The 57,161-nt window shown below is 70.6% G+C and carries 49 protein-coding genes and 1 pseudogene (2 of these 50 cut by a window edge); 28 read left to right on the forward strand and 22 right to left on the reverse strand.

Annotated elements, in window-relative coordinates; translation table 11 throughout:
• From ACFY9I_RS27785 to ACFY9I_RS27805, 5 genes are all read right to left on the reverse strand, one after another.
• On the reverse strand, positions 1-851 hold the start of the coding sequence (locus ACFY9I_RS27785) for an alginate lyase family protein (protein WP_391006354.1). The gene continues 2,482 nt to the left of window position 1, outside the view; only the first 851 of its 3,333 coding nucleotides appear in the window; its start codon is at positions 849-851; the stop codon falls past the left edge of the window.
• 15 nt (positions 852-866) lie between these two features.
• Positions 867-2,663, reverse strand: coding sequence for a putative Ig domain-containing protein (locus tag ACFY9I_RS27790; RefSeq protein ID WP_391006357.1), 1,797 nt, complete (start codon positions 2,661-2,663; stop codon positions 867-869).
• A gap of 66 nt (positions 2,664-2,729) precedes the next feature.
• Positions 2,730-3,590 carry an ABC transporter permease subunit gene (locus ACFY9I_RS27795; protein ID WP_391006646.1) on the reverse strand — a complete coding sequence of 287 codons (861 nt, stop codon included), beginning with the start codon at positions 3,588-3,590 and terminating at the stop codon, positions 2,730-2,732.
• A gap of 65 nt (positions 3,591-3,655) precedes the next feature.
• Positions 3,656-4,669, reverse strand: coding sequence for an ABC transporter permease subunit (locus ACFY9I_RS27800; RefSeq protein WP_391006360.1), 1,014 nt, complete (start codon positions 4,667-4,669; stop codon positions 3,656-3,658).
• Positions 4,666-5,991, reverse strand: a complete 1,326-nt coding sequence (locus ACFY9I_RS27805) for an extracellular solute-binding protein (RefSeq protein ID WP_391006363.1) — start codon at positions 5,989-5,991, stop codon at positions 4,666-4,668. Before ACFY9I_RS27805 ends, ACFY9I_RS27800 begins: the two co-directional genes overlap by 4 nt.
• 616 nt (positions 5,992-6,607) lie before the next feature.
• Here ACFY9I_RS27805 and ACFY9I_RS27810 point away from each other — a divergent pair.
• The 8 genes from ACFY9I_RS27810 (at position 6,608) to ACFY9I_RS27845 (ending at position 17,635) form a co-directional block, all read left to right on the forward strand.
• Entirely contained in the window at positions 6,608-7,621 is a 1,014-nt protein-coding gene (locus ACFY9I_RS27810) for an NAD(P)-dependent oxidoreductase (protein ID WP_391006366.1), read from the forward strand.
• 439 nt (positions 7,622-8,060) lie between these two features.
• Positions 8,061-9,401, forward strand: a complete 1,341-nt coding sequence (locus ACFY9I_RS27815; RefSeq protein WP_391006369.1) for an extracellular solute-binding protein — start codon at positions 8,061-8,063, stop codon at positions 9,399-9,401.
• An 11-nt stretch (positions 9,402-9,412) separates the two neighbouring features.
• Complete coding sequence (locus ACFY9I_RS27820; protein WP_391006372.1) at positions 9,413-10,297, forward strand: ABC transporter permease subunit; 885 nt, start codon at positions 9,413-9,415, stop codon at positions 10,295-10,297.
• Complete coding sequence (locus ACFY9I_RS27825) at positions 10,297-11,214, forward strand: ABC transporter permease subunit (RefSeq protein ID WP_391006375.1); 918 nt, start codon at positions 10,297-10,299, stop codon at positions 11,212-11,214. The genes ACFY9I_RS27820 and ACFY9I_RS27825 overlap by 1 nt, the downstream gene beginning before the upstream one ends.
• A gap of 91 nt (positions 11,215-11,305) precedes the next feature.
• Positions 11,306-13,105: a family 43 glycosylhydrolase gene (locus tag ACFY9I_RS27830; protein ID WP_391006377.1), complete on the forward strand. Its 1,800-nt coding sequence runs from the start codon at positions 11,306-11,308 to the stop codon at positions 13,103-13,105.
• A gap of 547 nt (positions 13,106-13,652) precedes the next feature.
• The gene (locus ACFY9I_RS27835) at positions 13,653-14,693 is read left to right on the forward strand and encodes a substrate-binding domain-containing protein (RefSeq protein WP_391006380.1); all 1,041 of its coding nucleotides are present in this window, start codon (positions 13,653-13,655) and stop codon (positions 14,691-14,693) included.
• 696 nt (positions 14,694-15,389) lie between these two features.
• Positions 15,390-16,970, forward strand: coding sequence for a sulfatase (locus ACFY9I_RS27840; protein WP_391006649.1), 1,581 nt, complete (start codon positions 15,390-15,392; stop codon positions 16,968-16,970).
• Between the two features lie 260 nt (positions 16,971-17,230).
• Complete coding sequence (locus ACFY9I_RS27845) at positions 17,231-17,635, forward strand: VOC family protein (RefSeq protein WP_391006383.1); 405 nt, start codon at positions 17,231-17,233, stop codon at positions 17,633-17,635.
• Positions 17,636-17,735: 100 nt separating this feature from the next.
• On the opposite strand, the gene ACFY9I_RS27850 is transcribed toward ACFY9I_RS27845, so the two are convergent.
• Together ACFY9I_RS27850 and ACFY9I_RS27855 are read right to left on the reverse strand one after the other, a co-directional pair.
• Complete coding sequence (locus ACFY9I_RS27850; protein ID WP_391006386.1) at positions 17,736-18,431, reverse strand: helix-turn-helix domain-containing protein; 696 nt, start codon at positions 18,429-18,431, stop codon at positions 17,736-17,738.
• 140 nt (positions 18,432-18,571) lie between these two features.
• Entirely contained in the window at positions 18,572-19,699 is a 1,128-nt protein-coding gene (locus ACFY9I_RS27855; RefSeq protein ID WP_391006388.1) for a YhjD/YihY/BrkB family envelope integrity protein, read from the reverse strand.
• 249 nt (positions 19,700-19,948) lie between these two features.
• Here ACFY9I_RS27855 and ACFY9I_RS27860 point away from each other — a divergent pair.
• The 15 genes and pseudogenes from ACFY9I_RS27860 to ACFY9I_RS27930 all read left to right on the forward strand — a co-directional run.
• Positions 19,949-20,080: pseudogene (locus ACFY9I_RS27860) on the forward strand (2,3-diaminopropionate biosynthesis protein SbnB); the annotation flags it as partial.
• A gap of 158 nt (positions 20,081-20,238) precedes the next feature.
• Entirely contained in the window at positions 20,239-21,882 is a 1,644-nt protein-coding gene (locus tag ACFY9I_RS27865; RefSeq protein ID WP_391006391.1) for an acyl-CoA dehydrogenase family protein, read from the forward strand.
• A gap of 429 nt (positions 21,883-22,311) precedes the next feature.
• Entirely contained in the window at positions 22,312-23,676 is a 1,365-nt protein-coding gene (locus tag ACFY9I_RS27870; RefSeq protein ID WP_391006393.1) for a hypothetical protein, read from the forward strand.
• Positions 23,677-23,729: 53 nt separating this feature from the next.
• Positions 23,730-24,311 (forward strand): GNAT family N-acetyltransferase, encoded by a 582-nt coding sequence (locus tag ACFY9I_RS27875; protein ID WP_391006395.1) that lies wholly within the window; start codon positions 23,730-23,732, stop codon positions 24,309-24,311.
• 92 nt (positions 24,312-24,403) lie between these two features.
• Positions 24,404-24,487 (forward strand): putative leader peptide, encoded by an 84-nt coding sequence (locus ACFY9I_RS27880; protein WP_309474722.1) that lies wholly within the window; start codon positions 24,404-24,406, stop codon positions 24,485-24,487.
• Positions 24,488-24,653: 166 nt separating this feature from the next.
• Complete coding sequence (locus ACFY9I_RS27885) at positions 24,654-26,345, forward strand: nitrite/sulfite reductase (protein ID WP_391006398.1); 1,692 nt, start codon at positions 24,654-24,656, stop codon at positions 26,343-26,345.
• Between the two features lie 31 nt (positions 26,346-26,376).
• Complete coding sequence (locus ACFY9I_RS27890) at positions 26,377-26,556, forward strand: hypothetical protein (RefSeq protein ID WP_055540327.1); 180 nt, start codon at positions 26,377-26,379, stop codon at positions 26,554-26,556.
• Positions 26,553-27,308, forward strand: coding sequence for a phosphoadenylyl-sulfate reductase (locus tag ACFY9I_RS27895; RefSeq protein ID WP_391006402.1), 756 nt, complete (start codon positions 26,553-26,555; stop codon positions 27,306-27,308). The genes ACFY9I_RS27890 and ACFY9I_RS27895 overlap by 4 nt, the downstream gene beginning before the upstream one ends.
• Positions 27,309-27,373: 65 nt before the next feature.
• Positions 27,374-27,958: an adenylyl-sulfate kinase gene (gene cysC, locus ACFY9I_RS27900; RefSeq protein ID WP_391006652.1), complete on the forward strand. Its 585-nt coding sequence runs from the start codon at positions 27,374-27,376 to the stop codon at positions 27,956-27,958.
• Positions 27,955-28,893 (forward strand): sulfate adenylyltransferase subunit CysD, encoded by a 939-nt coding sequence (cysD, locus tag ACFY9I_RS27905; protein WP_391006405.1) that lies wholly within the window; start codon positions 27,955-27,957, stop codon positions 28,891-28,893. The genes cysC and cysD overlap by 4 nt, the downstream gene beginning before the upstream one ends.
• A gap of 2 nt (positions 28,894-28,895) precedes the next feature.
• Entirely contained in the window at positions 28,896-30,224 is a 1,329-nt protein-coding gene (locus ACFY9I_RS27910; RefSeq protein ID WP_391006408.1) for a GTP-binding protein, read from the forward strand.
• Between the two features lie 219 nt (positions 30,225-30,443).
• Entirely contained in the window at positions 30,444-31,553 is a 1,110-nt protein-coding gene (locus tag ACFY9I_RS27915; RefSeq protein WP_391006411.1) for an aliphatic sulfonate ABC transporter substrate-binding protein, read from the forward strand.
• 36 nt (positions 31,554-31,589) lie between these two features.
• Positions 31,590-32,378: an ATP-binding cassette domain-containing protein gene (locus ACFY9I_RS27920; RefSeq protein ID WP_391006414.1), complete on the forward strand. Its 789-nt coding sequence runs from the start codon at positions 31,590-31,592 to the stop codon at positions 32,376-32,378.
• The gene (locus ACFY9I_RS27925; RefSeq protein WP_391006417.1) at positions 32,365-33,276 is read left to right on the forward strand and encodes an ABC transporter permease subunit; all 912 of its coding nucleotides are present in this window, start codon (positions 32,365-32,367) and stop codon (positions 33,274-33,276) included. The genes ACFY9I_RS27920 and ACFY9I_RS27925 overlap by 14 nt, the downstream gene beginning before the upstream one ends.
• A gap of 35 nt (positions 33,277-33,311) precedes the next feature.
• On the forward strand, positions 33,312-34,076 hold the full coding sequence (locus ACFY9I_RS27930) for a CbiX/SirB N-terminal domain-containing protein (protein WP_391006420.1): 765 nt from the start codon (positions 33,312-33,314) through the stop codon (positions 34,074-34,076).
• 26 nt (positions 34,077-34,102) lie between these two features.
• Here ACFY9I_RS27930 and ACFY9I_RS27935 read toward each other — a convergent pair whose 3' ends face one another.
• From ACFY9I_RS27935 to ACFY9I_RS27965, 7 genes are all read right to left on the reverse strand, one after another.
• Positions 34,103-35,143, reverse strand: coding sequence for a 2-dehydropantoate 2-reductase N-terminal domain-containing protein (locus tag ACFY9I_RS27935; protein WP_391006423.1), 1,041 nt, complete (start codon positions 35,141-35,143; stop codon positions 34,103-34,105).
• Between the two features lie 57 nt (positions 35,144-35,200).
• On the reverse strand, positions 35,201-35,749 hold the full coding sequence (locus ACFY9I_RS27940; protein WP_391006426.1) for a DUF1697 domain-containing protein: 549 nt from the start codon (positions 35,747-35,749) through the stop codon (positions 35,201-35,203).
• A gap of 171 nt (positions 35,750-35,920) precedes the next feature.
• Complete coding sequence (locus tag ACFY9I_RS27945) at positions 35,921-36,865, reverse strand: CDP-alcohol phosphatidyltransferase family protein (protein ID WP_391006429.1); 945 nt, start codon at positions 36,863-36,865, stop codon at positions 35,921-35,923.
• A 162-nt stretch (positions 36,866-37,027) separates the two neighbouring features.
• A complete protein-coding gene (gene mgt, locus ACFY9I_RS27950) occupies positions 37,028-38,212 on the reverse strand; it encodes a macrolide-inactivating glycosyltransferase (RefSeq protein ID WP_391006432.1) in 1,185 nt (394 codons plus the stop codon).
• Between the two features lie 72 nt (positions 38,213-38,284).
• On the reverse strand, positions 38,285-39,571 hold the full coding sequence (locus ACFY9I_RS27955) for an extracellular solute-binding protein (protein ID WP_391006435.1): 1,287 nt from the start codon (positions 39,569-39,571) through the stop codon (positions 38,285-38,287).
• Positions 39,571-40,404: an ABC transporter permease subunit gene (locus ACFY9I_RS27960; RefSeq protein WP_391006438.1), complete on the reverse strand. Its 834-nt coding sequence runs from the start codon at positions 40,402-40,404 to the stop codon at positions 39,571-39,573. The genes ACFY9I_RS27955 and ACFY9I_RS27960 overlap by 1 nt, the downstream gene beginning before the upstream one ends.
• Complete coding sequence (locus ACFY9I_RS27965) at positions 40,401-41,348, reverse strand: ABC transporter permease subunit (RefSeq protein WP_391006441.1); 948 nt, start codon at positions 41,346-41,348, stop codon at positions 40,401-40,403. Before ACFY9I_RS27965 ends, ACFY9I_RS27960 begins: the two co-directional genes overlap by 4 nt.
• A 142-nt stretch (positions 41,349-41,490) precedes the next feature.
• Between ACFY9I_RS27965 and ACFY9I_RS27970 the strand changes: the two genes are divergently transcribed.
• Complete coding sequence (locus ACFY9I_RS27970; RefSeq protein ID WP_391006444.1) at positions 41,491-42,354, forward strand: phosphotransferase; 864 nt, start codon at positions 41,491-41,493, stop codon at positions 42,352-42,354.
• Positions 42,355-42,365: 11 nt separating this feature from the next.
• Here the strand turns inward: ACFY9I_RS27970 and ACFY9I_RS27975 are convergent, their stop codons facing one another.
• From ACFY9I_RS27975 to ACFY9I_RS27985, 3 genes are all read right to left on the reverse strand, one after another.
• Positions 42,366-42,851 (reverse strand): GNAT family N-acetyltransferase, encoded by a 486-nt coding sequence (locus ACFY9I_RS27975; protein WP_391006447.1) that lies wholly within the window; start codon positions 42,849-42,851, stop codon positions 42,366-42,368.
• Positions 42,848-43,570, reverse strand: coding sequence for an exonuclease domain-containing protein (locus tag ACFY9I_RS27980; RefSeq protein ID WP_391006450.1), 723 nt, complete (start codon positions 43,568-43,570; stop codon positions 42,848-42,850). The genes ACFY9I_RS27975 and ACFY9I_RS27980 overlap by 4 nt, the downstream gene beginning before the upstream one ends.
• A 115-nt stretch (positions 43,571-43,685) precedes the next feature.
• Positions 43,686-44,933, reverse strand: coding sequence for an SAV2148 family HEPN domain-containing protein (locus tag ACFY9I_RS27985; RefSeq protein ID WP_391006654.1), 1,248 nt, complete (start codon positions 44,931-44,933; stop codon positions 43,686-43,688).
• A gap of 329 nt (positions 44,934-45,262) precedes the next feature.
• On the opposite strand from ACFY9I_RS27985, the gene glgX reads away from it, so the two are divergent.
• The 3 genes from glgX to ACFY9I_RS28000 all read left to right on the forward strand — a co-directional run bounded on the left by glgX (position 45,263) and on the right by ACFY9I_RS28000 (position 51,314).
• Complete coding sequence (gene glgX / locus ACFY9I_RS27990; RefSeq protein ID WP_391006453.1) at positions 45,263-47,398, forward strand: glycogen debranching protein GlgX; 2,136 nt, start codon at positions 45,263-45,265, stop codon at positions 47,396-47,398.
• Positions 47,399-47,546: 148 nt separating this feature from the next.
• Complete coding sequence (gene treY, locus ACFY9I_RS27995) at positions 47,547-49,880, forward strand: malto-oligosyltrehalose synthase (protein WP_391006456.1); 2,334 nt, start codon at positions 47,547-47,549, stop codon at positions 49,878-49,880.
• A gap of 183 nt (positions 49,881-50,063) precedes the next feature.
• Positions 50,064-51,314 carry a M14 family zinc carboxypeptidase gene (locus tag ACFY9I_RS28000; protein WP_391006657.1) on the forward strand — a complete coding sequence of 417 codons (1,251 nt, stop codon included), beginning with the start codon at positions 50,064-50,066 and terminating at the stop codon, positions 51,312-51,314.
• Between the two features lie 60 nt (positions 51,315-51,374).
• On the opposite strand, the gene ACFY9I_RS28005 is transcribed toward ACFY9I_RS28000, so the two are convergent.
• The 3 genes from ACFY9I_RS28005 to ACFY9I_RS28015 all read right to left on the reverse strand — a co-directional run bounded on the left by ACFY9I_RS28005 (position 51,375) and on the right by ACFY9I_RS28015 (position 53,850).
• Positions 51,375-51,782 carry an SSI family serine proteinase inhibitor gene (locus ACFY9I_RS28005; RefSeq protein WP_391006459.1) on the reverse strand — a complete coding sequence of 136 codons (408 nt, stop codon included), beginning with the start codon at positions 51,780-51,782 and terminating at the stop codon, positions 51,375-51,377.
• On the reverse strand, positions 51,779-53,107 hold the full coding sequence (locus tag ACFY9I_RS28010) for a M14 family zinc carboxypeptidase (RefSeq protein ID WP_391006462.1): 1,329 nt from the start codon (positions 53,105-53,107) through the stop codon (positions 51,779-51,781). The genes ACFY9I_RS28005 and ACFY9I_RS28010 overlap by 4 nt, the downstream gene beginning before the upstream one ends.
• Before the next feature lie 191 nt (positions 53,108-53,298).
• Positions 53,299-53,850: an FHA domain-containing protein gene (locus ACFY9I_RS28015; protein ID WP_391006465.1), complete on the reverse strand. Its 552-nt coding sequence runs from the start codon at positions 53,848-53,850 to the stop codon at positions 53,299-53,301.
• Between the two features lie 244 nt (positions 53,851-54,094).
• Here ACFY9I_RS28015 and treZ point away from each other — a divergent pair, with 244 nt between their 5' ends.
• Positions 54,095-55,840, forward strand: a complete 1,746-nt coding sequence (treZ, locus tag ACFY9I_RS28020) for a malto-oligosyltrehalose trehalohydrolase (protein ID WP_391006468.1) — start codon at positions 54,095-54,097, stop codon at positions 55,838-55,840.
• Positions 55,841-55,990: 150 nt separating this feature from the next.
• Here treZ and ACFY9I_RS28025 read toward each other — a convergent pair whose 3' ends face one another.
• Positions 55,991-56,929 carry a phosphotransferase gene (locus tag ACFY9I_RS28025; RefSeq protein ID WP_391006471.1) on the reverse strand — a complete coding sequence of 313 codons (939 nt, stop codon included), beginning with the start codon at positions 56,927-56,929 and terminating at the stop codon, positions 55,991-55,993.
• A gap of 47 nt (positions 56,930-56,976) precedes the next feature.
• Positions 56,977-57,161, reverse strand: the end of a protein-coding gene (locus ACFY9I_RS28030; RefSeq protein ID WP_391006660.1) for a M24 family metallopeptidase. The gene runs 889 nt beyond the window's last position; only the last 185 of its 1,074 coding nucleotides appear in the window; its start codon lies off the right edge, out of view; its stop codon occupies positions 56,977-56,979.

Raw genomic sequence — 57,161 nt, forward strand, 5'->3', positions numbered from 1 at the left:
TGGTTCCAGGCCACCTGCGCCGCGTCGCCCATCAGGCCGACGGCGAGTTGCTCGTGCCCCTGGTCGCGGCCGCTCTCCTGCCCCTGCCCGCCGGCCGTCACGATCCGGCCCGGGACACTGCCGTTGCCCGCGCCCGCCGCCGCGAAGCGCAGCGCGTCCTCGAAGAGCACCGGCTCCTCGCAGAACACACCGATGGCCAGGATGGTCTGGATGGCGGTCAGGTCCCAGTTGCCGTTGGCGTACAGCATGTAGCCGGAGACCGCCGGGTACCAGACGTCGAGGAACGACCGCTCGCAGCGGGCGATGTCGGCGTCGGTCCAGCCGTCGTAGCCGGTGTGCCGGAGCAGTTCGGCGGCGTTGACGAATTTGAACGCCTGCAGGCCCGCGCCGAGCGGGCCGTCGGCGCCCGTGATCGTCGTCAGGGACGCCGACCAGGCGTTGAGGATGTCCCTCGCCTTGTCCGCGTGCGCCCGCTGTCCCGTCACGCACCACATCAGCGCGTTCTGGTACGCGGCGGCCGAGTCGGCGACGGCCTGGTTCTGGAAGTTGGTGGGGCCCCGGCCCCAGGAGGTGATCTGTCCGGTGTTCTGGACGGTGTAGGTGGACTTGGACCGGGCGTGGGCGGCCAGCGCGAGGTAGCCGTCGTGGATCGGGGATTCCTTCGCCGCGACCGCTTTCTTCAACCGGTCCAGGTCGGCCGCGGTGTGCAGCAGACCCGGGTGGCTGAAGGTGCGGGTCGCTTCGGTGGTGCGGGCCCACGCGGCCGTGGCGGAGGCGGACAGGAGTCCGGCCCCGGCCACGGCCGTGAGCCCGGCCGCTCCGAGGAACGACCGTCTGCTGAGGGGAAGCACAGGCGTCTCCTGGTGTTACGGGTGCCGCACGGTGAGCTTGAGGGACTGGGTGGCCGTACCGGCGCTGTTGGTAGCCGAGACGGTGACCGTGCAGGAGCCGGGGCGGGACGGGCGGCCGGAGATCAGGCCCGTCCTCGTGTCGAACGTCAGGCCCTTCGGAAGCCCCTCGGCCGCGAACGACGTGGGCAGACCGGACGCCGTGACGAGGTGGTTGAAGACCTGCTTCATGGTGGCCGTGGCCTCGCCCGCGCTGGTGATCGCCGGTGCCTCGGTGGCGGCGGCCGTGTCGGCGTCCAGGAAGCGGAGGTTCTGGACGTGTTCGTTGGCGAACATCGGGACCATGTCGGTCGTCAGGTACCAGCCCGGCTTCTTCATCTTGTCGTGGACGACCGTGCCGTTGACCGTCAGGTTCTGGAACGTGAGGTTCTTGATCGGACGGTCCGCGTCGTAGCCGGTCAGGATCGCCATGGAGGCGTGCGTGCCGTCGTACGTCAGGTTGCGGACGTAGACGTCCTCGATGCCACGGCCCGGCGCGGCGTTGTACCGGTTGGCCATCACCCGCATGTTGAGCAACTGGCCCCAGGTGAAGTCCTCCACGCGGACGTCCTGGATACGGACGTTGCGTATGAGGTTGCTGTCGCCGGGGTTGAGGGCGAAGCAGCCCTGGTAGAGGACCTGCGGTTCGCGGTGCTGGAGGACGTCGATGTTGCTGAAGACGATGTTCTCGATGGTCTCGGGCTTCTCGGGGTTGCCGTGGGTGCCCATGTTGACGGGATGGGCGACGTCGGCCCAGAGGGTGGAGTCGCGGACGGTCACGTTGCGGCAGTCGCCGTAGTAGTCCCAGCGGTGGGCGTAGACGGCGATGCAGTCGTCGCTGTTGCGCATGAAGACGCCCTCGATCAGCACGTCCTCGCTGCTGAACACGTCGATGCCGTCGCCCCACTGGCCGAAGCTGTAGGAGTGCAGGTTGCGGACGGTGACCTGCCGGGACTGGCCGATGGTGCAGGAGTAGCCGGTCTTGGGGTTGAGGGCGAGGATGCCGTCGATCTCGATGTTCTTGGAGAAGGCGACCAGGGTGGCGGCGTCCGAGTCGTAGATGATGCCCCGGCCGAGCAGCCGGGCGTTCTCCACGTTGGTGAATTCCACCCGGGCCTTGAGCACCGCGCCGCCGGCCAGGTACACCGTCTTGCCGCTGGGCACCTTCACCACGTTGTCGGTGACGGTGTGGATGCCCGGACCGAAGTAGATGACGTCCGGGTCGTCCTCCTCGGGCCGCCACTTCTCGATCGGGTTGGCGTGCAGTTGCAGGTTGTCGTAGATGTCGAACGCGCCACCGGCCGCGTCGCCGATCTCGATGGAGAGGTTGCGCGGCTCGCTGAGGCTGAAGGTGACGCTGTCGCCGCTGACCTCGTGTGCGATGTCGTACGACAGGGGCCTCACCCGCGCCGAGGCAATGGCGCCCTTCGAGGAGGTGACCTGGACCTCCACGGTGCCCCGGAAGTCGAGGTTGGCGACGGAGGAGCTGCGGACGACGCCGGATCCGGTCTTCTCGTTGATGGTCTTCGTACGGGCCCGGATCACGGGTACCGGCTGCCACTCGCCGCCGGGCGTACGGGCTTTGACGGAGAAGCTGGCGTTGAGGGGCAGACCGGTCGGGACCGGGTACACCACCAGCTTGTCGGCGGGCTCGCCTCCCTCGGCGGCGGTCGCGGTCCCGGTGGCCGCGCCGAGCAGTGTGTACGCGGCGGCCGTGGCACCGGCGGCCTGGAGGAGGGTGCGCCGGGACAGTCCGGAGGACTGAAGGTCGGTCATGAGCAATGTCCTTACGTGCAAGGGAGTTGAGGGAGCTGAGGGGTCGGGTCACATGCCCGCTCCGGGTCACTTGAGCCCGGAGGTGGACATCCCGGCGACGAAGCCGCGCTGGGCGACGAGGAAGATCAGCAGGATGGGGACGACGTACATCACCGATGCGGCGGCCTGGAGGGTGGTGACCGGCGTCCCGGCGGAGGTGACGTAGGTGGACATCACGGCGACGGCGAGTGTGGAACGGTCCGTGGACAGCAGGAGCTGGGGTGCGATGTAGTCGCCCCAGGTCCATGTGAAGGCGATCACGAAGCTCGCGGAGAGCACCGGCCAGGACTGCGGCAGGAAGATCCGCCAGAAGATCGTGGCGTATCCGCAGCCGTCGACGATCGCGGCCTCCTCCAGTTCGCGGGGCAGCCCGGCGAAGAACTGCCGGAAGAGGAAGACCAGGTACGGCGCCGCCGCGAGACCCCACAGCACCCAGGGCCAGTAGGTGTCGACCACGCCGAGCTTGGCGAAGATCAGATAGGTCGGCAGGAGGGTGATCATCTGGGGCAGCATCATCGAGCCGAGCAGGACGCCGAACAGCGTCTTCTTGCCCGGGGCGTCCAGCCGGGCGAAGCCGTAGCCGACCCACGCCGAGCTCAGGGTGACCAGGGTGGCGTAGAGGAGCGCGATGATCAGGGAGTTGCGGGCGTAGCCGAGGAAGTCGATGAGCTGGAAGGCGTCCGCGAAGTTGTGCCACTGGAAGTCGGCCGGCAGCCAGTGCACCGGCGCGGCGGCCGTCTCGGCGGAGGTCTTCAGACCGGTGAGGACCAGCCAGCCGAAGGGGCCGAGGAAGAGCCCGGTCGCGACGACGAGCACCGTGTAGAGGACGAGCCGGCCGGTGCGTATCCGCACCCGGGCCGGTGACCGCGCGGATTTGGAACGGTTCAGGGGGCGAGGGGTGCCGGTGGCCGCGGCGTCGGTGGTGGCACTGCCGGTGGTGTCGCTCGTGACGGTCACTTCTTCGCCTCCGGATCGACGTTGTAGAACACCACACCGGAGGTGAACTTGAAGATCAGTCCGGTGGCGATGAGGATCAGGACGAAGAGGACCCACAGCAGCGCGGAGGCGTAGCCGTAGCGGCCGAGCGCGAAGTACTCGGCGAACACGTGCATCATGTACATGTAGTTGGACTGCGGGATCGCGGTGACACCGCCCGTGGTCGAATCGGCGGCCAGCAGCAACGGCATGATCGTCTGCACCGACGCGATCACCCCGGTCACCGTCTGGAAGAGCAGCACCGGTGACAGCAGGGGCACGGTGATGCTGCGGAACGTCCGCCAGGCGCTCGCCCCGTCGAGCCGGGCCGCCTCGTGCAGTTCGCGGGGCACGTCCTGGAGCCCGGCCAAGGAGATGATCATGACGTTGCCCGCCGCCCACAGCACCGTCATCAGCAGGACGTAGCGGGCGTAGGGATCGGCGAGCCAGCCGAGGGCGTCGATGCCGAAGACGTTCAGTACCCCGTTGGCGGCACCGGAGTTCTGGTCGAAGAGCGACTTGAAGGCGAGTCCCGCGCCCACCGGCGGCACGACGGCCGGCAGATAGAGCAGGGTGCGGAACAGCCCCCGGGCCCGGATCGGCCGGTTCACCAGGACGGCGAGCCCGAGCCCCGCGAGGATCGACAGCGGCACCGAGGTCACCGCGAACAGTCCCGTGCGGCCCAGGGCGTCCCAGGTCACCGGATCGTCGAGCAGCTCGCGGTAATTTTCGAGCCCGATGTACCGCCAGTGCGGCGAGATCCCGTCATAGGTGGTCAGGCTCAGCCACAGCGCGTACGCCATCGGGACGACCGTCAGCAGCAGGAAGCCGATGATCCAGGGCGAGGCGAACATGTAGAACGCCCGGTGTCTCCGGGTGGTCATGCTGGTGCGGGGCCGGGCCGTGATCGCCGCCCCACCGCCGCGGCTCGTCGGCCCACCGCCGCGCCTCGTCGGCCCGTTCGCCGCGGCCGGTATCCGCTCGACCGTCATCCCACCTGCTCCTTACCGCGTTCGAGCTGTTCGTTGATGGTCGAGTTCAGACGCCTCGCGAGGGTGTCGAGGGAGATCTCGCCCTTCATCGCGGCGGGTGCCACCTGGTTGAAGAGGGCCTTGAAGCCGTCGGCCGTGATGTACGGGGTGAAGGAGATCACCGAGAAGTGCTCCAGCTCCGCCTCCTGCGCCTTCAGCACCCGGCGCTGGTAGTCGTGCTGGGCGGGCATCAGCGGGCGCAGGGACTTCAGGCTGGGGATGCCCCAGCCGCCGCCGGCGCGGTCCTTGGCCGGGGCCTCGCCGAAGAACCACTCGAAGACCCGCCAGGCGGCGTCCTTGTTGCGGGCCTTCTTCGGCATCCAGAACCCGGTGCCGCCCTGGCAGGGGCTGACCCGCACACCGCCCGCGAAGACCGGGGCGGGGGCGAGCCGGGAGACCTTCGCCAGCTTCTGGTCGGCGTTGATCATGCCGCCGAGCCAGTAGCCGCTGTTGGTCATGGCCATCCGGCCCGCCTGATAGGTGGGCCCGTCCCAGGCGTTGGGGTCGGGCTGGATCACGCTCGGGCCGACCCTGGTCCGGCAGTAGTCGACGTACCAGCCCAGCGCCTTGCGGGCCTCCGGGGTGGTGAAGTCGATCCGGGACAAGTCGTCGCTGAAGAGACTGCCGCCGGCGGCCGCCGTCAGCGTCGACAGGTTGGTGGCCTCGTAGAGACCGTTGTAGCTGCCGCCGAAGACGATCGTCTGACCGTTCTTCCGCTGGGTGAGCCGCTTGGCCCGGTCCAGCCAGTCCTCGTAGGTGACCGGCTCGGACTCGGACGGGTAGTCGACGCCCGCCTCGTCGAAGTGCCCGGTGTTGTACCAGTACATGGAGTCCTGGGAGAAGTCCTTCACCATGCCGTAGCGCGGACCCTTGCCCTGGATACGGCCGTCGTAGCGCCACAGGTCGTTGACCGGATCGAGGTCGTCGGCCCTCAGCACCCGGCTTCCGGCGAAGTACGGATCCAGGTTCTCGGCCACGTCCCGCGCCACGAAGTACGGCGCGTCCACAGCACCCACGCCGCGCACCAGGTCCGGCGGGTTTCCGCTGGTCAGCATCGCGATCAGCTTGGTGATGTCGTGCTTCACCGTGACGATCCGGACGCCGATGTCCTGCTGTGCCTGCTGGATCAGCTCCGGGGAGATGTCCTCGGGTTTGACCATCAGCGTGACGATCTCGCCGGGGCCGCTGACTCCGCTGGACACCTGGAGCGCGCAGCCGTTCAGCGCCGCCGCGCCGGCCGCCACGCCACCGGCGGACAGGGCGAGGAACCGACGGCGGCTCATGTGACCACCGGCAGGGGTAGGCATGCACACCTCCAGGAACAACAACCGGTTTCTACCGGTCGACGGGCAGAGCTTGTGCCTGAGCGCAAACCGCGTCAAGAGTGTTGACCAGTTTTCGAAAACCCTGCACAACCCCTGGGGTATGACCGAATGCCCCCTCGGGCACCCTCGGCGGCACTTCCGCGAGAGCGAACGTGCCTGGTCAACGGCCGCGTACGGCGGGTTCCCCGACCGGCGTCCGAGTCCAGAAGCACGCGGCTGCAGCAACCGGTTGCTCCCCGCCCGGGGGAGCGCCACGCGGCTCCCAGGGCGCACATTCCGTCCCGGTTACCGGAGACCAGGGGTAACCGATTACGCCATGCCGCGGTTCTCGTCGGCCTCACAACCGCGAGCACCCCCTCCCCACCGCAGGCCGGAACCAACAAGACCGATCCCGCCGCCCCTTCCTCGCCCGCATGACCTGCATCTTCACGGGCACCCTGCGACGGGCCTCCACCCTGACCACGCGACCACAACGATTGACCGCCCATCGAGGGCGGATCTACGGTAGAAGACGTTTTCTGAAACTGTTCCTTCTTCTACCCCCCGCATCCCCTCCCAGCGCTCCAGGAGAGTCATGCCCAGCGCCCAGCCGACGCGAGCCGTGTTCGCCATGGATCCGGTGCACCTGCCCCTGCTCTTCCCGCCGCCGCTCATGGCACGGCTGCGGCAGGTGGTCGAGATCGACCCCGCACTCGTCGTACGGAACTTCGCCGATCCCGAGGCCGCCCCGGCGCTGGCCGAAGCCGAGGTGCTGATCACCGGCTGGGGCTGCCCGCACCTCGACGCGGACGTCCTGGTGGCGGCGCCCCGGCTGCGTACCGTCCTGCACGCCGCCGGCTCGGTCCGCGCGCTGGTCGGCGAGGCCCTCTGGCGGAGCGGGGTCACCGTGTCCAGCGCGGTGGCCGGCAACGCGCTGCCGGTCGCCGAGTACACCCTGGCGATGATCCTGCTGGCCGGGAAGGACACCTTCGACCAGCGCGAACGCTTCCGACAGACGCACACCTACCCCTCCCCCGCCGAGACCGCGACCATCGGCAACGTGGGCCGCCGGGTCGGGGTCATCGGGGCCTCGCGCGTCGGCCGCCGGCTCCTGGAACTGCTGAAGCCGTTCGACTTCGCCGTCTCGCTGTACGACCCCTACGTGGACCCGGCCGCGGCCGCCGCGCTGGGCGCCGAGCCGATGACGCTGGAGGACCTGCTGCGCACCAGCGACATCGTCAGCCTGCACGCACCCGACATCCCCGAGACCTACCGCATGCTCGACCGCGACAGACTCGCCCTGATCAGGGACGGCGGCGTGCTCATCAACACCTCGCGGGGCGCCCTGGTCGACCCGGACGCGCTCACGGACGAACTGCTCTCCGGCCGGCTCAGCGCGGTCCTGGACGTCACCGAACCCGAGCCGCTGCCCCCCGGGTCCCCGCTCTACAACCTCCCCAACGTCTTCCTCACCCCGCACATCGCGGGCTCCCTCGGCAACGAGCTGGAGCGCCTCGGCCGTACCGTCGTCGAGGAGTTGGAGCGTCTCGCCTCGGGTCGGCCCCCGGCCCACGAGGTGCGCCACACCGACCTGGCCCGGGTCGCCTGAACGGTGCCGGCGCGCCCCGCACGGCCACCCCTCCCACCGCGTCGCCGTTCACGTCCGCCACCACCCCTCACCTCACCGTCGACTGCCCCGCCGCGCCTGTTTCGTAAACGTTTTCGGCCTCAAGGCGGCCCTGAGAGGAGCTCTCAGGGCCGCCCATCCGAAGTGCGGCACAACTCTGACCTGCGAGGCTCTGGTCACGCAGCCGCCGCCATGCGGCGACTCTCGGCAACCTCGGCGACAATCCGGCGTAACAATTTCTCTTCGCACTCTTGCGTGAGCCGATCAGGCGACCTACGTTTCATAGCAACCGTTTACTACACGTTTCCGCAGGGGTCCCGAGACACGAGCTGACGGTCCGCCTCGCTCGCCGTCGCCCCACCGAGCCGCCCCTCGCTTCCCCGCTTCCGCGATCGTCTACGTCTCGAAGGATGACCGTACGATGAACTCCACCAACCCCCGGAGAAGGTTCGCCCGCATTGCCGTCGCGGGTATGGCGCTCACGGGTCTGCTCTCCGCATGCGGCGGCTCGGACTCCGGCGACGGAGGCGACTCCTCCGCCTCCGGCCCGGTCACCCTCGACTTCTGGGGCTGGGCCAACGGCCAGGAAGCCGTCGTCAAGGCCTTCAACGCCTCCCACAAGGACGTCAAGCTCAAGTACACCAAGGTCACCGACCAGCTGACCATGCAGAAGCAGCTCAGCAACGCGGTGAAGGCGGGCAACGCGCCCTGTCTGCTGCAGAACACCGGCGAGTACGTCACGAGCTGGGTCTCCCAGGGCGCGCTGGCCGACATCACCGAGTACGTCGAGCCGAGCAAGGGCGAGTTCAACCCCGGTTCCTGGGCCACCGGCCAGGTCCAGGGCAAGGTCTACGGCGTGCCCACCGCCTCGGCGCCCGCCTTCACGATCTACCGGACCGACATCTTCGAGAAGTACGACCTGGAGGCGCCGCAGACCTGGGACGACTTCATCGCCGCAGGCAAGGTGCTGAAGAAGCACGACATCCACATCACCAACTACGCCGGCGAGGACCCGAGCACCCTGGAGGTGCTCGCGATGCAGGCCGGGGCGCACTGGTACTCGATCGACGGCGACTCCTGGAAGGTGGACTTCCAGGACGAGGGAAGCCTGAAGGCCGCCGAGGTGATCCAGGAGATCATCGACAACGACCTGAACGCCAAGCGCTCCTTCGCCGACTACGCGGCCGTCCAGCGCAGCTTCGACAAGGGCGACACGGCCACCCGTCAGATCTCCACCTGGCAGATGTCCGGCATGGTGCAGAACTTCACCGACTCCTTCGGCAAGTGGGCACTCTCGCCGTGGCCGACGTACAAGGGCGAGGCGCCGAAGACACCGGCCGGCACCAACCAGAGTGGCAACCTGACCCTGGTGTCCGAGCAGTGCGAGAACAAGAAGCAGGCGGCCGAGGCGGCGCTGTGGATGTCCACGGACACCGGCGCGGTCAAGACCATGGCGAGCCCGGAGACCGGCAGCGGTGTGATGCCGGCGCTGGCCGACAGCGAGTCGTACGTCTCGGAGGCGATCTCCGAGAAGCTGCTCGGCAAGAACTACGAGCCGGCCAAGACGGTCGTCACCGACAGCCTGGGCACCATCACCACCGACTGGGTGTTCGGCCCCAACTGGACGGCCATGTTCACCGAGCTGCAGAGCGAGTGGGGCAAGGTCGTCAGCAAGGAACAGAAGGTCACCGACCTGCTCGCGCACATGCAGGAGTGGACGGTCAAGGACCTGAAGTCCCGCGGTATCAACGTCAAGGGCTGAGGCATCCTTCGATGATTCGCTCCCAGCGCTGGAAGGGTGCCGCGTTCACGGTGCCCTTCCAGCTCGGCTTCGTCTTCCTGTATCTGCTCCCCATCGGGTACGCGTTCTACGAGTCGCTGTTCCTGGAGAAGCAGTCCGGGCTGGGCCTCGGCGGCGCGACCCGGGAGTTCGCCGGGTTCGACAACTACCAGCAGGGGCTGACCGACTCGGCGTTCATGGGCTCGATCCTGCGGGTGGTGCTGTTCGCCTGCGTCCAGATCCCGTTCATGCTGCTCGTCAGCCTGGTGCTGGCCCTGTTCCTGGACACGCTCACCTCGAGGGTGGCGAGCAGGTTCCGGATCGTACTGCTGGTGCCGTACATGATCCCGGGCGTGGTCGCGGCTCTCGTGTGGATCAACCTGTACAGCCCCGAGGTCGGGCCGCTGACCCCGATCGGTGACTTCTTCGGGTTCGACTGGAACTTCTTCGCGCCGTCGATGGTGTGGCCGTCCATCGGCAACCTGCTCACCTGGCACGGCATCGGCTACAACATGGTGATCATCTACTCTGCGCTCCAGGGCGTGCCCCGCGAACTGTTCGAGGCCGCCCGTCTCGACGGCGCCTCCGAGTCCCGTATCGCGCTGAGCGTCAAGATCCCGTTCGTGCGCGGCGCGCTGGTCCTGACCGGCCTGCTGTCGATCATCCAGATGCTGCAGATCTTCAACGAGCCGGCGCTGTTCCGGAACATCGCCCCGGAGACGGTCGACGACAGCTTCACCCCCATCATGATCATTTACAACCAGGCGTTCAACGCCGCCAACTACCACTACGCCGCCGCCCTGTCGGTCCTCCTCGCCCTGATCCTCGGCATCGCCTCCTTCCTCTTCTACCGGCTGACCTCGAAGGAGGCGGACTGATGGCCACGACGACCACCGAGTCCCCCAAGAAGGCCGCGGTCCCTCCCGTGCGGCGGATCACCCGCGTCGACACCGCCTCACGCGGGCGCGGCGGCCAGCGTTTCATCCTGCTCGGCCTGATCCTGGCCAGCGTCTACAGCCTGTTCCCGGTGTACTGGCTGGTGGTCGCCGCGACCAAGGACCAGGTGGGCCTGTACCAGAGCAACGGCCTGTGGTTCTCCGACTTCCACCTGTGGGACAACCTGAGGCAGGTGTTCACCTACGACGACGGCATCTTCCTGCGCTGGGTCGCCAACTCGTTCCTGTACGCGGGCGTCGGCTCCCTCGGTGGCACCCTCGTCGCCCTCGCCACCGGTTACGGCCTGGCCCGTTTCGACTTCCCCGGCCGCGGTGTGGTCTTCGCGGCCGTGGTCGGCTCGTTCCTCATCCCGATCGCGCTGCTCACGCTCCCGCTGTACCTGATGTTCTCGAAGATCGGCCTGGTCGACACCCCCTGGGCCATGCTGATCCCCTGTCTCATCAACCCGTTCAGCGTGTACCTGGCGAAGGTCTACACCGAGGCGACGATCCCCTTCGAACTGCTGGAGGCCGCCCGCATCGACGGCGCGGGTGAGGTCCGCATCTTCTTCAGCATCGTGCTGCGGATGATGACCACGGGTGGCGCGACCGTGTTCCTGCTGGCCTTCGTCAACACCTGGAACGCCTTCTTCCTCCCGCTGACCGTGCTGCGCGGCAAGGAGAACTGGACACTCAACCTGGGCCTGTACAACTGGTCCGGCAAGCGGGCGGAGTCGGGCATCGACGCCACCAGTCTTGTCCTGACCGGCGCCCTGCTGTCCATCATCCCGATGGGGATCATGATGGTCGCGATGCGGCGGTACTGGCGCAGCGGTGTGACGCTGGGAGCCCTGAAGTGACACCTCCGGTGCCCGCTCAAGCAACCGTCGCCCCGGGAACCCTGGAAACCCCGGGACCCCTGGGAACCCTGGAGATTCTGGGAGCTCGCTCGTGACCGTGGCCCGCAACCCCGTCATCCGTGGCTTCGCCCCCGATCCCTCGCTCATCAGGGTCGGTGAGTGGTACTACGTGGCGACCAGTTCCTTCGAGTGGTTCCCGACCATCCCGATCCACCGGTCCCGGGACCTCGCGCACTGGGAGTACGCCGGCCATGTAGGCGGCGCCGCCCCCGGCGGCACCCTGTCCGGCGTCCCCGACTCGGGCGGCATCTGGGCGCCTTCGCTGAGCTGGGACGGCGAGCGCTTCTGGGTGGTCTACACGATCGTGCGGTCGGTGGGCACGCGGTACTTCGACCTGGACACCTACATCAGTACGGCGACGGCGGTGGACGGCGAGTGGACCGCTCCAAGGCGGGTCGCGAGTCATGGCTTCGACCCCGCCCTCTTCCACCACGGGGGTCGGCTCTGGCTGCTCAACATGCAGAGCGACCACCGCCCCGGCGGCCGACGCTTCGCCGGCATCGTCCTCACCGAGTTGGACCGCTCCACCCTGCGTCCCCTCGGCGACACCCATCTCCTGCTCCAGCATGACGAGCTGATCGAGGGCCCCAAGCTCCTGCTCCACGGCGGCTGGCACTACCTGGTCCTCGCCGAGGGCGGCACCGGCTTCGAACACGGAGTGCGGGTGGCACGGAGCCGCGCACTGACCGGCCCGTACGTCCTGGACGACGTCCCCCTGCTGACGACGCGGGACGACCCGAAGCTGCCGTTGCAGAAGGCCGGGCACGCCGAACTGGTCGAGACCCCGACCGGCGAGTGGTTCCTCAGCCACCTCACCGCCCGCCCGCTGCACACCGAACACGGCATGCGCTGCCCACTGGGCCGTGAGACCGCGATCCAGGCGGTGATCTGGGACGCGGAGGGGTGGCCGAGGTTGCGGCAGGGGGGTTGGCATCCGGTGGTGGAGGTGGCGGTGCCGACCGTGCGTGTGCGGACGGGGGAGGTCCCCGCCGGGGAGGCGCCGACCGCGAGGGCGGCTGCTGCGGTGGCGCCGGCGGAGGTGCCGGGTGCGCTGGTGCGGACCGCGCAGGCGTCGGCGGCGGGGGTGCCTCCTGTGGAGGCTTCGGCCGTGGACGTGCCGGGGGTGTGGACATCGGCTGGGCAAGCGCGGGGGGTCGAGGCGGTCGCCGCATACGCGGCAGCCGTCGGGCCCGCCACCGGGCAGGGCACGCCGCCCTGGCCCTGGAGCAGTCTGCGTGCCGAGCCGGACGGCTCCTGGGTCGACACGGCCGTGCGCCCCGGCTGGATCCGGCTGCGTGGTCGTCAGGGTCCGGAATCGCTGTGGGAGCAGAGCCTGTTGGCCCAGCGGATCACCGAGCACCGGGCCGAGGTGGAGGTCACGGTCGAGGCCCGGCCGCGCACCTTCGGGGAGGCCGCCGGGCTGACCCTCCGCTACAACACCGCGTCCTACCTCACACTCGACCTGACCTGGGCCGAGGCCGAGGGCGAGCCCCAGCGCGGCCAGCAGTGGCGCGGCGAGGGTCGTACCGTGCTCAGCCTCCTGGAACGCGACGAGGACGGGGCACGGCAGGTGGCCCTCGTCGAGGTCGAGGCGGGGCGCCCGGTCACCCTCGGGGCGAGCGTCGACGGCGCCGAGGCGCGTTTCTGGTACCTCCACGAAGGCGTACGGATCCCCATTGGACCGGTCCTGGACTTCAGCCGCCTCTCCGACGACTACGGCTCCAGACTGCGCTTCACCGGTGCGCTCGCCGGCATCCACGCCCAGGACCTCGTGGCCGCGGAGTTCACCGCGGACTTCAGCGGGTTTCGGCTGGTGTGCGAGGCGGAGTAAGGGGTGGGCAGGCACGGGCGGGAATGCCGAAGAGAGACAGGGACCCGCCCGCCCGCTCAAGCCGCCGGTTCCACCGTGGCGGTCGGGGGTTTCGCCGCGCCGGCCCAGGGTTCCGCCGTGCTGGTCCCGGTCGTTCCTCTCGGTTTCCTCACTCCTCTCACTCCTCTCACTCCTCCCGGTCCTCCCGGTCCTCCCGGTCCTCCGGTCCTCCCGGTCCCGTCGCGCCCAGGCCGTAGCCCGCCCGCCCCGCCTCGGCACCCGGGCCCTATCACCCGCCCTCGGCCGCCGACTCCCGCTCGCCTTCTCCCCGCATCCGAGCCTCGCGCCCCGGCCGGGCCCGGGCCCGGCCCCGGCAAGGACCCCGCCTTGTTCGAAGTTTCGAAAGTTTTGGCTGGTTCGGTCCTTTGAATCTCTGCTTCTTCCCGCCGTGTTGAGTTGGGCTTACCGTAGGAAGCGCTTGCTACGTGGTTCCCGTTCCCACCGCGCGAGCGAGGCTGTTCGAAATTTTCACCGGGCTTCGGGACGGGCCCTGAGAGGTGGAGTCGCGATGGTGCGTGGCGGAAGCGCGACGGCCGGGCCTACGCTGGCGGTGGTGGCGCGCGAGGCCGGGGTGTCCGTACCCACAGCCTCGAAGGTGGTCAACGGCCGCGAGGACGTCGCCCCCGAGACCAGGCGCCGGGTCACCGAGGCGTTGGACCGGCTCGGTTACGTACGCAGACCACGGTTCGAGGCGTCCAAGCCACCGCGCATGGTCGACCTGGTGGTCCACTCGTTGGAGAGCTCCTGGTCGGGCGCGGTACTGCACGGTGTCGAACAGGCGGCCCACGACGCCGGTCTGGAGGTCGTGGTCTCGGCCGGTCTGACCCGCACCCGGGGCGCCCGGCCCGAGAGAGGCTGGTTCGACAAACTGACCACCCGGGGCTCGGCCGGCGTGCTGTTCAACCTGGCAGAGCTGTCCCCCGCCCAGTACTCCTGGCTCACCCAGCACCGCATCCCGTTCGTGCTGATCGACCCGGTTCTCGAACCGCCGTCCGGTGTGGTGTCGGTGGGCGCGGCCAACTGGCAGGGCGGGATGACCGCCACCGAGCACCTGCTGTCCCTGGGGCACGAGCGGATCGCCGTGATCGCCGGGTACCGGCGCAAGATGTGCAGCAGCGCCCGGGTCGCGGGCTACCGCTCCGCGCTGATGGCCGCGGGCGTCCCGTACCGGCCGGAGTACGTCCGCTACGGCAACTTCATGGAGGTGACCGCCCGCCACCGCATGCTCCAGCTGCTCGACCTCCCCGAGCCGCCCACCGCCGTCTTCGTGTGCTCGGACAGGATGGCGCTCGGCGTGTACGAGGGGCTGGCCGAGCGGGGGCTGAAGGTGCCTGACGACATCAGTGTGGTCGGCTTCGACGACCTTCCCGAGGCCCGCTGGGCGAGCCCCGGTCTGACCACGATCCGCCAGCCGCTCTCCGAGATGGCCTCGACCGCGTTGCGGCTGCTGGTGCGGATGATGGAGGGGGACCGACCGGAGGGCACCCGCACCGAGTTGTCGACACGTCTGGTGGAGCGCGCGAGCACGGGGGCGCTGCGCTCGGCCTGAGCCGGAGGGCGGGGGCGTTGAGGTTCGGTGAAGTGGTTGCTGTCGACCTGGGTTCGGTGAACGGTCGGCGTCGTGGGACCGTACGCATAGGGATGGCCGAAAGGGCTGCCCCGGTGGTCCCGCCGCGCCGGCCCTCCACCGCACCAGTACCGAGCTCCACATGCTCCACAGGGAAGGACCTTCGGGTTGTCGCACATACGCTCTCCGCAGTTTCCGGGACCGACACCGGCACCGGATGACGACAGAGCCCCGCAGGACGCCGCCCCTCGGGAGGCGACAGCGGACGAGAGTGCGGCGAAGGCGGGGGCGAAAGCGGAGGCAGAGGCCGAGCCGGAGCCAGCGCCGGAGGCGGAGACAGAAAACGAAGCCGTGGCCGAGGCCCCGCCCGAGAAGCGGAAGCCGAGCCCCGACAAGGAGAGGCCCGAGCCGGAGCCCGAGTCCGGGTCGGGGTCCCAGTCCCAGTCCCAGTCCCAGTCCCAGTCCCATTCCCAGTCCCAGTCCCAGTCCCAGTCCGGCCAGGATGCCGGTACCGAGCCGAAGGAGGGGGAGCAGGCCGGGATCGCGTCCGAGCCGAAGCAGGGGGCCGAAGTTTCGGCGGACCCCGCGCCCCCCGTCCCCACAGGCCTCCGCGCCAAGCACCCCCGGGCCGCGCGAGCCCTCGCCTGGACCGGTACGGCGCTGGCCTTCGCTCTCGTGATGTTCGCGCTGCTCGTGCCGAACGACATCACGCAGATCGAGTTCGGCCGTTTCCTCAGGATCCCGGCGGAGGGCGTCCTCGTGGCGGGGCTGCTGCTCGTGCTGCCGCCGAAGGCCCGGCGCGTGGCGGTGGTGGTCGTCGGGGTGTTCCTCGGGCTGCTGACTATCGTCAAGGTGCTGGACATGGGGTCGTACTGGACCTTGGACCGCTCCTTCGACCTGGTGCTGGACTGGATCCTGCTGGACGATGCGCAATCGTTCATGAAGGACTCGCTGGGCGGCGCGGTCGCGCAGGCCGCGACGATCGGTGTGATCGCCCTGGCACTGGCGCTGCCGGTGCTGATGACGCTGGCGGTCGTACGGATCAGCCGGCTGATGGTGCGCAACCGGCACACGGCGAGCCGGACGCTGCTCGTCCTGGGCACGGTGTGGATCACGTGCTCGACGCTGACGCTGGAGTTCGGCGGCGTCCCGGTGGCGTCGCACAGCGCGGCATGGCTCGTCGAGAAGCGGATCGAGTCGGTGAGCGCCGGTCTGAAGGACGGGGAGGCGTTCCAGAAGGAAGCCGCGGTGGACGCCTTCGCCGACGTACCGCCCGACCAACTGCTGACCGGCCTGCGTGGCAAGGACGTCCTGATCACGTTCATCGAGAGCTACGGCCGCTCCGCGATCGACGACCCGCAGATGGGCGAGCCGCTCGGCGAGACGCTCGCGCGGAAGACGAAGGAGTTGGAGGAGGCCGGGTACGCGTCGCAGAGCGGTTGGCTGCGCTCCCCGATCACGGGTGCCGGGAGCTGGCTGGGTCACTCCACGTTCCTGTCCGGCCTGTGGATCAAGAACCAGCAGCGGTACCGCAACCTGGTTTCCGGTGACCGTCTCACCCTCACCGAGGCGTTCCGCCGTACCGGCGCCTGGCGGACCGTCGGCGTGGTGCCGGGAACGCAGAAGGCCTGGCCCGAGGGCAAGTACTTCGGCCTGGAGCACATCTACGACTCCGACCAACTGGGTTACCGCGGGCCGAAGTTCAGTTGGTCGACCATGCCCGACCAGTACACGCTGAAGGCGTTCCAGGAGCTGGAGCACGGGAAGAAGGACCGTGAGCCGATGATGGCCGAGATCATCCTGACCTCCAGCCACAACCCGTGGGCACCCATCCCGCGCACGATCCCCGAGGAGCGGATAGGTGACGGCTCGGTCTACCACTCGCTCCAGAAGGCGGAGGGCAAGGACCCCAAGGAGGTCTGGCAGGACCCCTCGGACGTGCGCGACGAGTACCGGAAGTCCATCCAGTACTCGGTGACCAGCCTGGTCGACTTCGTCGCGAAGTACGGCTCCAAGGACACCGTGCTGATCTTCCTCGGCGACCACCAGCCCAACAGGACGGTCACCGGCGACAACCCCAGCCACGACGTGCCGGTCTCGGTCGTCGCCCAGGATCCCGAGGTGCTGGAGAAGATCTCCGACTGGGGCTGGACGGACGGCCTGAAGCCGGCCGACGACACCCCGGTGTGGCGGATGGACAAGTTCCGCGACCGCTTCATGACGGCGTTCGGCCCGCAGCAGCCGGGCGGTACGTCCTGACCGCTGGTCGCCCCGGTCGCCCGTGTCCTTAGCCGCCCGCGTCCTAACGCCCGCGTCCTCGCGGTGGGCCGCCCAAATGGCCGGATGGTCGTGGTCCTCGACGATCGCCTTGCCGGGCTGGACGCGCGGCCCCGACCCCTACGGCTTCCGACGGCTTCCGACGGCCCCCGACTCCCGCAGCTCCTGCGGCTCCCCCGGATACCCGGCGGTTGTCCGATTCCTTCAAGACCGGCCGACGCCGGTCGGCCTACGGTGACGGTATGACTCCACGACTCGACGCGATCGGCATGGTGGCCTCGGACATGGCCGCCTCCGTCACCTTCTACCGCCGACTCGGCTTCGCCTTCCCGGAGGGCGCCGAGAACCAGCCGCACGCCGAGGCCCGACTGCCCGGCGGCCTGCGGCTGTTGCTCGACACCGAGGAGACCGTCCGCTCCTTCCACCCCCGTTATGTCAGGGGGGAGGGTGGCGGTGCCGGACTGGCACTGCTGTGCGACAGTCCGGCCGAAGTCGACGCCGTCTACGAGGAGTTGGTCGCCGCCGGGTACGAGGGCGAGCTCAAGCCGTGGGACGCGGTGTGGGGCCAGCGCTACGCCGTGGTCCTCGACCCGGACGGCAACGGGGTGGACCTCTTCGCTCCCCTCCCGTCGCCCGGCACCGAGTAGCCGGGCCCAGCTCTCCGCGGTCGGGATGCGGCCCGCCCGTCACCGTGCCGGTCCGGGTGAGCCCGCCCGTCACCGTGCCGGTCCGGATGGGGTCCGCCTGTCACCGTGCGCCGAGCAGTTCGCCCAGCGGCAGACCGGCCAACTCCCGTACTTCTCGGGAGAGATGGGCCTGGTCCGCGTATCCGGCCCGGACAGCGGTGTCGGCGAAGGGCACACCGCGTCGGGCCAGGTCGAGCGCCCGCCGCAACCGCAGCACCCGGGCCAGCGTCTTCGGCCCGTAGCCGAACGCGACGAGCGATCTGCGGTGCAGTTGCCGTGCCCCGAGCCCGAGTTCGTCGGCGGTGGCGGCCACGGTCCGGCCCGCGTCGAGCGCGGCGACGACCTGTCGCAGCAGGGGGTCCGGGCGCTCCGCCTCGGCCGCCCGCTCCAGTACCACCTCTTCGAGCCCGCTCGCCGTATCAGCCGCCGCGTTCACCCGGGCGGTGAGGCGCCGGACCAGCGTGGGGGGCCACAGGTCGGCCAGCTCGACCCTGCGGTCACGCAGTTCATGGGCGGGGACGCCGAGGAAGGCGGGCGCGGCGCCCGGGTAGAAGCGCAGTCCCGCCCAGCTCCTGGGAGCGCCTTCGGTGACGTACGCCCGGGAGTCCGGCCCGGCGACCAGCAGCCGCCCGTCGTTCCAGAGCAGGTCCATGCAGCCGTCCGGCAGGATCCGCCCGGCACCGGTCCCGACGGGCCGGTCCGGGGTGTTCGTCCACACGACGGCCCCGTCCAGCCGAGACGCCCGTTCCGCATACACGGGAAAAGGCTACGCGCCCGGAGCCACCGATTCCTGCCGCGCCCCACAGAGGCGGGGGAACCACGCGGGCCATCACAGGGGGGACCACGAACACCCGCGGTCGCCGACGAACCGCACCACCCGAGCCGCGCGACGCCTCTTCAACCGTCCTCCCCCTTCTTCACCGGTGCCCGCAGCCTCGACGTCACGTCCTCCGGCGGCAGGAAGCGGGACCAGCGCTCGGGGAACTCGGACGGCATGTCGGGGTCCTCTGGGTCGTGGGAGCGGGCGGCGGCGGCACGGGCGACGTACTCGGCGGCCTGTTCCTCGCGCAGGCGCTCGTTGGCAGCGCGGGCGGCGGCCGTGGCGGCGGCGGGCCAGACGCGGTCGATGGCGGCGTTGACGGCGGCACCGACCAGGACGGCGAAGGCGCTGACGCCGATCCAGAGCAGGACGGCGACGGCGGCGGCGAGGGAGCCGTAGATGGTCGCCCCCTCGACCGTGTTGGTGAGGTAGATGCGCAGCAGGAAGCTGCCCAGGACCCACATGGCGAGGGCCACCAGGGAGCCCGGCACGTCCTCCACCCAAGGGGAGCGGACCGGCACCGACACGTGGTAGAGCGTGGTCAGGAAGACGATGGACAGGACCATCACGACGGGCCAGTAGAGGACCTGGACGACCGTCGCGGACCACGGGACGATCCGGACGACGGCGTCGGGGCCGGCGACCATCAGGGGCAGGGCGATCGAGCCGATCAGCAGGGCCACGATGAAGAGCAGGAACGCCATGAGGCGGGTCTTGACGATGCCGCGGACCCCGTCGAGGCCGTACATCACGGTGATGGTGTCGATGAAGACGTTCACCGCACGGGACCCGGACCACAGGGCGAACAGAAAGCCTATGGAGATGACGTCGGGGCGGCCGCCCTTCATCACGTCGTCCAGGATCGGCTGCGCGATCTGGGCGACACCCTTGTCGGACAGGACGGTGCGCGAGGCCTCCAGGAGGTTGAGCTCCAGGCTGGCGATGGTGTCGGCACCGGTCCAGTCGTCGACGTAGCCGAGCAGACCGATCATGCTGAGCAGCAGCGGCGGTACGGAGAGCAGGGTGAAGAACGCCGCTTCGGCGGCGAGGCCCAGGATGCGGTACTCGATGCAGGAGTTGACGGTGTCCTTGAGGAGCAGCCAGGCGGTCCTGCGCTTGGAGACGTTCCGGTAGAGGGCACGTGCGCGGTGGAGACGCCCGTGCGGGCTCTCCGCTGGTGGGGGTGAGTGGCTTGCTGGCTGCACGCCCCAAAGGTATCGGGCCGCGCGTGCCGCCCTCACCTCCTGGTGGCGCTCGTCGCGGCTGGATCCGCGTGCGTCGCATGCTTCCCTCCGGTCGCGTCACGGTGCGGCAATTCGAGCACCTTTGCACCCGTTGTTTGGAAAGTTCCTTGCTGGAACGTGGTAGCGAGTGGGGTCCGACCCTGCGGAAAAGATCGAAACAGGGGCGGTAAAGCGTCAACTAACCGACTCCGCTTGGCCTGTTCCCGATTGTTCCCGGAGAACACGGCGTCAGGGCTGCCGCGGGCGTCCGCCGTGGTGATCCTCGACGACCACACCACCGGCTGTCCGTTCGCCTGCCCGGAGGCCTCGGTCATCAGCGCCACCCGGACGGCCGCGTCGGCGCTGGATCCGGAGAAGGAGTTCGGCACCGGTGATCCGGGGACGGGCGAGCCGGCGGCCCCTGTCTGAACCGCCGGCCGCCGGCCGGAACAGGAGGGCCGCCCACCGGACGCGGGTGGGCGTCGCCGTGCCGAGACGCCGTTGACGGGTAGGTTCCAGATATGGCAGCCAGCACGCATGAAGTGACCAATCAGGCTCCGCCCCTGGTGGACTACGACGTCTTCGCCGCCGATCGCGTCCTGTCGGAGGCGGTCGAGCGGCATCTGGCTCCGGAGGTGCTCGACGAGGCGCGGGGCGACCTGTCGGGGTTCGGCCGCACGGCGGGCTCCGCACAGGTGCAGGAGTGGGGGCGGCTGGCGAACGAGAATCCGCCGAAGCTGCGGACCCACGACCGGTACGGCAACCGGGTGGACGAGGTGGAGTTCCATCCGTCGTGGCACCGGTTGCTCGGCAAGGGCGTCTCGGCGGGGCTCACGGCCGCCTGGAACCGGCCCGGCGGGCATGTACGGCGGGCGGCGGCCTTCGTCGTCTGGACCCAGGTCGAGGCCGGCAACGGCTGTCCGCTGTCCATGACCCACGCGGCGGTACCGGCGCTGCGTACGGAACCGGCGCTGGCCGCCGAGTGGGAGCCCCGCCTGACGTCCATGCTCTACGACTGGGACATGCGGCCCGCCGACCAGAAGGCCGGGGCGCTGTTCGGTATGGGGATGACCGAGAAACAGGGCGGCAGCGACGTACGCGCCAACACGACCGAGGCGCGGCCGCTGGCGGAGGACGGGACGTACGAGCTGAGGGGCCACAAGTGGTTCTGCTCGGCGCCCATGTCGGACGGGTTCCTGGTGCTGGCGCGGGCTCCCGGCGGGTTGACGTGTTTCCTGGTCCCCCGGGTGCTGGCGGACGGTGCCCGGAACGTGTTCCGCATCCAGCGGCTCAAGGAGAAGCTGGGCAACCGGTCGAACGCCTCGGCCGAGGTGGAGTTCGACGGGACGTGGGCGCGCCGGGTCGGGGACGAGGGCCGGGGAGTGCGCACGATCATCGGGATGGTGGCGGCCACCCGGCTGGACTGCGCGCTGGGGGCGGCCTCCCTGATGCGGCAGGCGGTGGCGCAGGCAGTGCACCACAGCACGTATCGCGAGGCGTTCGGCGGCCGGCTGGCCGACAAGCCGCTGATGCGCAATGTCCTCGCCGACATGGCGCTGGAGTCGGAGGCCGCGACAACGCTGGCGATGCGGGTGGCGGCGGCGTACGACGCGGCGGAGGCAGGTGACGAGAGCGAACGTTCGTTTTTGCGGCTCGCGGTGCCGGCCGCGAAGTACTGGGTGACCAAGCGCTGCACCCCGACCGTGGTGGAGGCCGCCGAGTGCCTGGGCGGCAACGGCTATGTCGAGGAGTCGGGCATGCCCCGTCTGGTGCGTGAGTCCCCGCTCAACTCCATCTGGGAGGGCGCCGGGAACGTGCAGGCCCTGGATGTGCTCAGGGCCCTCCAGCGCGAACCCCGGGCGCTCGACGCGTTTCTGCGCGAGGTGGGCCGGGCCCGCGGCGCCGATCACCGGCTCGACGGCGCGATCAAGGACCTGCTGACCGAGCTGGCCGATCTGGACGGCATCGAGGCCCGCGCGCGCCGACTCGTGGAGCGTCTCGCCCTCGTCCTGCAGGGCGCGCTCCTGGTGCGGTACGCGCCCCCTGCGGTCGCCGACGCGTTCTGCGCCTCCCGGCTGGGCGGCGACTGGGGCTCGGCCTTCGGCACACTGCCGCACACCCTGGACCTGGCGTCGATGGTGGAACGAGCGCGTCCGGTGAGCTGAGCCGCCGCAGGACGGGCGCTCCGGTCCTGCCCGAAAGGTGCCCGGAGTGCTGCGCAGACACTGCACCACCCCCGCCTCCCGGACCACCTTCCGAAACCACCGGCCGTACCGCTTCACCGAACGCGCCGAAGTCGAAGTCCTGCTCCCGCAAGCCCCGTTGGACCTCCTTCCCCGCTCGGTGCGCCGGGGGTGGTGCGCGCCAGAGCCGCCGCCGCGTCCGGTGGACCGACAGGGCCCGCGTCACACATCTCCCACCCCCCTTTCCGGTGAACGGATCATGGTCTCGGAGTGAGGGATCTCCCTGTATTTGTCGGTTCCTCGGCGTGACACGTGCCCCACTGCCGTAGCATCGCTGCCAGGCCGCCCCACCTGCCCCGCCGTCAAGGTCTCCTTGCCGGCTGGCAGTTGGGTGTCCCCCCGGGAGGTTTGATGAAGCACCGCGGCAGGCACCGTCGACGCAGAAGGGGACGTGCGCTGCGCGCGTCGCTGGCGGGAACCGCGCTGGCGCTCACGGCGGCGGCCACACTGATCAGCACGTCGCAGGCGGCGGGCGGCGAGACACCTGGCGCGCTCTCCTCGATCACCTCGGCCGGTGAGCTGCGCGAGCTCGGCCTGCGGGAGACCCTGACGGACGGGACCGAGCTGCACAGCCTCGCCGACGAGATGGGCGGCGGCGTCGGTGTCGACGAGGTGCTGAGGAGCGCCAACCACGCGATGCGCGCCGAGGGCGACTGCTTCGCCTCCGAGAAGCAGAACCTGCCCGCGGAGCCGGAAGCCGCGCGGGCCTACTGCTGGGAGCCCGCCGACGCCGTCGACGACACATGGGTCCCCCGGTCGGTCACCACGTCCCGCGACAACCAGGTCATCGTGGCCGGCTGGACCCACAGCGCCGACGACGACCGCGCAGGCACCGACGACGAGGGACTCACCCGGGTCGCCTTCGTCGACGCCCGGGATCCGGCGAGCCTCAGGTACCGGTGGGTCCTGCTGGTCGTGCCGAAGGCCGACGGACAGGGCTTCGACGGTCTGCGCTCCCGGCTCGGCGGCATGGCCTGGTACGAGGACAAGCTGATCGTCACCGCGCGGGGCCCGGAGAGCGGCGGGCGTCAGGACGACTCGCTGTACGTGTTCGACCTGGCTCGTTTCCTCCGCGCCGACATGACCGACAGCGAGGTGATCGGCAAGGTCGGCGACGGCTGGTCGGCCCACCACTACCGGTACGTGCTGCCGGCGGTCGCCGCCTACAGTCCGGCAGCGGGCGGCGGTTGCGACGCACGCGACAACGACGGGGTGCCCTGCTTCGGCTCGCTCTCCCTCGACCGGACGGCGACGCGGCCCAGCGTCGTCGCGACCGAGTCGTTCCGGCCGGGCCGCGAGGAGCCCGCCCGCGTCTGGCGCTACGCCCTGGACACCACCGCCGACCGCACCGGGCTGCTCGCCACCACCGGGCGCGAGAGCGACGTCGCCGCCACCGAGGCGTACCGGACCGAGGCCACCGGTGTGCGAGGTGTCCTCTCCCATGGCGGCCGGTGGTACGTCGGGCAGGCCGGCGAGGGCCGTGACGGACACGACACCCTCTGGCGGCAGGACGAGGACGGGGCGAAGGCCGCCACGTGCGCGGAGAACAAAGCCGACGAGAAGTCGGGCCTCAGGTCGTACGCCTGCTGGGGACGGCACACCGCCTCCCTCTCCTACTCGCCGGAGACCGACGAGGTGTGGACGCTCACGGACCCGATCCCGGAGCGCGTGCTGTACGCCGTGAAGCTGTCGGACGTCGACGGCACGCTGGACTAGGGGCTCATGGCCCGGCTTTGGAGGCGGGTCGGGCCGCGTGATTCCCTGACCTCATGAGCAGCAGCCCCGTCACCACCTGGTCCCTGGAGCAGACCTCGCCGAGCGATCTGCTTTCCGCCGCCGCGCCCGACGGCGACGACGTCCATGTCGTGCGCGCCGAGGTGCCCTCGCCCGAGTTCAGCCGTTTCCTGTACGCCTCCGTCGGCGGGGACATCCTCTGGATCGACCGGCTGTCGTGGTCGTACGAGCGGTGGCGGGAACATCTGGGCCGGCCCGGTGTGGAGACCTGGGTCGCCTACGACCGGGGCACGCCCGCCGGTTACGTCGAGCTGGATCCGCAGGACGACGGGGTCGTGGAGATCGCGTACTTCGGGCTGATCCCGGCGTTCCGGGGGCGGAGGATCGGCGGACACCTTCTGTCGTACGGGACGGCCCGCGCCTGGGACCTCGCCGAGCGGTGGCCCGGACTGCCTCCGACCAAGCGGATCTGGCTGCACACCTGCAGCCGGGACGGGGAGCACGCCATGGGGAACTACCTGCGGCGGGGGTTCAGACTGTTCGACACGAAGGTGACGGAGGAGCCGGACGCTCCGGCGCCGGGGCCCTGGCCCGGGGCAGCCGTTCCCACACCATGACCCACATCACACCGTCTCGACATGCGGGACATCCCTGTCCGAGATGTGGACTACGGTGGACTGAGTCTAAAGAGGCGTGACACGCTTCCGTCATGTCTGGAACTGGAATTGCCTTGGTGAGTCGGCGGCACGTCGACCTCGGCCGCATGTCCAGCGCCATCTGTCCGGTGAGCTGACGCCCTACCGCGAGGGGTTGGACGACCCCGGGCGACAGCGCCGCACCTCCTCTGTTTGAGCCAGCGCAAGGACGCGCAGGCGCCGCACACGCCGCGCGTGTGCTCGCATGCGCGCGCAAGCGCAGGTCAGAGCCGCCTCCCCGCCTTTCCCGAAGGACATACCACCATGGCCGCCACCCCGCAGAACCCCGCCACGCCCCGCCGCAAGGTGAGCCGTCACCGTGGCGAGGGCCAGTGGGCCGCGGGACACTTCACCCCGCTGAACGGCAACGAGCAGTTCAAGAAGGACGACGACGGTCTCAATGTGCGGACACGCATTGAGACGATCTACTCCAAGCGCGGCTTCGACTCGATCGACCCCAACGACCTGCGCGGCCGCATGCGCTGGTGGGGCCTCTACACCCAGCGCAAGCCCGGGATCGACGGCGGCAAGACCGCGATCCTGGAGCCGGAGGAGCTGGACGACAAGTACTTCATGCTGCGGGTGCGGATCGACGGCGGTCGGCTCACCACCCAGCAGCTTCGGGTGATCGGCGAGATCTCGCAGGAGTTCGCGCGGGGCACCGCCGACATCACCGACCGGCAGAACGTGCAGTACCACTGGATCCGGGTCGAGGACATGCCCGAGATCTGGGAGCGGCTGGAGGCCGTCGGCCTGTCCACCACCGAGGCCTGCGGTGACACCCCCCGTGTGATCATCGGCTCACCCGTGGCCGGTATCGCCGCGGACGAGATCATCGACGGCACGCCCGCGATGGAGGAGATCAGCCGGCGGATCATCGGCAACAAGGCCTTCTCCAACCTGCCCCGCAAGTTCAAGTCCGCGATCTCCGGCTCCCCGCTGCTCGATGTGGCGCACGAGATCAACGACATCGCCTTCGTCGGTGTCCGCCACCCCGAGCACGGACCCGGCTTCGACCTGTGGGTCGGCGGCGGTCTGTCCACCAACCCCAAGATCGGGCAGCGGCTCGGCGCCTGGGTGCCGCTGGACGAGGTCGCGGACGTGTACGAGGGCGTCATCTCGATCTTCCGCGACTACGGCTACCGGCGGCTGCGCACCCGCGCCCGGCTCAAGTTCCTGCTCGCCGACTGGGGCACCGAGAAGTTCCGCCAGGTCCTGGAGGACGAGTACCTCAAGCGGAAGCTGGTCGACGGCCCGGCGCCCGACCAGCCGGTGGCGCGCTGGCGCGACCACGTGGGTGTGCACCCGCAGAACGACGGCCGCTACTACGTCGGCTTCGCCCCCCGCGTCGGCCGTGTCGACGGCACCACCCTGACGAAGATCGCCGATCTCGCCGAGGCGCACGGCTCGGGCCGCGTCCGGACCACCGTCGAGCAGAAGATGATCGTGCTCGACGTCACCGAGGAGCAGGTCGACTCTCTGGTGGCGGGGCTGGAGGCGCTGGACCTCACGGTGAACCCGTCGCCGTTCCGGCGCGGCACCATGGCCTGCACCGGCATCGAGTACTGCAAGCTCGCCATCGTCGAGACGAAGCAGCGCGGCTCCTCCCTGATAGACGAACTGGAGCGCCGGATCCCGGACTTCGACGAGCCGATCACCATCAACATCAACGGCTGCCCCAACGCCTGCGCGCGGATCCAGGTGGCGGACATCGGTCTCAAGGGACAGCTCGTCCTGAACGACGCGGGCGAGCAGGTCGAAGGCTTCCAGGTGCACCTGGGCGGCGCGCTCGGCCTGGAGGCCGGGTTCGGCCGCAAGGTGCGCGGTCTGAAGGTCACCTCCGAGGAGCTGCCCGACTACGTCGAGCGCGTGCTCAAGCGGTTCCAGGAGGAGCGCGAGGACGGCGAGCGGTTCGCCACCTGGGTCGGTCGGGCCTCTGAGGAGGCGCTGTCGTGAGCCGGGCCGCAAAGAAGAGGGAGGCGCTGTCGTGAGCGAGCGTGCCGCGCCTTTCTACTGCCCCTACTGCGGTGACGAGGACCTGCGCCCGAACGAAGAAGGTCACGGCGCGTGGGAATGCGGGGCCTGCAATCGAGCCTTCCAGTTGAAGTTCCTCGGGCTGCTGGCCCGGGGGCTTCAGCGAGCCGACAGCGGAGGGGATCACATATGACTACCGTTCAGGCGGATTCCGATACATCCGCGTCCTCGAAGGACGCGGACGACCCGGACGCGGCGAAGCGCGCGGAGCTGAAGGCGCTCGCCGAGCAGGCCGGCCGCGATCTGGAGGACGCCTCGGCACTGGAGATCCTCCAGTGGGCCGTGGACACCTTCGGCGAGCGCTTCTGCGTGACCTCCTCGATGGAGGACGCGGTGGTCGCGCACCTCGCCTCCCGGGCCAGGCCCGGCGTGGACGTCGTGTTCCTGGACACCGGCTACCACTTCCCGGAGACCATCGGCACCCGCGACGCGGTCGAGGCCGTGATGGACGTCAACGTCCTCACGATCACCCCACGGCAGACGGTCGCCGAGCAGGACGCCGAGTACGGCCCGAAGCTGCACGACCGCGACCCCGACCTGTGCTGCTTCCTGCGCAAGGTCAAGCCGCTCGAAGAGGGCCTGACCCGGTTCGACGCGTGGGCGACCGGCCTGCGCCGCGACGAGTCCGAGTCCCGGGCGAACACCCCGGTCGTCGGCTGGGACGACAAGCGCGGCAAGGTCAAGGTCTCCCCGATAGCCCGCTGGACGCAGGACGACGTGGACGCCTACGTCGCCGAGCACGGCGTGCTGACCAACCCCCTGCTGATGGACGGCTACACGTCCGTGGGCTGCGCCCCCTGCACCCGCCGGGTCGCCCCGGGCGAGGACGCGCGGGCCGGACGCTGGGCGGGCAACGCCAAGACCGAGTGCGGGCTGCACCTGTGACCGCCGCAGTGCCTGCCGAGATCACCGACACCACCGCGAACACCGTCCCCGTGACGAACCACGGTGTGACGAGCAACGTTCCTGTGACGAACCAGGAGAACCAAGTGACGACCGGAGCCACCGGAGCCACCGTCTGGCTCACGGGTCTGCCGAGCGCCGGCAAGACCACCATCGCCCACGAGCTCGCGGGCCGGCTGCGCGAGGAGGGGCACCTCGTGGAGGTGCTCGACGGCGACGAGATCCGCGAGTTCCTCACCGCGGACCTCGGTTTCAGCCGCGCCGACCGGCACACCAACGTGCAGCGCATCGGCTTCCTCGCCGACCTGCTCGCCCGTAACGGCGTCAAGGCGCTCGTACCGGTCATCGCGCCCTACGCAGACAGCCGCGAGGCGGTCCGTGAGCGGCACGCGGCGAGCGGCGCCGCGTACGTCGAGGTGCATGTGGCGACGCCGGTCGAGGTGTGCTCCGAACGCGATGTGAAGGGCCTGTACGCCAAGCAGGCGGCCGGTGAGATCTCCGGGCTGACCGGGGTCGACGACCCGTACGAGGCTCCCGAGACCCCGGATCTGCGCATCGAGTCGCAGGACCAGACGGTCCAGGAGTCCGCGGCGCTGGTCCACAAGCTGCTCACCGAGAGGGGTCTGGCATGACGACGACCGTCGCGTCCGTCTCCGAGGAGACCGGCACCCCCTACACCCTGTCCCACCTGGACGCCCTGGAGTCCGAGGCGGTCCACATCTTCCGCGAGGTGGCGGGCGAGTTCGAGCGGCCGGTGATCCTCTTCTCCGGCGGCAAGGACTCCATCGTCATGCTCCACCTGGCGCTGAAGGCCTTCGCCCCCGCGGCGATCCCCTTCTCGCTGCTGCACGTGGACACCGGGCACAACTTCCCCGAGGTGCTGGAGTACCGCGACCGCACGGTCGACCGGCACAACCTGCGGCTGCATGTGGCCTCCGTGCAGGACTACATCGACCGCGGGGTGCTCAAGGAGCGTCCCGACGGCACCCGCAACCCCCTGCAGACCGTGCCGCTCACCGAGAGGATCCAGGCGGAGAAGTTCGACGCCGTCTTCGGCGGTGGCCGTCGCGACGAGGAGAAGGCGCGCGCCAAGGAGCGGGTGTTCTCGCTGCGGGACGAGTTCTCCCAGTGGGACCCGCGCCGCCAGCGGCCGGAGCTGTGGCAGCTGTACAACGGCCGCCACGCGCCCGGTGAGCACGTCCGGGTGTTCCCGCTGTCCAACTGGACCGAGCTGGACGTGTGGCAGTACATCGCCCGGGAGGGCATCGAGCTGCCGGAGATCTACTTCGCGCACGAGCGTGAGGTGTTCCAGCGGGCCGGGATGTGGCTGACCGCCGGCGAGTGGGGCGGCCCCAAGGAGGGCGAGACCGTCGTCAAGCGCCTCGTCCGCTACCGGACCGTGGGTGACATGTCCTGCACGGGCGCCGTCGACTCCGACGCGACCACCCTGGAGGCCGTGATCACCGAGATCGCCGCCTCCCGGCTCACCGAGCGGGGCGCGACGCGCGCCGACGACAAGATGTCCGAGGCCGCGATGGAAGACCGTAAGCGCGAGGGGTACTTCTAGCCATGAGCACGACCACGGAACTCACCGAGACGACCCTGCTGCGTTTCGCGACCGCCGGTTCGGTCGACGACGGCAAGTCCACCCTCGTCGGCCGGCTGCTGCACGACTCCAAGTCGGTCCTCACCGACCAGTTGGAGGCCGTGGCACGCGCCTCGGCGAGCCGGGGCCAGGAGGGCCCTGACCTGGCGCTGCTCACCGACGGCCTGCGGGCCGAGCGGGAGCAGGGCATCACCATCGACGTGGCCTACCGCTACTTCGCCACGGCCAAGCGGCGCTTCATCCTCGCCGACACGCCCGGCCATGTGCAGTACACCCGCAACATGGTGACCGGCGCCTCCACGGCCGAGCTGACGGTGATCCTGGTCGACGCCCGCAACGGTGTCGTCGAGCAGACCCGCCGGCACGCCGCGATCGCCGCGCTGCTGCGGGTCCCGCATGTGGTCCTCGCGGTCAACAAGATGGACCTCGTCGGGTACGAGGAGCGGGTCTTCGCGCGGATCGCCGAGGAGTTCACGGCGTACGCGTCCGAGCTGGGCGTCCCGGAGATCACCTCCATCCCGATCTCGGCGCTCGCCGGTGACAACGTGGTGGAGCCGTCGGCCGAGATGGACTGGTACGGCGGTCCGACCTTCCTGGAGCACCTGGAGTCCGTGCCGGTCAGCCACGACCTGGCGCACTGCCACGCGCGTCTGCCCGTGCAGTACGTGATCCGTCCGCAGACCGCCGAGCACCCGGACTACCGGGGCTACGCGGGCCAGATCGCGGCCGGTACGTTCCGGGTCGGCGACTCGGTGACGGTGCTGCCCTCCGGTCGTACGACCAAGGTCACGGGCATCGACCTGCTGGGCAAGCCGGTCGAGGCGGCGTACACGCCGCAGTCGGTGACCCTCCTGCTGGAGGACGACATCGACATCTCGCGCGGTGATCTGCTGGTGCCCAGCAAGGACGCGCCCGCGACCACGCAGGACATCGAGGCGACCGTCTGCCACGTCGCCGACCAGCCGCTGACGGTCGGTCACCGGGTGCTGCTCAAGCACGGCACCCGTACGGTCAAGGCGATCGTGAAGGACATCCCGTCCCGGCTGACGCTCGACGACCTGTCCCTGCACCCGCACCCGGGGCAGCTCGTCGCCAACGACATCGGGCGGGTGAAGATCCGCACGGCGGAGGCGCTGCCGGTGGACTCCTACGCCGACTCCCGTCGCACGGGCTCCTTCATCCTGATCGACCCGTCGGACGGTACGACGCTGACCGCCGGCATGGTCGGGGAGTCGTTCGCCTCCCCGGAGCCCGTCAAGGACGAGGCCGAGGACGACGGGTGGGACTTCTGACATGAACTCCCTCGACGTCTACGCGACGTTCGCGAAGGAGGGCGGCCGTGTGGGCAGCGGCGCCCTCGGAAGCGGACAGGGCGGAGTGGCGCGATGTGTGCGATGACGTACGCGCACCGCTCGCGCGCCCTCACCCCCCACCGCCGTAGACGAAAACCCGACCTCCCGGCCACGACCTGAGAGACCGTGACCGCCGGGCCTCCGAGAGGAACACCTCCCGTGCCTGCACGACGATCAGCCGCCTTCCGACGAGCCCTCGCGGCCGTCACCACGCTTCCACTCCTCGCTCTCGCCGCCTGCGGTTACGGTTCCCAGGCCCCCGAGGACGACGCCTCGCAGGTCGCCGCCGGGGCCGAGAAGATCGACGGACTCGACTCCGTCAGCATCGGGTACTTCGGCAACCTCACCCACGCCACCGCCCTCGTCGGCATCCAGAAGGGCTTCTTCCAGAAGGAGCTCGGCGGCACACAGGCGAAGTACACGACCTTCAACGCCGGTCCCTCCGAGATCGAGGCACTCAACGGCGGCTCCATCGACATCGGCTGGATCGGTCCCTCCCCGGCGATCAACGGCTACACCCAGGCGGACGGCACCAACCTGCGCATCATCGGCGGTTCGGCGTCCGGCGGTGTGAAGCTCGTGGTCGACCCGGACAAGATCAAGTCCCTGAAGGACGTCAAGGGCAAGAAGATCGCCACCCCGCAGCTCGGCAACACCCAGGACGTGGCGTTCCTCAACTGGATCGCGGAGCAGGGCTGGAAGGTCGACCCGCAGAGCGGCAAGGGCGATGTCTCCGTCGTCCGCACGGAGAACTCGGTGGCCCCGGACGCCTACAAGTCCGGTGCCATCGACGGCGCCTGGGTGCCGGAGCCGACCGCGTCGAAGCTGGTGGCCGAGGGCGCGAAGGTACTGCTGGACGAGGCGGACCTGTGGCCGGACAAGAAGTTCGTGATCACGAACATCATCGTGCGGCAGGAGTTCCTGAAGGAGCACCCGGACGTCGTCGAGGCCGTGCTGCGCGCCTCGGTGAAGACCAACGCGTACATCAAGTCCGACCCGGACGACGCCAAGGCCGCGGCGAACGCCCAGTTGAAGGCCGACTCCGGCAAGGAACTGCCGGCGGACGTGCTCGACCCGGCGTGGAAGTCCATCCAGTTCACCGACGACCCGCTGGCCTCCACCCTCAACACGGAGGCCGGGCACGCCGTGAAGGCGGGTCTGCTGGAGAAGCCGAAGCTGGACGGCATCTACGACCTGACGCTGCTGAACAAGGTCCTCAAGGCCGCGGGTGAGCCCGAGGTCGACGACGCCGGTCTCGGCGCCGAGTAACCGCACAGTCCGATGAGTTCCCAGGAGGTGACGACCATGGCCACCGCACTCGCCAAGGCCGCCGACGGCGTCCAGGCGGATCTGCACGCCGCCCGTATCGAGCACGTGTCGAAGTCCTTCGCCGGACCCGCCGGGCAGCAGCTCGTCCTCGACGACATCACCCTCGATGTCGCGCCGGGCGAGTTCGTCACCCTTCTGGGGGCCTCGGGCTGCGGCAAGTCGACGCTGCTCAACCTGGTCGCCGGGCTCGACAAGCCCAGCGCGGGCAGCATCTCGACCGACGGGCGTCCGGCCCTGATGTTCCAGGAGCACGCCCTGTTCCCGTGGCTGACCGCGGGCAAGAACATCGAACTCGCCCTGAAGCTCAGGGGCGTTCCCAAGAACGAGCGGCGCGAGCGCACCGAGGAGCTGCTGGGCCTGGTCCGGCTCAAGGGCGCCTACGGCAAGCGGGTGCACGAGCTGTCCGGCGGTATGCGCCAGCGCGTGGCCCTGGCCCGCGCGCTGGCGCAGGAGAGCAAGCTGCTGCTGATGGACGAGCCGTTCGCCGCGCTCGACGCCATCACCCGTGACGTCCTGCACGACGAGCTGACCCGCATCTGGAGCGAGACGAAGCTGTCGGTGCTGTTCGTGACGCACAACGTGCGCGAGGCGGTACGCCTCGCCGAGCGCGTGGTGCTGCTGTCCTCGCGTCCGGGCCGGGTGGCCCGCGAGTGGACGGTGGGCATCCCGCAGCCGCGCCGTATCGAGGACACCGCTGTGGCGGAGCTGTCCGTCGAGATCACCGAAGAACTGCGCAAGGAGATCCGCCGCCATGGCCAGCACTGAGACCAAGGGCGACGCCGGCCCCGGCAAGAACGTCAAGGACTCCGACGATCTCGCCGGCCTGGAGGCGGGCCTCGACGCGCTGGACACGGTGCAGACCGGGCGGCCGCCGCTGCGTCAGGTCCTCGTGCGCAAGGTGCTGCCGCCGGTCGTCGCGGTCGCGCTGACGCTCGCGGTGTGGCAGCTCCTCGTCTGGGCCGAGGTCGCGCCCCCCTACAAGCTGCCCGCGCCGTCCGCCGTGTGGGGCGAGGTGCGCGACGCCTGGCTGCAGGGCACCCTCCTCGAATACATCTGGACCAGTGTCTCCCGGGGTCTGCTGGGCTTCCTGCTGGCGCTGCTGATCGGCACCCCGCTGGGGCTGCTGGTGGCCCGGATCCGCATCGTCCGCGCGGCGATCGGTCCGATCCTGTCCGGTCTGCAGTCGCTGCCGTCGGTGGCATGGGTGCCGCCCGCGGTGGTCTGGCTGGGCCTGGAGCCGTCGGTGATGTACACGGTGATCCTGCTCGGCGCGGTCCCATCCATCGCCAACGGTCTGGTGTCCGGCATCGACCAGGTGCCACCGCTGTTCCTGCGGGCCGGCCGCACCCTGGGCGCGACGGGACTGAAGGGCACCTGGCACATCGTGATGCCGGCGGCGCTGCCCGGCTACGTGGCCGGTCTGAAGCAGGGCTGGGCGTTCTCGTGGCGCTCGCTGATGGCCGCCGAGATCATCGCGAAGGCCCCGGACATGGGCATGGGCCTCGGCCAGTTGCTGGAGGCCGGCCGCACCAACAGCAGCATGTCGCAGGTCTTCCTCGCGATCTTCCTCATCCTGATCGTCGGTATCGCCATCGACCTGCTGATCTTCAGCCCGCTGGAGCGGTGGGTGCTCCGCAGCCGAGGTCTGCTGGTGAGCCGCTAGACCGAGCCGTCGAAAGAGAGCCGAGCCGACCTTCCATGAACCACAGCCCCGTCCTCCTCGTCATCGCCCACGGCAGCCGCGACCCGCGGCACGCCGCGACCGTCCACGCCCTGGTGCGTCGGGTCCGGGCGACGCGTCCCGGGCTGCGCGTGGAGACCGGCTTCCTCGACTTCAACGTCCCCTCCGTCCAAGGGGTGCTGGAGTCGCTGGCGGCGGAGGGCGTACGGGACGTGGTGGTCCTGCCCCTGCTCCTGACCCGTGCCTTCCACGCCAAGGCGGACATCCCGGCGGTACTGCGAGAGGCCCCGCCGGGCCTGCGCATCCGCCAGGCGGAGGTCCTCGGCCCCTCGCCCCTGCTGCTGTCGGCCCTCGAACGGCGGCTGTACGAGGCGGGGTTGAGCCCCGCCGACAAGTCCTCGACCGGGGTCGTGCTGGCCTCGGCGGGGTCCACCGACCCGGAGGCGATCGCGGTGATCGCAGCAATCGCGCGGGAGTGGCGGCACACCGGTTGGTGCGCCGTGCGACCCGCGTTCGCCTCCGCCGCGTTTCCCGCGGGGTTCCCTCGCACGGAGGACGCAGTACGGGAACTGCGTGACCTCGGCTGCGCACGCGTCGCCGTCGCCCCGTACGTCCTCGCCCCCGGTTTCCTGCCGGACCGCATCGCGCGGGGCGCTGCGCAGGCGGATGTACTGGGCGAGGTGCTGGGTGCCTCACCGGAAGTGGCACGGCTGCTGCTGCGCAGGTACGACGAGGCCTCCACGAGGACGCTCCTGCGGACGAGGGTGAGAGCGAGCGCCTGAGCGCGACGGCTCACACGAGCGTGGCTTCAGCGCCCATCGTGTGACGCGTGGATCTCTCCCTGCGCTACGGCGTCGTCCGCCATTCTCAGCAGCTTCGCCACAGGCAGGGAACCGGCCTCCTTGTGCTCGCGGGCGAACGTGTTGGCGAGTCGCTGCAGCAGTTCGTTGAGCGGGGTCGGCACGTCGTGCAGGCGGCCCAGCAGGGCGATCTCGCCGTTGAGATGGTCGGCCTCGATGGTGCCGGTACCGCGGGTGAGGGACTGCCAGGAGGAGCCACCCCCTCGTGGGACGCCGTCGAGCGGGACCAGGGTGATCCTGTCGCCGCGGGCCTCCCGCTGTTCCTCGTCGCTCGCGTAAGGGATTCCGGCGGCGTCGAGGACCCGCTCGCCCTCCGCCCGCACCCTGGCGAACAGGTCCCGGGCCGGGGCGCTGTCGATCGGGCCGCTCACCGCTTCGAGGGCGTTGCCCAGATTGCCCAGCAGTTTGGCGTACTGCCAGCGCTGTACGTCCGGCACGACCGGGGCCTCGAACCAGGACCTCTCCAGGTCGGCGGCGATGCGGTGGGCCGTGTCGTCGGTGCCGTGGGAGTAGCGGCCGAGGTGGAGCATGCCGGTGAGTGGGGTACCGGCGGCCGACACTACGCCGGGCTCGATGAAGGTGGAGGGCAGCCAGACGCAGACGCCGTACACCCGGCGGAAGCGGCGCAGGGCGAGGCGCTGGCTCTCGACGCCGTTCTGGGCGCAGACCACTGGGAGGCGTTCCGCCGCGGTGCCGCCGCCGGCCACCGGGGCTGGGCCCCAGGTGACGAGGGCCGCCTCGGTGTCCTGGGTCTTCACCGCGAGGAGGAGTACGTCGTCGGGGCGGAGGTCGCCGAGTGCGGCGGGGCCGTCGACCGTGGGGAGGTGGTGGGTGTGGGGGCCGTCCGGGGTGATGAGGCGGAGGCCGCGGTCGCGCAGGGCCGTGTAGTGGGCGCCGCGGGCCACCAGGACCACCTCGTGGCCGGTCTGGGCGAGGCGGCCGCCGATGGCTCCGCCTACCGCGCCTGCGCCGATGACGATGTATCGCATGGGGTCATTAAACGGTGCGCCCGGGGAGACGGCCCGCGCCCTTGAGCGAGCGGCGGTTCAGATGGCCCTCGTCAGCTCCGACAGCTTCACCACCGTGTTCCAGTTGCGGGTCGTCGCGATCAGGGCCTTGACGTGGCGGGGCCTCGACAGGGTCTCCGCGAGTTTGGACCGGCCGAGGCCCTCGGGGACGTAGAGGTACAGCACCCTGTCCCCGATTCTGAACTCCTCCGGGAGGAAGGCCTGTTGGTCGATGGCGGAGAAGCGGTCGGGGGTCACCGGCTCCGAGAAGTACGTGACGTGGAGCTGCTTGCCCTCCAGTTCCGCCGCCGGGAACGGGCATGCCTCACGTACGGACTCCAGGTAGGCGTGGTCGCGTACGAGGACGTCCACGGTGAACCCGAAGTGTTTCTCGATGGCCGTGGTGATCTCGGCGGCGAGGGAGTCCTCGTCACCGTGGTCGCTGGTGAAGACCGCGTTGCCGCTCTGGAGGTAGGTGGCCACACCGGTGTGGCCGAGGCCCGTCAGGAGGGTGCGGAGGTCGGCCATCGGGACCTTCTTGTTGCCACCCACGTTGATCCCGCGAAGGAGCGCCGCGTAAGTCGTCATGGGCACACGATAGGCGTGGCGGGGCGCGCTCGTACCGCTGGTGGGTGGCGAGGACCCGTGCGGGCCGACCGTCGAGGTGGGCCGGGCGGACACACCGTCCCGGCCCACACTTGTGTCGTCCGCCTGGTCCCCCTGGTCCCCCTGGTCCGCCTCGTCCGCCGGGTCCGGGGCTCAGGCCGCCTGGGCCACGTCGCCCCGGTCGAACGAGTCGAGGGTGCGGGCGAAGTCGCGGGTGGACAGCAGCAGTTTGTAGACGATGGCCAGTTCGAAGACGAGCAGCAGGGCGCCGGAGACGAGGGTCGCCGCCATCACCGAGTCGATCAGCGGGCCGATCATGAAGACGCCCATCTGGAACTCGATACCGCTGATCAGATGGGGGCGGACACGGTGGCGCAGCAGGAAGGACCGGACGCGCAGATAGGCGGGGAAGCGGCGGCGGAACTCCTGGTGCAGGTCGACGACCTGGGTCCGCGGCGCGGCCTGGACGACCTCGGCGGCGGCCGTGCGCAGGTCCTGCTCGATGTCGGCCTCGGGGTTCTCGCGCAGCAGGTCCTCCATGAAGGCCAGTTCCCGCTCGTTCTCGGCGCGGCGGGCCTCGCGGAGGCGGGCCTTGATCTGCTTGCGCATGGTGTGTCGGACCTTGAAGGTCTCCAGGGAGTTGATGTAGCGGAGCGCGTCGCAGCCGATGACGGCGGCGGCGAGCCAGATGTAGAAGGTCTCGCCCGTGCGGTGGTACTGCCCGGCCATCAGGGCCACCGAACACGCCGCCACCCGGACGCGGTCGAAGACGAAGTCGAGCCAGGCGCCGAACACCGAGCCCTGGCCGGTGAGCCGGGCGACCTTGCCGTCCATGCAGTCGAGGACGAAGCTCAGGTGGTAGACGACGGCACCGACGATCAGCCAGCGCCAGTCGCCCAACGCGAAGAAGGCGGCCGAGACCAGCCCCAGCAGGAAGGCGCCCCAGGTGAGCTGGTTGGGTGTGATCCGCGTGTACTTCGCGGTCCACCGCACCAGCGGGGTGGCGACCGGATCGACGAGCAGCACGGTCCACCAGGCGTCCCGCTTCTTCTGCGTGACGCGGCGCACTTCCACGAGGTCGGGTATGTCTCGGCGCATGGGTCAACTTCCTGGCGTTCTTCTCGATGAATTCACGCCCAGCTTGGAATCCGTTCGTCCGAGGTACAAGAAGTACGGAACGCAACCTTTCGGCGGGGGTAAAGGTCGTACCCGGTAACAGAGTCAATGGATTTTCCGCGCGCCCTGGGCGTTATCCGAGCGTCATGCCAGCTCCGCCTCGATGAGATCGGCGGCCCGCCGGGTGCCGCCCTCCCCCGCCATCCCCTCCCGTATCTCCTTGAGACGGCGCGCCACCTCGGGATCGTCGACGAGGGCGAGAACGGCCTCGCGCAGGGCCTCGGCCGTCGCCTCCTCCATCGGCAGATGGCGGGCGACGCCGAGCGCCTGGAGCATGTCCGCGTTGCCGAACTGGTCGACGGCCTGCGGTACGGCGACCATGGGCGTGGCCGTGGCAAGCCCTTCCTGGCTGCCGCCGGCGCCGGCGTGGGTGATGAAGGCGTCGGCCTGCCTGAGGATCGCCAACTGCGGCACCCAGTCGCGCACTTCCACGTTGGCCGGGACATCGCCCAGCTCCGCCGCGGTGACATGCCTGCCGACCTGGAGCACCGTGTACCAGCCGGGCAGGTCGCCGAAGGCCTCCACGCACGCGCGGTAGAAGTCGGGCTGCTTGGTGAAGGACGAGCCGAGGGAGACGAGCAGCACCTTCTCCGCGTCGGCCGGCCGCTGCCAGTCGCCCTGGGCCGAGCGGTCGCCCTGACAGGCGCCGACGAAGGTGTAGCGGCTCTCGTCGACCCGGTCGGCGTTCGGCTGGAGCGCCTTCGGGATGAGGACGAGGGAGCGGGCGGGACGGGCGCCGAAGGAGTCCGGATCCTCGTCCATCCCGTTCTCGTCCAGCCAGGCCTGGAACCGGGCGTAGTACGCCCTGCCGCGCTCCGTCTTCTTCGGCTCGGCCCACATGGGTTCGGCGACCTCTTCCTCGTAGCCGGTCCAGGCGACCAGGTTCGGGGAGAGCGAGATCGCCTTCACGCCCCAGCGGTGGGCGAGGACGGGCGCCGGGTAGGCGGTGATGTCGTGCAGCACGAGATCGGGTTCGTCGCCCTCGTACGCCTCGATGAGCTGGGGCAGGGCCTGGATCGCGTCGTCGAGGAAGGGCTCCACGTTGTCGAGGAGCGTGCTGCCCCAGGCCTCGGGGTCGGCGTCGGGGCCGGGCAGTGTCGAGTTCCAGAGCTTGGGTTCGGCACCGGTCTCCGCCACCTTCTCCGCGAAGGCCGGCGGGATGGCGTACGTGACCCGGTGCCCGCGGGCCACCAGCTCACGGATCACTTCGAGGCTCGGGTTCACGTGGCCGTGGGCGGCGATGGAGAACATGGCGATGTGGGCGGTCATGCGGCGACCTTATGCGAGACGATACGTCTCGTGCAACATATTTCCCGGGAGCCGCCGCTCACCGCTCACCGCTCACCGCTGGTAGCGGGCCAGCACCAGGTTGCCGTCCTCCTCCAGGCGTTCGCGAAGTTCGTCGAGGTCGATGGCGCCGCTGTAGTACTCCTGGAAGGCGGGGGTGGCGACCTTGTCCTTCCACTCCGGGTAGCCGCGCACGGACTGGGCGGGGGCGGAGCGCAGGTGCGCGGCCAGGGCGGTGCCGGTGGCCCAGTCGTGCTCGGTCGTGCGCAGGGCCGGGTCCTTGAGTGCCTCGGTGCCGGTGGGGAGCATCCAGTCGCCGAGGGCGAGGCGGACCATGTTGTCGGGGCGGAGAAGGAAGTCGATGAACTCGACGGCCTCCTGCTTGTGCGGGCTGTCCTCGGCGACGGAGAGGGTCTGCGGGCTGACGCCCTGGGTGAGGCCGTCGGCGCCGGCCGGGGCGGGCAGCACCTGCCAGTCGAAGCCCTCGGGGGCCTGCTGGACGATCTGCTGACGGTAGGAGAAGCCGAGCGGGACCATGGCGTACTTGCCGCCGAAGAAGCCCGGTAGCGTGTCGGAGCCGCCCATGCCGAGGGTGGTGCCGGGCGCGCTCTCGTCGGTGTTCACCTCGTCGTGCACGGTCTTCGGCACGACCGCGTCCGCCGCCTCGAAGCGGACCTGGACCTTGCCGTCCCCGTCCCGGTGGAAGAGCTGGCCGCCCGCCGACAGCGAGAGGTTCAGCGTGGCCGACACCGGCTCCTTCAGCGGCCAGGCGACGCCGTACTTCCCGTCGCCGCTCAGCTCCCTCGCGACCTCCCGGAACTCCTCCCAGGTCCACGGGTCGTCCGGGGTCGGCACGCGCACGCCGGACTCGCGCAGCCACGCGGCGTTGGCGATCATGACCCTCGGTTCCTGGAGGAACGGCACCCCGTAGATCCCGTCCCCGAAGGTCGTCGTCTCCCAAGAGCGCCGCGGGATGTCCGCCTTGAGGCGCTCGGGCAGCAGCTCGCGCAGATCGGCGAGGTAGCCGCCGTACGCGAAGTCCGCGAGGTCGTCCGAGGCGTCGTGGACGATGTCCGGTGCCTCACCGCCCTCGAAGGAGGTGAGCAACTGATCGTGGACGCTGTCCCACGTCCCCTGCACATACTCGACCTTGACGTCGGGGTGGGCGGCGTTCCACTCCTCCACCAACTCCTTGTTGGCCGCGACGGACTCCTCCTGCCAGGCCAGGGACTGGAAGCGGAGGGTGACGCGGCCGCCGTCGGAGCCGCCGTCGCCGTCCGAGACGCAGCCGGTGGCGAGGAGACAGAACGACAGGGCCGCGACCAGCCATCGTGCGCGCATCAGCTCTTCACCGCCCCGGCGAGCGTGCCGCCCGTGATCCGTTTCTGGATGATCGCGAAGACGACCAGGGAGGGCAGCGTCGCGAGGAAGGCCGCGGCGGCCAGCGGACCGAGGTCGGCCACGCCCTCCGCCCCGATGAAGTGGGTGAGGACGACCGGCAGCGTCTGCTTCTGCGGGGTCTTGAGCAGCACGAGCGCGAAGAAGAACTCGTTCCACGCGGTGATGAAGGCGAACAGCGCCGTCGCCACGATGCCCGGCGCCAGCAGGGGCGCCGTCACCGACACCAGCGTCCGCAGTCTCCCGGCCCCGTCGACCGCCGCCGCCTCCTCCAGCTCGACGGGCACGGCCCGTACGTAGCCGACGAGCATCCACAGCGCGAAGGGCAGGGCCCACACCACGTACACCATGATCAGTCCGGGTACGGAGTTGATCAGCCGGAGGTTCTTCAGCACCAGGAACAGCGGGATGATCACCAGCACGAACGGGAACGCCTGGCTGACCACCACCCATCCGGTCGCCATCCGCGACAGGGTGGAGCGCTGCCGGGCCATCACATAGGCCGTCGGGGTCGCGATCAGCACGGCGACGACGGCCGCGCCGAGCGCCGCGACCAGCGAGTTCAGCGCGGCCTGAAGCAGGGGCTGTTCGTCGAACGCCTGCCGGAAGTTGGCGAGGGTCGGGTCCTCAGGGATCCAGGTCGGATGGAGACTGCCCAGCTCACGGGCCGGTTTGAAGGCCGTGGAGATCAGCCAGAGGAACGGGAACGCGAGGAAGGCGAGATACGCGAGAAGGGCCGCGTACTGGCCGGCCCGGGCTGCTCTGCTGGTCCTCACGCGCCCTCACCCCGCCGCAGTCGGCCGACCAGATGGAACGCGAGGACGACCGAGATCACCGCGACCATCGCACATCCCATCGCCGCCGCGTACCCGAACTGCCCGTAACGGAAGGCCTCCTCGTACGCGAAGAGCATCGGCAGGCGGGTCCGGCCGCCGGGTCCGCCGTTGGTGAGGACGTACACCAGGGCGAAGGAGTTGAAGTTCCAGATCAGGTTCAGTGCCGAGATGGCGAGCGCGATGGGCCTGATGGCCGGCCAGGTGACGGTGCGGAAGCGGCGCCAGGCACCCGCGCCGTCCATCGCGGCCGCCTCGTGCAGTTCCCGCGGGGTGTTCTGCAGGCCGGCGAGCAGGGCGACGGTGGTCTGGGGCATACCCGCCCAGACGCCGACCACCAGGACGGCGGGCAGGGCGGTGGCCAGTCCGCTCAGCCAGTCGCGGCCGTCGCCGAGGCCCAGGTCGCGGAGGGTCTCGTTGAGGATGCCCGCGTCAGGGTTGTAGACGAGCCGCCACATGATGCCGACGACCACCTCCGGCATGGCCCAGGGGATGATCGCGAGCGCGCGGGCCAGCCGGCGCAGCCGTAACCGCTCGTTGAGCAGGAGGGCGAGGCCGAGCGCGAGCAGGAACTGCGGCACGGTCACCCCGACGGCCCACAGCAGGCCGATACGGAACGAATCCCAGAACAGGGTGTCGTGCAGCAGATCCTGGAAGTTGAGCGTGCCGATCCACCGGGTGGGCTCCGTACGGCCGGACTGCGCATCGGTGAACGCCAGCCCGATGCCGTACAGCAGGGGGCCGACACTCAGCACCAGGATGGGTATCAGCGCGGGCAGCACCAGGAACCAGGCGCCGTGGTCGAGAAGGCGCCGGTCCCGGCCGTCCCCCGGGGTGCGTCGCTTGGCCGGTCGCGGGCGTTTCGGCTTCGCGGTCGCCAAGGTCATGTCCGTCATGGTGCAGAGGGCGTGAAAGGGCGTCAAGGCATCGCGCACAGGGCCCGACCTGTGCGAATGCGAGACTGACCCACGGATGGCGTGAACCTGACGCCCCGAGGGGAGCGTCAGCCGTACGACACGGAGGCGAAGGATGGACGAGGCACAGGCGCGGGGCGTGCTGGTCGCGGCCGGTGTGCTGCCCGGTGCGGCCGGGGACGCGCGGTTGCTCGCCCTGGGCGAGAACGCGGTGTTCGCCGCCGGTGACCTGGTGGTCAAGGTGGGCCGCGACGCCGAGCTCCTCGACCGGGCCCGCCGCGAGGTGCGCATCGCGGGCTGGCTGGCCGCGCAGGGCCTCCCGGCCGTACGGGCCGCCGCGCCGGAGGCCCTGCTCGTCGAGGGACACCCGGTGACCGTGTGGCACCGTCTGCCCGACGCCGTGCGCCCCGCCGGGCCACGCGATGTGGCCGAACTCCTCCGTCAGGTCCACGCCCTCCCGACGCCGCCCTTCACGCTGCCCCGCCGTGAGCTGCTGGGTGGTGTGGAGCGCTGGTTGCGGCTCGCCGGTGACGCGATCGACCCGTCGGACGCGGACTACCTCCGCGAACGCCGCGACGGCTTCGCGGCGGGGGCCGCCGCCCTCACCCCTCATCTGCCGCCGGGCCCGATCCACGGCGACGCCCTCCCCCGCAACGTCCACATCGGCCCCGACGGCCCCGTCCTCGTCGACCTGGAGACCTTCTCCGGCGACCTCCGCGAGCACGACCTCGTCGTCATGGCGCTCTCCCACGACCGCTACGGGCTTCCGGCCGACGAGTACGACATGTTCACCGTCGCCTACGGCTGGGACGTCCGCGCCTGGGACGGCTGCTCCGTACTGCGAGGTGCCCGTGAGACGGCCAGTTGCGCCTGGGTCGCCCAGCACGCGCCCAGCAACCCCAAGGCACTGGCCGAGTTCGAACGCCGCGTCGCCTCGCTGCGTGAGGGGGACGAGACGGTCCGCTGGTACCCCTTCTGAGCGGCTCCGGCTCAGACGGCCCGGAGTATGAGCGCCACTTCGTCGATCTCGGCGTCGCGGGCCTGGGCGAAGCCCCGGTCGTGGCCGGTGACGACGAAGCCGCACTTCTCCAGGACACGGATCGATCCGGCGTTGTCGGCGGCCGCGTAGGCGTGCAGGGGGCGGGTGGGGACGAGGCCGATCAGGGCGGTGAGGGCGGCGGTGGCGATGCCCCGGCCCCAGTGGGCGCGGTCGATCCAGTAGGTGACCTCGCGTTCGTCCGGCGGACCGAAGACCGCGATGCAGCCGACGACCTCGCCGTCGGCGACCACCGTGCGGTTCAGCACCTCGGAGTCGGCGCGGAGCTTCGCCCAGTGGCCGTCGAAGAGCGCCCGGTCGTAGTTGTACCCCCCGGTGAAGGCGGCGATCCGCCGCGCCTCGGGATCGGAGAAGTTCCGCCAGAAGAACGGCAGGTCGCTGTCACCTACCTCGCGCACGGAGATCTCCGTGGCGGTCATACCGTTTCGTCCTCCAGTTCGCGCAGCGGCCAGATCGCGTCCACGACCGCCTCCGGGTTGCCCTTGCGGCGGAGGAAGGCCTGGAAGTCGGCTGCCCACTCGGCGTACCAGTCGATCTGACGGCGGTGCAGCTCGGCCGGTCCGAGGGCGGCGACCTTCGGGTGGCGCTGGGCTATCGCGCGGGCGAGGCGGGCGGCGGCCAGGGCGTCTGCGGAGGCGTCGTGCGCGGCGTCGAGCGGGACGCCGTACTCGGCGCAGACCGCTTCGAGATTGCGTTTGCCCCGGCGGTAGCGGTCGACGGAGCGGTCGATCGTGTACGGGTCGACGACCGGTGCCGGGTCGATGCCGCCGAGCCGGTCGCGCAGGGACGGCAGGCCGTGCCGGCGCAGTTCCGCGGAGAGCAGGGTGAGGTCGAAGGCCGCGTTGTACGCCACGACCGGGACGCCCGTCTTCCAGTAGGAGACGAGGACGTCGGCGATGGCGTCGGCGACCTGGTCGGCCGGTCTGCCCTCGGCCGTCGCGCGGGCGTTGGTGATGCCGTGCACCGCCACCGCCTCCTCCGGGATCTCCATGCCCGGGTCCGCGAGCCATTCCCGGTGTCCGACCGGTTCCCCGTCCCTGACCTCGATGATCGCGCCCGTGACGATGCGCGCCTCGCGCGGGTCCGTCCCGGTGGTCTCCAGGTCGAAGCCGATCAGCAATTGCCGGTGCCAACCCATGCTGGCCCCCCTTCTTGGTGGTGCTTTCCCCCAGTGACCACCACCATCCCATGGGCCACTGACAATCCGAGGGCCGCATTCCGCTTGACCGCCCGGCACCCCACCTCGACCCCGCTCACGACACGGGTCGCGAGTCCGCCCAGGCCGCCTCGAACTCCTCGCGGTAGGTGTCGAAGAGCCCGACCTCGCCGTTCTCGTTCGCCTTGAGGACGCGGTTGCCGCCGCGCAGGACGAGCACCGGCGCCTCCATGCCCCGGGTGCGCCGCAGATAGGTCTGGACGACGGCGACACCGTCCGAGCCGTCGCCGTCGACGAGGTAGGCGGTGAAGCGGGGGGTCTCGTCGAAGACCTGGATCTCGAAGGCGTCGGGATCACGGAGGCTGGAGCGGACCCGGCGCATATGGAGGATGTTCATCTCCACGGCACGGCTCAACTCGCCGCGCTTTATGCCCAGTTCGCGTTCGCGCCGCTTCACCGCACTGGAGGCCGGGTTGAGGAAGAGCAGCCGCACCCGGCAGCCGGACTCGGCGAGCCGCACCAGCCGCCGCCCGGAGAAGTTCTGCACGAGTAGGTTCAGGCCCGTCCCGATGGCGTCGAGGCGGCGGGCTCCACCGAAGAGGTCCTCTGCGGGGAACTGCCGCAGCAGCCGGACCCGGTCGGAGTGGACACCGACGACGTCCGCGTACCGGTCGCCGACCAGGTCCTCGACCGCGTCTACGGGCAGCCGGCGGGCGGACGGCACGTCGCTGCCCGCGCCCAGGATCTCCAGCAGTTTCGCCGAGGCACGCTCGGCCTGGGCGAGGACGGCCTCGGAGAGCGCCCGGTTGCGGGAGACCACGTTCCGGGTGACCTCCAGCTCGTCCAGGGCCAGTTCGACATCGCGCCGCTCGTCGATGTACGGCTCGAAGCAGGGCCAGTGCTGCACCATCAGCTCGCGCAACTGGGGCAGGGTGAGGAAGCTGAGCACATTGTCGTCGGCAGGGTCGAGCAGATAGCCCTTGCGGCGGCTGACCTCGCGTACCGCGACGGCGCGCTGCACCCACTCCTGTCCGGCGGGGCCGGCGGCGGCGACCACCCAGTCGTCGCCGTGGACGGGCTCGTAGATGGGCCGCAGCACGGCGGCCACCACCGCCCGCAGCCGCTGTTCGACGAGGTTCAGCCAGATGTAGGCGCGGCCGGCCCGCTGGGCGCGCGTACGTACTTCGAGCCAGGCGTCGGCGTTCCAGTCCAGTTCCGGGCCGATGGAGCCCCGCTCCATCGGCCGTGCCAGGGACACCGCGCCGGGTGGGACATCTGTGGAGTTCTCCTCGTGACCCGTGTCGCTCGCGTCACCAGGAGGCAACTCCAGCCCTCCCGAGCCCACCCACGCACCGCCTTCCGCTCCCCCGAGCTCGCCCCTACTCAACGATCAAGGAAGGGTACTCCGGTAGCACCCGGCGTTGCAGCCCGATGGACAGGTCGTTTCTCAACCACCGCACGAGACTTGGCCGTTCCGGTCCACCACCGCACCGGGAGTGAGCTGATTCATAGCGGTCGGGCCCCCGACGACCGAACACCGGCCGCCCGCGGCACGTCACGATGTGCCCGCCGCTGGGCAGAAGGGACGTATGTCTTAGGAGGTTCCATCAGTTTGGGGGAGACTCCCTCCGGAGTCGCCCTCAGTGGCGCGCGACAACTGGAAGAGTCGTATCCATGCAGGTCTGGCCTGGACAGGCGTATCCGCTCGGCGCCACGTACGACGGCGCCGGTACCAACTTCGCGGTCTTCTCGGAGGCCGCGCACCGAGTAGAGCTGTGTCTGCTGGACGACGACGGCTCCGAGACGGCGGTGGAACTGCGCGAGTCGGACGCGTTCGTACGGCACGCCTACCTGCCCGGGGTGATGCCCGGGCAACGGTACGGCTTCCGTGTGCACGGCCCGTACGCGCCGGAGCGCGGACTGCGCTGCAACTCCGCGAAACTGCTGCTCGATCCGTACGCGCGTGCCATCAGCGGCTCCGTGAAGTGGGGCGAGGAGGTGTACGGCTATCACTTCGGGGCGCCCGACAAGCGCAACGATCTCGACTCGGCGCCCCACATGATGACGTCGGTCGTGGTCAACCCGTACTTCGACTGGGGAGACGACCGCCGGCCCCGCACCGAGTACCACCACACGGTGATCTACGAGGCCCATGTGAAGGGCCTCACGATGCGGCACCCGGCGCTGCCCGAGGAGCTGCGCGGCACGTACGCGGCGCTCGCCCACCCGGCGATCATCGAGCATCTGACCGAGCTGGGCGTCACAGCGCTGGAGCTGATGCCCGTACACCAGTTCGTGAACGACCACCGGCTGGCCGACATGGGCCTCAGCAACTACTGGGGCTACAACACGATCGGCTTCTTCGCCCCGCACAACGCGTACGCCTCCTGGGGCGACCGGGGGCAGCAGGTGCTGGAGTTCAAGTCGGCGGTGCGGGCTCTGCACGAGGCCGGGATCGAGGTCATCCTCGACGTGGTCTACAACCACACGGCCGAGGGCAACCACCTGGGGCCCACGCTCTCCTTCAAGGGCCTGGACAACCCCTCCTACTACCGGCTCACGGACGACCCGCGCTATTACATGGACACGACGGGGACGGGCAACTCCCTGCTCATGCGCTCGCCGCACGTCCTGCAGCTGATCATGGACTCGCTGCGGTACTGGGTGACCGAGATGCATGTCGACGGCTTCCGCTTCGACCTCGCCGCCACCCTGGCACGGCAGTTCCACGAGGTGGACAGGCTGTCGTCGTTCTTCGACCTCGTCCAGCAGGACCCGGTGGTCTCCCAGGTGAAGCTGATCGCCGAGCCCTGGGACGTCGGCGAGGGCGGCTACCAGGTGGGCAACTTCCCGCCGCTGTGGACCGAGTGGAACGGCAAGTACCGCGACACCGTACGGGACCTGTGGCGGGGCGAGCCTCGTACGCTCGCGGAGTTCGCCTCCCGGCTGACCGGCTCGTCCGACCTGTACCAGGACGACGGGCGGCGCCCGCTGGCCTCCATCAACTTCGTGACCTGCCACGACGGCTTCACGCTGCGCGATCTCGTCTCCTACGACGACAAGCACAACGACGCGAACGGGGAGGACAACCGGGACGGGGAGAGCCACAACCGGTCCTGGAACTGCGGGGCCGAGGGAGAGACCGACGACCCCGGGGTGGTGGGACTGCGGGTCCGGCAGATGCGGAACTTCATCGCCACGCTGATGCTGTCGCAGGGTGTGCCGATGCTCAGCCACGGCGACGAGTTCGCGCGGACGCAGGGCGGCAACAACAACGCGTACTGCCAGGACAACGAGGTGTCCTGGGTGCCGTGGCCCGGCGGCGAGGACGCGGAGGACGGCGCGGGCGAGGTCTTCGGGGATCTGCTGGCCTTCACACGCGCGATGGTGTGGTTGCGGAGGGACCATCCCGTCTTCCGGCGGCGGCGGTTCTTCCACGGGCGGCCCGTGGAGGGCACGCACGACGAGCTGTCGGACATCGCCTGGTTCACGCCCCAGGGGCGGGAGATGGTGCAGCGGGACTGGGATTCCGCGCAGGCCGGGGCGCTGACCGTGTTCCTGAACGGGAGCGCGATCTCCGAGCCGGGCGCGCGGGGCGAGCGGATCAGCGACGACTCGTTCCTCTTGATGGTGAACGCGTCGGCGCATTCGCTGGAGTTCGAGGTTCCGGTCAACCACGGTCCGCAGTGGCAGATGGTCGTGGACACCGGGCGGGAGGACGCGGCGCCCGAGGACGGGCCGAAGGTGGCGGCCGGGGAGCGGGTGAGGCTGGTGGACCGGAGCCTGGCTGTTTTCAGGAGGCCCGCTTAGCCGGCGGGATCGCCGCGGGAGTGACCGCTGTGCCTGACCGCGACTTGTCTGTGACTGCTCGCGCGGTTTCCCGCGGCCCTGACGGGGCTCGGCGTGCCCTTGCGTGTCAAGCCGCGCAAAACACCGCCCAGCGGGTACGTAGGACTCCATGACCTCTGTCGTGCCTGCCGCCACCTATCGGATTCAGCTCCAGCCCGGCTTTCCGTTCGCCGCCGCCGCGGCCGCCGTTCCCTACATCGCCTCCCTCGGTGTCTCCCATCTTCACCTCTCCCCCGTGCTGGAGGCCGTGCCGGGGTCGGCGCACGGGTACGACGTGGTCGATCACGGGCGGGTGCGCGGGGAGCTGGGCGGGGAGGAGGGACTGCGGGAGCTCGCGCGGATCGCTCGGGAGCACGGACTCGGGCTCGTCGTGGACATCGTGCCCAACCACATGGCCATGGCCCCCAAGCACAACCGGGCGCTGTGGGAGGTGTTGCGGGAGGGGCCGAAATCGCCGTGCGCGCGGTGGTTCGACATCGACTGGGAGGCGCAGGGCGGACGGGTCCTGCTGCCGGTGCTCGGCGGGCCGCTGGGCGACGAGATCGAGCAGTTCGTCGTCGACGGGCGGGAGCTGCGGTACTACGACCATGTGTTCCCGCTGCGGGAGGGTACCGAGAAGCTGCCGCTGCCGCAGTTGCTGGACGCGCAGTGGTACCGGCCGGCCTGGTGGCGGCTGGCCCGCACCGAGCTGAACTACCGGCGGTTCTTCAGCATTTCGGAGCTGATCGGGGTGCGGGTGGAGGAGCCGGAGGTCTTCGACGCCACGCACGCGAAGATCCTTCAGTTGCTGGACGACGACGTCGTGCAGGGCCTGCGCGTCGATCACCCCGACGGGCTGGCCGATCCCGACGCCTATCTGCGGCGGCTGCACCGGGCCACGGACGGGCGGTGGACCGTGGTGGAGAAGATCCTGGCGGACGGGGAGGCGCTGCCCGCGGCCTGGCCGGTGGCGGGGACCACCGGCTACGACGCGCTGCGGCACGTCGACGGGCTGTTCACGGACCCGGTGGGAGCGGGTGAACTGCGGGAGCGGTACGGGCGGTTCACCACCGCGCAGGACGACCGGGGCGGCGAGTGGGAGCCGACCGTACGTCGGGCCGCGTACCGGGTGCTCACGCATGAACTGGCCACCGAGGTCGAACGCCTCACCCGGGTGGCGCACCGGTTGTGCGAGCGCTCCTCGGAGCCGGCGCTGCGCGACCACGCGCCGTGGGCGCTGCGCACCGCGCTGTGCGAGCTGCTCGCGCGGATGGAGGTGTACCGCCCGTACTCCTCCCAGGACGCCTCCCTCGTCGTCACCGAGGAGGCGGCGGCCGAGGCGCGTGCGGTGTTCGTGGTGCCGGAGGAGGCCCGGTCGGTGGACGCCGTACGGGATCTGGTCCTGGGGCGGGCGGGTGACGGGCCGGAGCAGGCGGAGTTCCGGGCGCGGTTCGCGCAGACGTCGTCGGCACTGCGGGCCAAGTCGGTGGAGGACACGGCGTTCTACCGCTATGTGCCGCTGCTGTCCGCCAACGAGGTGGGCGGGAACCCGGGAGACCCGGCGGTTTCGCCGGAGGACTTCCACGCGTACTGCGCGCGGGTGCAGCGGGACTGGCCGGCGACGGGGACCGTGCTGTCGACGCACGACACCAAGCGCAGCGCGGACGTGCGGGCGGCGATCGCGGTGCTCGGCGAGTGCCCGGAGCGGTGGGCCGCCGTACTGGCGGAGGTGACGCGGGACGGTGCGGGGGTGCCGGATCCGCAGGTGGCATGGGCCGCCTGGCAGACGGCGTTCGGGCTCGGTCCTGGTCCGGCGGACGAGGAGCGGTTGCGGGGCGCCCTGCTGAAGCATGTGCGGGAGGCGGGGCTCCACACCTCCTGGACCGAGCAGAACCCGGTGTACGAGCAGGCCGTGACGGACTTCGTCGCGCGGGGGCCCGCCCTGGACACACGGGTCGCCTCGCTGCGGGAGGCTCTGGAGCCCCATGTACGGGCGAACGTCCTCGGCGCGGCCTTGGTGCATCTGACGATGCCGGGCGTACCGGACGTCTACCAGGGCACCGAGGACGAGTATCTGGCGCTGGTCGACCCGGACAACCGGCGGCCCTTCGCGGCGCGGGAGGGGGCCTCGGAGAAGTTCCGGCTCACCTCGGCCGCGCTGCGGCTGCGCCTGCGGCGTCCGGAGGTGTTCGGGGTGGCAGCGACGTACGCGCCGCTCGCGGCCGACGGGCCGGCGGCCGGGCACTGTCTGGCCTTCGTACGGTCCGGTGAGGTGGTCACGGCGGTCACCCGGCTGTCGTCGCGGCTGGCGGAGGCCGGGGGCTGGGGAGACACACGGCTGACGCTGCCGGAGGGGCGGTGGGTCGATGTGCTCGGCGGGGAACGGGAGTTCACCGGGGACGTACGGCTGGCCGGGCTCCTGGGGACGGCGCCGGTCGCGCTGCTGGAGCGGGCCGGCGGATGACGGCGAGGCGTCCGCCGGGTGGCGGTGAGGTGTCCGCCGGGTAGCGGTATCTCCCGTACCGGATGGCGGTGAATGCCCCTGGGCGCCCCTGGGAGCCGCCCCTTCGACGCCAGGACACTGGGTATCTCCCCCACCCGGCCCGACCGGGTGGCGGGGTTCTCGGTGCCGGTGGACTGGACGGGGGTGGGTCTGCTGTTGGAGCTCGGTTATCCCACGGTGGCGGAACTGGAGAGGGCGGCACGGGCGCTGACGGCCCGTCGGCCGGGGCTGTGCGCGCTGCGGCGGATCGGTGTCTCCCGGGCGGGCCGACCGCTGCGGCTGCTGTCCGTGGGCCACGCGAGACGGGCCGTGCTGGTCGTCGCGGGCGCCCACGCGAACGAACCGACCGGCGGCTCCACGGTGCTCGCGCTGGCCGAACGGGTCGTACGGGAACAGCGGTTGCGGACGGGTGTCTCCTGGCATTTCGTGCTGTGCGCGGATCCGGACGGGGCCAGCCTGCACAGGAACGCGGCGCCGCGCACCCTCCTCGACTACCACCTGGGGTTCTTCCGCCCGGCCGGACCCGAGCAGCCGGAGTGGTCGCCGTCGGTGCTGCCGCCGGACCGGCTGCCGCCCGAGACCCACGCCCTGCTGGGCGTCCTGGACGAGCTGCGGCCCTACCTCCAGGTGACCCTGCACGGCACCGATCTCGGGGGTAGTTGGGTGCAGTTGACGAAGGACGTACCGGGCCTGGCCGAGCCGTTCGCCAAGTCGGCGGCCGAGCTGGGTATACCGGTGGAGATGGGGGCCTCCGATGCCGCCGGCTGGCCCGTGTCCGGGCCCGGTGTGTTCGTGATGCCGCGTCCCGACGGCCATCCGGCGTACCCGAGCATGCCGGACGACGCCCGGCACAGCACCTGGTACCACGCCCACCGCCACGGCGGTCTGACGGCGGTCGTCGAGGTGCCGATGTGGGCAAGCGACCTGGTGGACGACACGGCCCCGCATCCGGCTCCGGCGGCGGCGCTACGGCATCTGGCGCGGCGGCTCCTCGCGGAGGCGGGCCAGGTGGAGGGGGTGCTCAGCGAGGCGCTGCCCCGGCTGTCGGGCCCCGAGGGGCCGCTGCTGCGGGCCGCGCGGTGGGCGCTGGCCCTGGTGCCGGGGCTGGCCCGGGACTGGGTCGACGGGCCGCCGGCGGGCCTGACCACGGCGTACGTGGGCAGTGTGGACGCCTTCGGGCGCCGGCTTCCGCTGCGGGCCGCGGCGATGCTGCTGCGGGTGTTGCGGGAGGCCGGCGACCCGGGGGTGCCGCATCTCGAGGGGCTTGTCGCCGAGTGGTGCGAATCGTTCGCCGACCGGTTTCGGGCGCGGTGGGTGCCGTTGGCCGATCAGGTGGAGCATCAGGTGCGCACGGTGCTGGCGGCGGCGTCGCACGCGGGCGGCGATGTGAGGTGACGAGCGGCCTGTCCGGGGTGATACGGCCCCGTGCCCCTGAAGGGGCACGCAGGCGGACCGTCAGTTCGGCAGGGCGAAGACCGCTCCGGTGCGGGCCGTCATCACGCAGGGGTTGGCGAAGGTCTGGTCGTAGGTGACCGGTCTGCCGTTCCACCGGCCTTGTGCGGTGGCTCGGACGGGAGCGTGGATCTCGGTGCAGATGGCGTTTCGGTGGGGGATGCGGGTGATGTCGCCGTCGGTGCCGCGGAGTTCGTCGCAGGCCTGGGCGGCGTGGTCGTGGCCCTGGGGCGGGTCGCACAGGAGGAGGGCGCCTCGGGTGTCGGAGGAGCGGACGTCGCCTCGGGTGACGGAGACGTAGAGCCAGTCGCCCTGGAGGGCGGTCGCGCGTGCGGGGGCCGAGGAGGCGACGGTGAGGAGGGCGAGCGCCGCCAGCAGGCCGGCTCGGAGCGTGTGGGTGGTGTGCGTCATTCCCGGTGCATCGGCACGGCGGGCTCGGAACTCCATTCCGGCTCACCCGAACGGGACCCGGCCGTACGCGGGTGCCCGGCCGCCAGTTCGAACGCGGCGAGGACCACACGGGTCTGGTACTCCGTCTGGCGGGCGACGGGGATCCAGCGTGCCCCGTGGCCGTCGCGGTAGTCGGCGCACCACGTGTCGATGAGCCCGTCCAGCTCGGGCAGGGCGCCGGCCGGGTCGTGTCCGGCGCGGGTCACCAACTGGTGCAGCAGGCCGGCTGTGCGCAGGGCGACCCTGCGGCCGGAGAGGGCGAGGGTGGTGAGCCGGGCGGTGTCGGGCGGGGGCAACGGCCGGTTGGTGCCGTCGCGGATGTCGGGGTCCCAGGAGTCGGCCACGCCCGGACCGACCAGGAGGTAGTCGTCGACCGGGGCGAGGAGCCGGGCGGCGTCCGGGCCGGCGCTCGCCGAGGGGCGGACACGGGCGAGGATGCCTGCCAGGCGCCGGGTGTCGTGGCGCAGGGTTCTGCTGACGGTGCGCAGGGCGGCGTCGGCGTCGGGCGCCGGGGAGGCGTCCTCGACGGCGCTCACCCCCCACATGGGTGCCTCGACGACGGCGGTGACCGTGCCGTGGCGGTGGGGGTGGTACCAGGTGGACTCGACGGCCGCCTCGGTCATGGCGGCGGCCAGGTCGCCCCGGCGCGGGGGCGGGATCCGGTAGACGGCGGGGCCGAGACGGGGCCAGTGGAGGGTGTCGTAGGGGCTCAGTTCGCGTGGGACGCCGAGGCGGGCGGCGGTGCGGGCGACGCGCTGGTCGAGGCCCGGCAGTTCGCGGGTCAGCTCGACGAAGCCGCCGCCGATGTCGACGCCGTGCAGCGAGCACTGGAGGAAGGGCCGCAGTTCGTCCTGGAGGTCGAGCAGGGTACGGGTCTCCGGCAGGGCGGCCCCGGCGGCGCCGTCGGGCAGCCACTCGGGCTGTTCCAGGAAGCCCGGGCGGAAGAAGTGCCGGAAGTAGCGGCCGAGGGTGTAGGGGCCGGACAGCCAGCCCTCGTTACGGCGTGAGCCGTCGGGGTCGAGGCTCAGCAGCAGGTTCCAGGTGGTGTCGGCGCATTCGGTCAACCTGGGGTCGGCCAGGGCCCGTTCGGCGAGTCTGAGGACCGTGGCGCCGCCCACGGGTTCGTTGGCGTGCGGTCCGGCGACGATCAGGGTGTGGCGGCTGCCCCGCCCGACGGACAGCAGCCACATCGGCGTGCCGGCCCGTGAGGTGCCCACCCGGCGCAGTCGGGCGTGGTGCGGATGTCGGGCGACGAGTGCCGCGGCGCGGGCGGACAGCTCGTCCACGGTCGGGTAGCGGAGGAGTGGCGGCAGGGCACACCTCCACGAATGCGGCGCCGTCGGTTCACCTGCTGTGCATGTGTAAGCACAGTCAGTCATGGCCGAGAACGTACGTCAACAGCTTGGAAGGGAAGGGCAGTTGACAAACTCGCTGGGTAAAACCCAGGCCAGAGCTTCATGGTGGGGTCGACGGACGGTCACTCCGAGGAGAGACGGAACGTCATCCGGCCGAAACTCACCTGATCGCCGTCCCGGACGACGGCGGCGCCGATCACCCGACGGCCGTTGACGGTGGTGCCGTTGGTGGAGCCGAGGTCGCGCAGGATCCACATGCCGCCCTGCCGGCTCAGCTCGGCGTGCACCCGGGAGACCGTCTCGTGGCTGAGCCGGAGTCCGCTCGCCGGGTCGCGGCCGATGCGCAGGGCGTGGCCGCTCGCCGGGTGCGGGAGCTGGAGCTTGGGCAGCCGCTCGGCCTGCCAGGCCCGGCGCAGCTTCACCCCGAAGCCGGAGACCGCTCCGACGGTGCCGAGCACCAGTCGGGACCAGCGGTTCTCGGCGGGCAGGTCGGCGGTGAGCACGGCGAGTTCGTCGGAGCGGCGGGCGGTGAGCGCCAGCTCCATGCGGCGGATGAACGTGTCGTGCGAGAGCCTGCCCAGCGCGACGCCGTCACGCAGCGCCCTGAGCGCGCGGTCGCGCTCCGCGTCCGACAGCCGCGCGGGGTACGTATGGAACTCGAAGGACGACGTCACGCGTGTGATTGTCGGACAGGGAGGCGGGGGGTGTCCAGGAAACCCGTGAACGGTGACCATCCCCGGACACAGGGGTGGACCGTGTGACTCGGGTGGTGGCAAAAGCACCGATCCGGGCGCACGGGGATCTCCTGTGCCGCACGATGGACGGGAGCGGCTCTCGGGGTGGCGAGGGTGCGTTCCCCGGGTCGCTCACCCCCTGACTACCCAGGACCACGACCGGCAGCCGAGGGAGAACCGTTCCGTGCAGTTCGAGGTGTGGGCACCGCAGGCCGACCGTATGACGCTCCATCACGCGGGCGCCACGCACGCGATGGAGCGCGATCCACAGCGGCCGGGGTGGTGGACCGCCGACGCGGAGGCGACGGACGGCACGCGTTACGGATTCGCCGTGGACGACGGCCCGGTGCTGCCCGATCCGCGCTCGCGCCGCCAGCCGGACGGCCCCGACGGGCTGAGCGCGGTCGTCGACCACGGGCGGTACGCGTGGCGTGCGCCGTGGACCGGACGCGGGCTGCCGGGCGCGGTGCTCTACGAGCTGCACGTCGGCACGTACACCCCCGAGGGCACGCTGGACGCGGCCGCCGGACGCCTCGGTCATCTGGTGGAACTGGGCGTGACCCACGTCGAGTTGATGCCGCTGTGTCCGTTCCCCGGGACGCACGGCTGGGGGTACGAGGGTGTCTCCCTGTGGGCCGTGCACGAGCCGTACGGCGGTCCCGAGGCGCTGAAGCGGTTCGTGGACGCGGCGCACGAGCTGGGGCTCGGGGTCGTGCTCGACGTCGTGCACAACCATCTGGGCCCCTCCGGCAACTACCTGCCCGTCTTCGGGCCGTACTTCACCGAGCGCCACCACACCCCCTGGGGCGCGGCGGTCAACCTGGACGCGCCCGGCTCCGACGAGGTGCGGGCGTACTTCCTGGGCAGTGCCCTGGCCTGGCTGCGCGACTACCGCCTCGACGGTCTGCGCCTGGACGCGGTGCACGCCCTGAAGGACACCCGCGCCCTGCACTTGCTGGAGGAGCTGTCGACGGCGGTCGACGCGCTCGCCGAGGAGGTGGAGCGGCCCCTGTTCCTGGTCGCCGAGTCGGACCTGAACGACCCCCGGCTCGTCACCTCGCGCGCCCAGGGCGGGCTGGGCCTGCACGCCCAGTGGAACGACGACTTCCACCACACCCTGCACACGACCCTGACGGGCGAGTCGCAGGGCTACTACGAGGACTTCGCGCGGGCCGGCCTGGCAGGGCTGGCGAAGACCCTGACGGGCGGCTACTTCCACGACGGTACGTACTCGTCCTTCCGGGAGCGCCGCCACGGGCGCCCCCTGGACCGTACGAGCGTCTCCGCGCACCGGCTGCTGGGCTACACCCAGACCCACGACCAGGTCGGCAACCGCGCCCGGGGCGACCGCCTCTCCGCTTCCCTCTCCCCCGGGCTGCTGGCCTGCGCGGCCGCACTGGTGCTCACGGGGCCGTTCACCCCGATGCTCTTCATGGGCGAGGAGTGGGGCGCCCGCACGCCCTGGCAGTTCTTCACCGATCACACCGATCCGGAGCTCGCCGAGGCCGTACGGCGGGGGCGGCGCCGGGAGTTCGCGGCGCACGGCTGGGCGGAGGAGGACGTGCCCGATCCCCAGGACCCCGCGACCCGTGACCGCTCCTGCCTCGACTGGTCCGAGCCCGCGCGCGAGCCGCATGCCCGTCTGCTCGCCTGGCACCGTCGACTCATCAACCTCCGCCGGACGTTGCCCGACCTCTCCGACCCCGACCTCTCCGATGTCAAGGTCGCGTTCGACGAGGCGGCCCGGTGGATCGGCTTCCGTCGGGGGGATGTCCGGGTGGCACTGAACCTCGGGAAGGAGACGGCGGCGATCCCGGTCGGGGTACCGCATGCGCGGGTCCTGGCGTCCTGGGAACCGGTGGAGGCACCGGGAGCGGACGGGGTGCTGCACGTGGGCGGGGAGTCGTGCGTGGTGCTGACGGTGGCCTGAGGGGGCTCGGGGAACAGCGCGATCAGCCACGTGTCACCCGCGGTCGCCCCGGCGGCACGACGCGCCCTCAGTCGCCCCGGCGGCACGACGCGCCCGCAGTGGAAAGGCGGCGCGAAGCCCCGCGAGCTCCGAGGCGCCCCACGGGCACCCTCAGTCCTCACCCCGCAGCTCCGTCACCCTCTCCAGCAGAATCGCCTCCCAAGTGCGCCGCAGGCGGTTCCGGAGGACCGGCAGCGGCGCGGAGGCCCGTCCCCGCAGCCCCTCCGCGAGGGCGACGACCGTGTCGCAGCGGGCCAGCCACAGTCCGCGCAGACAGGGACGGGCGCCGTAACCGGCGAGGGTGGCGGCGCGGACGGCGGCCGGGGAACCGACGGCCGTCGCGAGGCCGGCGATGTCCTCGGCGGGGTCACCGATGACCGCGTCACTCCACCCGAGGACCCCCCGGACCCGGCCGTCGGCGCTGACGATCAGGTGGTCGCCCGAGAGCCCGTGGTGGATGAGAACGGCGGCCGGCGCCGCGAGCTGCGCGGTGTGCGCCGGCGTGAGCTGCCCGAGCCGCGCCGCGTCGAACTCGTCCGCCTCGGCGAGGAGCCGCGCCGCCCGTTCCGCGGCCGTACGCAGCGCCTCCAGGGAGCGCGGCGCGAGCCTGGGCACCCCGAGCGGCTCGACCTGGCGCTGCGGCACATCGCGCAGCCCCGTGAGGAGTGCCGCCAGATCGTCCTCGCCCACGGCGGAGACGTCGTGCTCCCCCGCCGTACCGCCGGGCAGTCTGGTGTCGAGCGTGTAGGTGAGACCCACGGCCCACTCGCCGTGCGCCACGCTCGTCGGCACGGCCACGCCGAGGTGCGGGCGGACCACGTCGCGCAGCCGCAGTTCGCGGCGTTGCCGTGCGGCGGCGGGCCGGTCGGGCGCGAGACGCAGCACATGGCGGGAGCCGACCCACCAGGTGCCGTGGGCCTCGTCCCCTGCGACGGGCCGCACCTCGGGTCCGTCGCCGCCCGTGCCACCGGGCCGTCCCTCCCCGTTCTTCAGCAGGGAACGGACCAGCCGGCGGACGCTGTCCGCACTGGGTGTCGGTGCCTGGGTCATGGTCGCGCCGTCGTCCGGGGTTCAGGTGAGCGGGAACACGGGGTCGGTCACTCCACGGTCGCCATCTCGCGCGGGGTGTTGTTGAGGCGTCGGGCGCCGTCCTCGGTCACCGTCACGATGTCCTCGATCCGCACGCCGAACCGGCCCGGCAGATAGATGCCGGGTTCGACGGAGAAGCACATGCCGGGCACGAGGGGCCGTTCCTCGCCCTCCACCATGTACGGCGGCTCAT

It is taken from the genome of Streptomyces sp. NPDC012510 (assembly GCF_042955065.1).
Lineage (GTDB): Bacteria > Actinomycetota > Actinomycetes > Streptomycetales > Streptomycetaceae > Streptomyces.

Bases quoted from the DNA above. Each gene is read 5' to 3' on its own strand.
- ACFY9I_RS27790 (WP_391006357.1), bottom strand. From the start codon at position 2,663: ATGACCGACCTTCAGTCCTCCGGACTGTCCCGGCGCACCCTCCTCCAG.
- ACFY9I_RS27800 (WP_391006360.1), bottom strand. From the start codon at position 4,669: ATGACGGTCGAGCGGATACCGGCCGCGGCGAACGGGCCGACGAGGCGC.
- ACFY9I_RS27805 (WP_391006363.1), bottom strand. From the start codon at position 5,991: ATGAGCCGCCGTCGGTTCCTCGCCCTGTCCGCCGGTGGCGTGGCGGCC.
- ACFY9I_RS27810 (WP_391006366.1), top strand. From the start codon at position 6,608: ATGCCCAGCGCCCAGCCGACGCGAGCCGTGTTCGCCATGGATCCGGTG.
- ACFY9I_RS27815 (WP_391006369.1), top strand. From the start codon at position 8,061: ATGAACTCCACCAACCCCCGGAGAAGGTTCGCCCGCATTGCCGTCGCG.
- ACFY9I_RS27820 (WP_391006372.1), top strand. From the start codon at position 9,413: ATGATTCGCTCCCAGCGCTGGAAGGGTGCCGCGTTCACGGTGCCCTTC.
- ACFY9I_RS27825 (WP_391006375.1), top strand. From the start codon at position 10,297: ATGGCCACGACGACCACCGAGTCCCCCAAGAAGGCCGCGGTCCCTCCC.
- ACFY9I_RS27835 (WP_391006380.1), top strand. From the start codon at position 13,653: ATGGTGCGTGGCGGAAGCGCGACGGCCGGGCCTACGCTGGCGGTGGTG.
- ACFY9I_RS27840 (WP_391006649.1), top strand. From the start codon at position 15,390: ATGTTCGCGCTGCTCGTGCCGAACGACATCACGCAGATCGAGTTCGGC.
- ACFY9I_RS27845 (WP_391006383.1), top strand. From the start codon at position 17,231: ATGACTCCACGACTCGACGCGATCGGCATGGTGGCCTCGGACATGGCC.
- ACFY9I_RS27865 (WP_391006391.1), top strand. From the start codon at position 20,239: ATGGCAGCCAGCACGCATGAAGTGACCAATCAGGCTCCGCCCCTGGTG.
- ACFY9I_RS27870 (WP_391006393.1), top strand. From the start codon at position 22,312: ATGAAGCACCGCGGCAGGCACCGTCGACGCAGAAGGGGACGTGCGCTG.
- ACFY9I_RS27875 (WP_391006395.1), top strand. From the start codon at position 23,730: ATGAGCAGCAGCCCCGTCACCACCTGGTCCCTGGAGCAGACCTCGCCG.
- ACFY9I_RS27880 (WP_309474722.1), top strand. From the start codon at position 24,404: ATGTCTGGAACTGGAATTGCCTTGGTGAGTCGGCGGCACGTCGACCTC.
- ACFY9I_RS27885 (WP_391006398.1), top strand. From the start codon at position 24,654: ATGGCCGCCACCCCGCAGAACCCCGCCACGCCCCGCCGCAAGGTGAGC.
- ACFY9I_RS27895 (WP_391006402.1), top strand. From the start codon at position 26,553: ATGACTACCGTTCAGGCGGATTCCGATACATCCGCGTCCTCGAAGGAC.
- cysD (WP_391006405.1), top strand. From the start codon at position 27,955: ATGACGACGACCGTCGCGTCCGTCTCCGAGGAGACCGGCACCCCCTAC.
- ACFY9I_RS27910 (WP_391006408.1), top strand. From the start codon at position 28,896: ATGAGCACGACCACGGAACTCACCGAGACGACCCTGCTGCGTTTCGCG.
- ACFY9I_RS27920 (WP_391006414.1), top strand. From the start codon at position 31,590: ATGGCCACCGCACTCGCCAAGGCCGCCGACGGCGTCCAGGCGGATCTG.
- ACFY9I_RS27925 (WP_391006417.1), top strand. From the start codon at position 32,365: ATGGCCAGCACTGAGACCAAGGGCGACGCCGGCCCCGGCAAGAACGTC.
- ACFY9I_RS27930 (WP_391006420.1), top strand. From the start codon at position 33,312: ATGAACCACAGCCCCGTCCTCCTCGTCATCGCCCACGGCAGCCGCGAC.
- ACFY9I_RS27935 (WP_391006423.1), bottom strand. From the start codon at position 35,143: ATGCGATACATCGTCATCGGCGCAGGCGCGGTAGGCGGAGCCATCGGC.
- ACFY9I_RS27940 (WP_391006426.1), bottom strand. From the start codon at position 35,749: ATGACGACTTACGCGGCGCTCCTTCGCGGGATCAACGTGGGTGGCAAC.
- ACFY9I_RS27945 (WP_391006429.1), bottom strand. From the start codon at position 36,865: ATGCGCCGAGACATACCCGACCTCGTGGAAGTGCGCCGCGTCACGCAG.
- mgt (WP_391006432.1), bottom strand. From the start codon at position 38,212: ATGACCGCCCACATCGCCATGTTCTCCATCGCCGCCCACGGCCACGTG.
- ACFY9I_RS27955 (WP_391006435.1), bottom strand. From the start codon at position 39,571: ATGCGCGCACGATGGCTGGTCGCGGCCCTGTCGTTCTGTCTCCTCGCC.
- ACFY9I_RS27965 (WP_391006441.1), bottom strand. From the start codon at position 41,348: ATGACCTTGGCGACCGCGAAGCCGAAACGCCCGCGACCGGCCAAGCGA.
- ACFY9I_RS27970 (WP_391006444.1), top strand. From the start codon at position 41,491: ATGGACGAGGCACAGGCGCGGGGCGTGCTGGTCGCGGCCGGTGTGCTG.
- ACFY9I_RS27975 (WP_391006447.1), bottom strand. From the start codon at position 42,851: ATGACCGCCACGGAGATCTCCGTGCGCGAGGTAGGTGACAGCGACCTG.
- ACFY9I_RS27980 (WP_391006450.1), bottom strand. From the start codon at position 43,570: ATGGGTTGGCACCGGCAATTGCTGATCGGCTTCGACCTGGAGACCACC.
- glgX (WP_391006453.1), top strand. From the start codon at position 45,263: ATGCAGGTCTGGCCTGGACAGGCGTATCCGCTCGGCGCCACGTACGAC.
- treY (WP_391006456.1), top strand. From the start codon at position 47,547: ATGACCTCTGTCGTGCCTGCCGCCACCTATCGGATTCAGCTCCAGCCC.
- ACFY9I_RS28005 (WP_391006459.1), bottom strand. From the start codon at position 51,782: ATGACGCACACCACCCACACGCTCCGAGCCGGCCTGCTGGCGGCGCTC.
- ACFY9I_RS28025 (WP_391006471.1), bottom strand. From the start codon at position 56,929: ATGACCCAGGCACCGACACCCAGTGCGGACAGCGTCCGCCGGCTGGTC.